General features: G+C 61.7%; 60 protein-coding genes and 1 tRNA gene (2 of these 61 only partly in view). 17 read left to right on the top strand and 44 right to left on the bottom strand.

What is annotated here, in order from left to right; genetic code table 11:
* Together AC07OT_RS24940 and AC07OT_RS24935 are read right to left on the bottom strand one after the other, a co-directional pair.
* Positions 1-380 carry the 5' portion of an iron-containing redox enzyme family protein gene (locus AC07OT_RS24940; RefSeq protein ID WP_495109298.1) on the bottom strand. It extends 994 nt beyond the left edge of the window, so 380 of the gene's 1,374 nt are visible here — the first part of the coding sequence; it begins with the start codon at positions 378-380; the stop codon falls past the left edge of the window.
* A gap of 148 nt (positions 381-528) precedes the next feature.
* Positions 529-1,278, bottom strand: coding sequence for a glucose 1-dehydrogenase (locus AC07OT_RS24935; RefSeq protein WP_092488750.1), 750 nt, complete (start codon positions 1,276-1,278; stop codon positions 529-531).
* A 144-nt stretch (positions 1,279-1,422) separates the two neighbouring features.
* Between AC07OT_RS24935 and AC07OT_RS24930 the strand changes: the two genes are divergently transcribed.
* Positions 1,423-2,283 (top strand): AraC family transcriptional regulator, encoded by an 861-nt coding sequence (locus tag AC07OT_RS24930; protein WP_495109297.1) that lies wholly within the window; start codon positions 1,423-1,425, stop codon positions 2,281-2,283.
* A 24-nt stretch (positions 2,284-2,307) separates the two neighbouring features.
* Here the strand turns inward: AC07OT_RS24930 and AC07OT_RS24925 are convergent, their stop codons facing one another.
* Genes AC07OT_RS24925 through AC07OT_RS24915 form a run of 3 tightly spaced genes read right to left on the bottom strand, consistent with a single transcriptional unit; the run spans position 2,308 to position 4,443 of the window.
* Positions 2,308-3,285: a saccharopine dehydrogenase family protein gene (locus AC07OT_RS24925; protein WP_495109296.1), complete on the bottom strand. Its 978-nt coding sequence runs from the start codon at positions 3,283-3,285 to the stop codon at positions 2,308-2,310.
* Positions 3,282-3,683, bottom strand: coding sequence for a VOC family protein (locus AC07OT_RS24920; RefSeq protein WP_495109295.1), 402 nt, complete (start codon positions 3,681-3,683; stop codon positions 3,282-3,284). The genes AC07OT_RS24925 and AC07OT_RS24920 overlap by 4 nt, the downstream gene beginning before the upstream one ends.
* Before the next feature lie 16 nt (positions 3,684-3,699).
* Positions 3,700-4,443, bottom strand: coding sequence for an SDR family NAD(P)-dependent oxidoreductase (locus tag AC07OT_RS24915; protein ID WP_495109294.1), 744 nt, complete (start codon positions 4,441-4,443; stop codon positions 3,700-3,702).
* A 138-nt stretch (positions 4,444-4,581) separates the two neighbouring features.
* Between AC07OT_RS24915 and AC07OT_RS24910 the strand changes: the two genes are divergently transcribed.
* Positions 4,582-5,469 carry an AraC family transcriptional regulator gene (locus AC07OT_RS24910; protein ID WP_495109339.1) on the top strand — a complete coding sequence of 296 codons (888 nt, stop codon included), beginning with the start codon at positions 4,582-4,584 and terminating at the stop codon, positions 5,467-5,469.
* A 20-nt stretch (positions 5,470-5,489) separates the two neighbouring features.
* Here AC07OT_RS24910 and AC07OT_RS24905 read toward each other — a convergent pair whose 3' ends face one another.
* The 15 genes from AC07OT_RS24905 to AC07OT_RS24835 form a co-directional block, all read right to left on the bottom strand.
* Positions 5,490-6,572 (bottom strand): protein-glutamate methylesterase/protein-glutamine glutaminase, encoded by a 1,083-nt coding sequence (locus tag AC07OT_RS24905; protein ID WP_027607287.1) that lies wholly within the window; start codon positions 6,570-6,572, stop codon positions 5,490-5,492.
* Positions 6,535-7,065, bottom strand: coding sequence for a chemoreceptor glutamine deamidase CheD (gene cheD, locus AC07OT_RS24900; RefSeq protein WP_495109293.1), 531 nt, complete (start codon positions 7,063-7,065; stop codon positions 6,535-6,537). Before cheD ends, AC07OT_RS24905 begins: the two co-directional genes overlap by 38 nt.
* A complete protein-coding gene (locus tag AC07OT_RS24895; protein ID WP_495109292.1) occupies positions 7,062-7,871 on the bottom strand; it encodes a CheR family methyltransferase in 810 nt (269 codons plus the stop codon). Before AC07OT_RS24895 ends, cheD begins: the two co-directional genes overlap by 4 nt.
* 9 nt (positions 7,872-7,880) lie before the next feature.
* Positions 7,881-8,420, bottom strand: a complete 540-nt coding sequence (locus AC07OT_RS24890) for a chemotaxis protein CheW (protein WP_495109291.1) — start codon at positions 8,418-8,420, stop codon at positions 7,881-7,883.
* A 36-nt stretch (positions 8,421-8,456) separates the two neighbouring features.
* Positions 8,457-10,115, bottom strand: coding sequence for a methyl-accepting chemotaxis protein (locus AC07OT_RS24885; protein WP_253491026.1), 1,659 nt, complete (start codon positions 10,113-10,115; stop codon positions 8,457-8,459).
* A 29-nt stretch (positions 10,116-10,144) separates the two neighbouring features.
* Positions 10,145-12,181: a chemotaxis protein CheA gene (locus AC07OT_RS24880; RefSeq protein ID WP_495109290.1), complete on the bottom strand. Its 2,037-nt coding sequence runs from the start codon at positions 12,179-12,181 to the stop codon at positions 10,145-10,147.
* Positions 12,182-12,222: 41 nt separating this feature from the next.
* Positions 12,223-12,510 carry an STAS domain-containing protein gene (locus AC07OT_RS24875; RefSeq protein ID WP_115489150.1) on the bottom strand — a complete coding sequence of 96 codons (288 nt, stop codon included), beginning with the start codon at positions 12,508-12,510 and terminating at the stop codon, positions 12,223-12,225.
* Positions 12,511-12,532: 22 nt separating this feature from the next.
* The gene (locus AC07OT_RS24870; RefSeq protein ID WP_027607294.1) at positions 12,533-12,901 is read right to left on the bottom strand and encodes a response regulator; all 369 of its coding nucleotides are present in this window, start codon (positions 12,899-12,901) and stop codon (positions 12,533-12,535) included.
* 9 nt (positions 12,902-12,910) lie between these two features.
* Entirely contained in the window at positions 12,911-13,822 is a 912-nt protein-coding gene (locus tag AC07OT_RS24865; protein WP_370671246.1) for a methyl-accepting chemotaxis protein, read from the bottom strand.
* 1,214 nt (positions 13,823-15,036) lie between these two features.
* Entirely contained in the window at positions 15,037-16,779 is a 1,743-nt protein-coding gene (locus tag AC07OT_RS24860; protein ID WP_027607296.1) for an ABC transporter substrate-binding protein, read from the bottom strand.
* 32 nt (positions 16,780-16,811) lie between these two features.
* Complete coding sequence (locus AC07OT_RS24855; RefSeq protein ID WP_027607297.1) at positions 16,812-17,084, bottom strand: DUF2160 domain-containing protein; 273 nt, start codon at positions 17,082-17,084, stop codon at positions 16,812-16,814.
* A gap of 10 nt (positions 17,085-17,094) precedes the next feature.
* Positions 17,095-17,895 carry a carbohydrate ABC transporter permease gene (locus AC07OT_RS24850; RefSeq protein WP_003174634.1) on the bottom strand — a complete coding sequence of 267 codons (801 nt, stop codon included), beginning with the start codon at positions 17,893-17,895 and terminating at the stop codon, positions 17,095-17,097.
* 10 nt (positions 17,896-17,905) lie between these two features.
* Complete coding sequence (locus AC07OT_RS24845) at positions 17,906-18,772, bottom strand: carbohydrate ABC transporter permease (protein WP_025858174.1); 867 nt, start codon at positions 18,770-18,772, stop codon at positions 17,906-17,908.
* On the bottom strand, positions 18,769-19,866 hold the full coding sequence (locus AC07OT_RS24840; protein WP_141155355.1) for an ABC transporter ATP-binding protein: 1,098 nt from the start codon (positions 19,864-19,866) through the stop codon (positions 18,769-18,771). The genes AC07OT_RS24845 and AC07OT_RS24840 overlap by 4 nt, the downstream gene beginning before the upstream one ends.
* Positions 19,866-20,960, bottom strand: a complete 1,095-nt coding sequence (locus AC07OT_RS24835; RefSeq protein ID WP_027607299.1) for an ABC transporter ATP-binding protein — start codon at positions 20,958-20,960, stop codon at positions 19,866-19,868. The genes AC07OT_RS24840 and AC07OT_RS24835 overlap by 1 nt, the downstream gene beginning before the upstream one ends.
* A 262-nt stretch (positions 20,961-21,222) precedes the next feature.
* Here AC07OT_RS24835 and AC07OT_RS24830 point away from each other — a divergent pair, with 262 nt between their 5' ends.
* A complete protein-coding gene (locus AC07OT_RS24830) occupies positions 21,223-23,040 on the top strand; it encodes a sigma-54-dependent Fis family transcriptional regulator (protein ID WP_141155356.1) in 1,818 nt (605 codons plus the stop codon).
* Here the strand turns inward: AC07OT_RS24830 and AC07OT_RS24825 are convergent.
* The 3 genes from AC07OT_RS24825 to AC07OT_RS24815 all read right to left on the bottom strand — a co-directional run bounded on the left by AC07OT_RS24825 (position 23,037) and on the right by AC07OT_RS24815 (position 26,858).
* Positions 23,037-23,969, bottom strand: a complete 933-nt coding sequence (locus AC07OT_RS24825) for a FecR family protein (protein ID WP_495109289.1) — start codon at positions 23,967-23,969, stop codon at positions 23,037-23,039. The genes AC07OT_RS24830 and AC07OT_RS24825 overlap by 4 nt on opposite strands.
* Entirely contained in the window at positions 23,966-24,508 is a 543-nt protein-coding gene (locus tag AC07OT_RS24820; protein ID WP_495109288.1) for a sigma-70 family RNA polymerase sigma factor, read from the bottom strand. The genes AC07OT_RS24825 and AC07OT_RS24820 overlap by 4 nt, the downstream gene beginning before the upstream one ends.
* Before the next feature lie 232 nt (positions 24,509-24,740).
* On the bottom strand, positions 24,741-26,858 hold the full coding sequence (locus AC07OT_RS24815) for a TonB-dependent receptor family protein (protein ID WP_495109287.1): 2,118 nt from the start codon (positions 26,856-26,858) through the stop codon (positions 24,741-24,743).
* A gap of 240 nt (positions 26,859-27,098) precedes the next feature.
* On the opposite strand from AC07OT_RS24815, the gene AC07OT_RS24810 reads away from it, so the two are divergent.
* From AC07OT_RS24810 to AC07OT_RS24800, 3 genes are all read left to right on the top strand, one after another.
* Entirely contained in the window at positions 27,099-27,257 is a 159-nt protein-coding gene (locus tag AC07OT_RS24810; protein ID WP_162844266.1) for a hypothetical protein, read from the top strand.
* Positions 27,258-27,261: 4 nt separating this feature from the next.
* Entirely contained in the window at positions 27,262-27,888 is a 627-nt protein-coding gene (locus AC07OT_RS24805; protein ID WP_495102844.1) for a helix-turn-helix domain-containing protein, read from the top strand.
* Positions 27,889-27,952: 64 nt separating this feature from the next.
* Positions 27,953-28,459, top strand: coding sequence for a hypothetical protein (locus AC07OT_RS24800; protein ID WP_065941793.1), 507 nt, complete (start codon positions 27,953-27,955; stop codon positions 28,457-28,459).
* Between the two features lie 253 nt (positions 28,460-28,712).
* On the opposite strand, the gene AC07OT_RS24795 is transcribed toward AC07OT_RS24800, so the two are convergent.
* From AC07OT_RS24795 to AC07OT_RS24760, 8 genes are all read right to left on the bottom strand, one after another.
* Positions 28,713-28,982, bottom strand: coding sequence for a hypothetical protein (locus AC07OT_RS24795; RefSeq protein WP_495109286.1), 270 nt, complete (start codon positions 28,980-28,982; stop codon positions 28,713-28,715).
* A 166-nt stretch (positions 28,983-29,148) separates the two neighbouring features.
* Positions 29,149-29,625, bottom strand: a complete 477-nt coding sequence (locus AC07OT_RS24790; protein WP_065941791.1) for a GAF domain-containing protein — start codon at positions 29,623-29,625, stop codon at positions 29,149-29,151.
* 79 nt (positions 29,626-29,704) lie between these two features.
* Positions 29,705-30,454, bottom strand: coding sequence for a hypothetical protein (locus tag AC07OT_RS24785; RefSeq protein WP_495109285.1), 750 nt, complete (start codon positions 30,452-30,454; stop codon positions 29,705-29,707).
* A 501-nt stretch (positions 30,455-30,955) separates the two neighbouring features.
* A complete protein-coding gene (locus tag AC07OT_RS24780; RefSeq protein WP_495109284.1) occupies positions 30,956-31,588 on the bottom strand; it encodes a hypothetical protein in 633 nt (210 codons plus the stop codon).
* Between the two features lie 101 nt (positions 31,589-31,689).
* Positions 31,690-31,974 carry a hypothetical protein gene (locus AC07OT_RS24775; protein ID WP_495109283.1) on the bottom strand — a complete coding sequence of 95 codons (285 nt, stop codon included), beginning with the start codon at positions 31,972-31,974 and terminating at the stop codon, positions 31,690-31,692.
* A gap of 30 nt (positions 31,975-32,004) precedes the next feature.
* Positions 32,005-32,901 carry a hypothetical protein gene (locus tag AC07OT_RS24770; protein WP_495109282.1) on the bottom strand — a complete coding sequence of 299 codons (897 nt, stop codon included), beginning with the start codon at positions 32,899-32,901 and terminating at the stop codon, positions 32,005-32,007.
* A 341-nt stretch (positions 32,902-33,242) separates the two neighbouring features.
* Positions 33,243-33,806, bottom strand: a complete 564-nt coding sequence (locus AC07OT_RS24765) for a YuaE family lipoprotein (RefSeq protein ID WP_495109281.1) — start codon at positions 33,804-33,806, stop codon at positions 33,243-33,245.
* Positions 33,807-34,101: 295 nt separating this feature from the next.
* A tRNA-Ser gene (locus AC07OT_RS24760) sits at positions 34,102-34,192 on the bottom strand.
* Positions 34,193-34,344: 152 nt separating this feature from the next.
* Between AC07OT_RS24760 and AC07OT_RS24755 the strand changes: the two genes are divergently transcribed.
* A complete protein-coding gene (locus tag AC07OT_RS24755; RefSeq protein WP_115488832.1) occupies positions 34,345-35,016 on the top strand; it encodes a Bax inhibitor-1/YccA family protein in 672 nt (223 codons plus the stop codon).
* Between the two features lie 63 nt (positions 35,017-35,079).
* On the opposite strand, the gene murB is transcribed toward AC07OT_RS24755, so the two are convergent.
* The 8 genes from murB to AC07OT_RS24715 form a co-directional block, all read right to left on the bottom strand.
* Entirely contained in the window at positions 35,080-36,099 is a 1,020-nt protein-coding gene (gene murB, locus AC07OT_RS24750; RefSeq protein WP_495109280.1) for a UDP-N-acetylmuramate dehydrogenase, read from the bottom strand.
* Positions 36,096-36,560: a low molecular weight protein-tyrosine-phosphatase gene (locus tag AC07OT_RS24745; protein WP_495109279.1), complete on the bottom strand. Its 465-nt coding sequence runs from the start codon at positions 36,558-36,560 to the stop codon at positions 36,096-36,098. The genes murB and AC07OT_RS24745 overlap by 4 nt, the downstream gene beginning before the upstream one ends.
* Positions 36,560-37,324, bottom strand: coding sequence for a 3-deoxy-manno-octulosonate cytidylyltransferase (kdsB, locus tag AC07OT_RS24740; RefSeq protein ID WP_065927093.1), 765 nt, complete (start codon positions 37,322-37,324; stop codon positions 36,560-36,562). The genes AC07OT_RS24745 and kdsB overlap by 1 nt, the downstream gene beginning before the upstream one ends.
* Positions 37,321-37,506, bottom strand: coding sequence for a Trm112 family protein (locus AC07OT_RS24735; protein ID WP_003174668.1), 186 nt, complete (start codon positions 37,504-37,506; stop codon positions 37,321-37,323). Before AC07OT_RS24735 ends, kdsB begins: the two co-directional genes overlap by 4 nt.
* A 23-nt stretch (positions 37,507-37,529) precedes the next feature.
* Entirely contained in the window at positions 37,530-38,540 is a 1,011-nt protein-coding gene (gene lpxK / locus AC07OT_RS24730; RefSeq protein WP_495109278.1) for a tetraacyldisaccharide 4'-kinase, read from the bottom strand.
* The gene (locus tag AC07OT_RS24725) at positions 38,540-38,968 is read right to left on the bottom strand and encodes an ExbD/TolR family protein (protein WP_027607319.1); all 429 of its coding nucleotides are present in this window, start codon (positions 38,966-38,968) and stop codon (positions 38,540-38,542) included. Before AC07OT_RS24725 ends, lpxK begins: the two co-directional genes overlap by 1 nt.
* Positions 38,965-39,600, bottom strand: a complete 636-nt coding sequence (locus AC07OT_RS24720; RefSeq protein ID WP_027607320.1) for a MotA/TolQ/ExbB proton channel family protein — start codon at positions 39,598-39,600, stop codon at positions 38,965-38,967. The genes AC07OT_RS24725 and AC07OT_RS24720 overlap by 4 nt, the downstream gene beginning before the upstream one ends.
* Positions 39,601-39,709: 109 nt before the next feature.
* The gene (locus AC07OT_RS24715; protein WP_495109277.1) at positions 39,710-41,935 is read right to left on the bottom strand and encodes a ComEC/Rec2 family competence protein; all 2,226 of its coding nucleotides are present in this window, start codon (positions 41,933-41,935) and stop codon (positions 39,710-39,712) included.
* A 135-nt stretch (positions 41,936-42,070) separates the two neighbouring features.
* On the opposite strand from AC07OT_RS24715, the gene AC07OT_RS24710 reads away from it, so the two are divergent.
* Positions 42,071-42,586 carry a DUF2062 domain-containing protein gene (locus tag AC07OT_RS24710; RefSeq protein ID WP_065940048.1) on the top strand — a complete coding sequence of 172 codons (516 nt, stop codon included), beginning with the start codon at positions 42,071-42,073 and terminating at the stop codon, positions 42,584-42,586.
* Between the two features lie 3 nt (positions 42,587-42,589).
* On the opposite strand, the gene AC07OT_RS24705 is transcribed toward AC07OT_RS24710, so the two are convergent.
* Positions 42,590-43,957: a sensor histidine kinase gene (locus tag AC07OT_RS24705; RefSeq protein ID WP_141155363.1), complete on the bottom strand. Its 1,368-nt coding sequence runs from the start codon at positions 43,955-43,957 to the stop codon at positions 42,590-42,592.
* A complete protein-coding gene (locus tag AC07OT_RS24700) occupies positions 43,947-44,675 on the bottom strand; it encodes a response regulator transcription factor (RefSeq protein ID WP_065940050.1) in 729 nt (242 codons plus the stop codon). The genes AC07OT_RS24705 and AC07OT_RS24700 overlap by 11 nt, the downstream gene beginning before the upstream one ends.
* Positions 44,676-44,880: 205 nt before the next feature.
* On the opposite strand from AC07OT_RS24700, the gene AC07OT_RS24695 reads away from it, so the two are divergent.
* The 4 genes from AC07OT_RS24695 (at position 44,881) to AC07OT_RS24680 (ending at position 49,560) form a co-directional block, all read left to right on the top strand.
* The gene (locus AC07OT_RS24695) at positions 44,881-47,634 is read left to right on the top strand and encodes a response regulator (protein WP_065940051.1); all 2,754 of its coding nucleotides are present in this window, start codon (positions 44,881-44,883) and stop codon (positions 47,632-47,634) included.
* 23 nt (positions 47,635-47,657) lie between these two features.
* The gene (locus AC07OT_RS24690) at positions 47,658-48,647 is read left to right on the top strand and encodes a 2-hydroxyacid dehydrogenase (protein WP_065940052.1); all 990 of its coding nucleotides are present in this window, start codon (positions 47,658-47,660) and stop codon (positions 48,645-48,647) included.
* A gap of 71 nt (positions 48,648-48,718) precedes the next feature.
* Positions 48,719-49,159, top strand: coding sequence for a hypothetical protein (locus tag AC07OT_RS24685; protein ID WP_065940053.1), 441 nt, complete (start codon positions 48,719-48,721; stop codon positions 49,157-49,159).
* Positions 49,156-49,560, top strand: a complete 405-nt coding sequence (locus AC07OT_RS24680; protein WP_027607328.1) for an META domain-containing protein — start codon at positions 49,156-49,158, stop codon at positions 49,558-49,560. The genes AC07OT_RS24685 and AC07OT_RS24680 overlap by 4 nt, the downstream gene beginning before the upstream one ends.
* A gap of 140 nt (positions 49,561-49,700) precedes the next feature.
* Here the strand turns inward: AC07OT_RS24680 and AC07OT_RS24675 are convergent, their stop codons facing one another.
* Complete coding sequence (locus tag AC07OT_RS24675; protein WP_032889653.1) at positions 49,701-50,162, bottom strand: TlpA disulfide reductase family protein; 462 nt, start codon at positions 50,160-50,162, stop codon at positions 49,701-49,703.
* Between the two features lie 115 nt (positions 50,163-50,277).
* Here AC07OT_RS24675 and arsC point away from each other — a divergent pair, with 115 nt between their 5' ends.
* The 3 genes from arsC to AC07OT_RS24660 are packed head-to-tail and all read left to right on the top strand — an operon-like array spanning position 50,278 to position 51,633.
* Positions 50,278-50,631 carry an arsenate reductase (glutaredoxin) gene (gene arsC, locus AC07OT_RS24670; RefSeq protein ID WP_495109276.1) on the top strand — a complete coding sequence of 118 codons (354 nt, stop codon included), beginning with the start codon at positions 50,278-50,280 and terminating at the stop codon, positions 50,629-50,631.
* The gene (wrbA, locus tag AC07OT_RS24665) at positions 50,628-51,242 is read left to right on the top strand and encodes an NAD(P)H:quinone oxidoreductase (protein ID WP_027606360.1); all 615 of its coding nucleotides are present in this window, start codon (positions 50,628-50,630) and stop codon (positions 51,240-51,242) included. Before arsC ends, wrbA begins: the two co-directional genes overlap by 4 nt.
* On the top strand, positions 51,226-51,633 hold the full coding sequence (locus AC07OT_RS24660) for a DUF2069 domain-containing protein (protein ID WP_065940056.1): 408 nt from the start codon (positions 51,226-51,228) through the stop codon (positions 51,631-51,633). Before wrbA ends, AC07OT_RS24660 begins: the two co-directional genes overlap by 17 nt.
* Before the next feature lie 7 nt (positions 51,634-51,640).
* Here the strand turns inward: AC07OT_RS24660 and AC07OT_RS24655 are convergent, their stop codons facing one another.
* Both AC07OT_RS24655 and ttcA read right to left on the bottom strand, forming a co-directional pair.
* Positions 51,641-52,312: a DNA-3-methyladenine glycosylase I gene (locus AC07OT_RS24655; RefSeq protein ID WP_495109275.1), complete on the bottom strand. Its 672-nt coding sequence runs from the start codon at positions 52,310-52,312 to the stop codon at positions 51,641-51,643.
* Between the two features lie 80 nt (positions 52,313-52,392).
* Positions 52,393-53,217, bottom strand: a complete 825-nt coding sequence (ttcA, locus tag AC07OT_RS24650) for a tRNA 2-thiocytidine(32) synthetase TtcA (RefSeq protein WP_065940057.1) — start codon at positions 53,215-53,217, stop codon at positions 52,393-52,395.
* A 264-nt stretch (positions 53,218-53,481) separates the two neighbouring features.
* On the opposite strand from ttcA, the gene AC07OT_RS24645 reads away from it, so the two are divergent.
* Together AC07OT_RS24645 and AC07OT_RS24640 are read left to right on the top strand one after the other, a co-directional pair.
* Positions 53,482-54,084 carry a Yip1 family protein gene (locus tag AC07OT_RS24645; protein WP_027606356.1) on the top strand — a complete coding sequence of 201 codons (603 nt, stop codon included), beginning with the start codon at positions 53,482-53,484 and terminating at the stop codon, positions 54,082-54,084.
* A 129-nt stretch (positions 54,085-54,213) separates the two neighbouring features.
* Positions 54,214-54,612 carry the 5' portion of a SprT family zinc-dependent metalloprotease gene (locus tag AC07OT_RS24640; RefSeq protein WP_027606355.1) on the top strand. Its footprint extends 96 nt past the window's final position, so the window shows 399 of its 495 coding nt (coding positions 1-399); its start codon is at positions 54,214-54,216; the stop codon falls past the right edge of the window.

Below are 54,612 nucleotides of genomic sequence, written 5' to 3'. Positions count from 1 at the left end.
TCCTGCCAGTAGCGCAGCAACCCGTTGAGCCAGGCACCGTCGACCTGTTTGGTCGGCGCCACACGCTGCAGGAAATACAGCGCATGGGCCTTGTTCTGGAAATAACGACGTGGCCGGCCTTGCTGGCGTTGCTCCAGGTAATCGGCATAGGCCTGGGCCACGTCGGCGCAGCGCTGTTCGATCCAGGCCGGTAGTTGTTCGGGCATCTGCGGCAACTCACTGGGCGCGTCGCGCACCTGCGCCAAGTGCGTGCGTAGAAACTCCCGCGCAACCTCTTCAGCGCCAGGGGTTTCGCCATACAGGTGTTGGTACAACCACTGGTACTGACCCGGTTGGGTGATGGAGGCCGGCCGGCCCGACAGCGCTGTGAGAAGCGTCATGATGGCAGTTTCCGCAAAGTCCGATCCAACCAAGCCTCCCGACAAGGAGGCCCCGCAAGCGCGCTCAACAGCACACGCGTCTAAAGTGCAGAGCCTGCGGGCATGGGGAAAATTCAATCGGGGTTGTGCGGGTGCGGATCAGTGGTCGTCAGTAGCCCACGCCACGTACGCCGCCCGAGGCACGGATCGACTCACCTGTGACCCAATGCGCCGCCTCGGAGGCCAGGAATACGGCCAGCGGTGCAATGTCCTCGGGCTCGCCGAAACGCCCCAGCGGCGTGCCGGCAATCAGCGACTGACCAAATTCGCCGGCGAAGTTGCCATCGGTGGCAGGCGTATGGGTATGGCCCGGCAGGATCGAATTGACGCGAATACCGCGCGGTCCCAACTCACGGGCCAGGGCAAACGTCAGGGTATCCACCGCCCCCTTGGTGGCCGAATAGACGCTGGAGGCAAGGTACGGATCGGTACTAAGGATCGAGCTGATATTGATGATACTGCCGCCCTGCCCCAGCAACTTGACCGCCTCACGTACCGCCAGCAAGTAGCCCAGTACATTGAGGTTGAACTGCTTGTGAAAGGCCTCTTCGGTCAGGTCTTCAATCATCTGGAACACCGCCACGCCCGCGTTGTTGACCAGAATGTCGAGCCTGCCGTATTCGCTGCGCACCGTGTCGAACAGGCGTGTCACATCGGCAGCCTGGCTCATGTCGGCTCGCACGCCGAACGCAGTGCCACCGTGGGCGTGGATATGGGCGACCACCGCATCGGCGTCAGGTTTGCTGTTGGCGTAATTGACCACCACCGTCGCCCCTGCTGCTGCCAGGGCCTTGGCGATGCCAGCACCAATGCCTTTGGAGGCGCCAGTCACGACTGCGATTTTTCCATTGAGTGTCATAGCTGTTTTCCCAGGTTGAGTGATAGTGCTGACCCCCAGTATTCGGGCAAGGCCTGAAACGGCGGTTGCCGGTTTCTCTTCCATGCTTGCCTATTCTTCGCACGTGGCTTGCTTTACCTTCTGCCAGGGCTCATGGTCAGCGCCATGAACGACAACCTGAATGAACTGCGCCGTCTGGTAATGCGCGCAGAAAACACCTGGACCGATACCGGCCTGCCGCGCGTAGCGATGGTCCAGGCCGAAGCCTGTGCCGATCAGTTGTACCCGCCGATGGTGCACCTGGTGCTGCAAGGCTCGAAAACCCTCTCGATTGGCGATCAGGTCTCGACGTACGGACCGTCCAGCTATTTTGTGGTGCCGGTGGAGGTACCCGCGACCGGCCAGGTCCACGCCGGCGCACCCGGCCTGCCCTACCTGGCACTCAGCCTGACCCTGGAGCCTGCGGTGATCGCGGCCGTGCTGGCGGATGAAGTCCCCCCCGAAGAAAGTCTGGGCGCGCAACGGTTCGCGGCGATGCAGGCCACCGACGAATTGCTGGATGCCTGGCTGCGCATGCTGCGCCTGATGGATCGGCCCAGCGAAGCGGCTGTGCTGGCCCCCCTGATCGAACGGGAGATTGTGTTTCGCGTATTGCAGAGCCCACTGCGCTCAACCCTGGTGCAAATGGCCCGCCCCGACGGGCGCCTGGCGCAGATCCGGCGAGCCACCGCGTGGATTCGAGAGCACTACACCGAACCCTTTCGCGTGGAACCGCTGGCGGCCATGACCGACATGAGCGTCGCGGCGTTCTATCGGCACTTCAAGGCCACGACCGCGATGACGCCGATTCAGTACCAGAAGCGCTTGCGCCTGTTGCGGGCGCGCTGGTTGCTGCTGTTCGACAGCCTGGATGCAGCGTCTATCGCGTTCCAGGTGGGCTATGAAAGCGCCTCGCAGTTCAGCCGCGAATACGCACGACTGTTTGGCCTGCCGCCGATCAAGGACGCGGCCAGGTTCAAGGTCTAGCCCCCCACCGGCACTGCCTGGAGGTTAAAAGTCGACGATGCGGGTGCCTGCAATCGTCTGGGCAAAGCCCACGCCAAACAGATGTGCAGGGCTTTCAAAGCCGCTGCGGCGCTCACCGCCAAGCACCCGCCGCGCGGCTTCCACAGCGGCGAGAGGCGTGTAGCTGTAGCCATTGACGGTCTCGATCACCGAGCGCGCCACGCTGCCATCCGCGCCGGTCACTTCGGCGATGGCGCGGGCGCGATGGGCGTCACGCTCGACCTGCGTGGGGCCGTCGGGCAGTTGTGACAGGTCACCTTCGGGGAAGGCGTCGCCACTGATGTGCACGAACATCGCGATATCCGCGATCGCGGTGGAATGCCAGGCGGTCACCAGGTCGCCGAAGGACAGCGGCACGCACAGCACCGGGCCATCGCCGAAGTCCAATAGCTGGGGCTGTGCGTCCGGGGTCGCGATCAGTTGGCCGTCGACCCTTGCCATAACGCCAGCGCCGATGATTTCGCCCACACTCAGCGCCGAGCCTCGAGACATCGAGCCCGGCACTTGCAGGGCGATGCGCAACGATTGGGGCTGCCGCACGCGCTGGGCGACATGCATGGCCAGACAGTCGGTGGGCACGACGTCCCAGCCGACACCGGGCAGCAACATGACGCCGGCTGCGGCGGCGTCGCTGCCGAGTTGCTCGGCCAAGCGATAGACGTTGATCTCGGCGGTGATATCCAGGTAGTCGACCCCGGCCTTGATGCAGGCCTGCATCAAGGTGCCCGCCGTGTGGGCGAAGGGCCCGGCGACATTGAGCAGCACATCGATACCGTCCAGGGCTTCAGCGGTGGGGGCCTGCGCGGTAAAAACGCGGTATTGCACCTCGAGTTGGGCGGCGAGTGGCGCCAGCCGCTCGGCATTGCGCCCGGCGATCACCAGGGCCAGGCCCAGGGCTTTGGCGTGTTCGGCGGCCATGCGTCCGGTATAGCCGGTGGCGCCGTAGATCATCAAGGTATTCATAGGCTGTGCTGCCAGTTCTTGTAGACGAATTCGAGGCTGTACCCGTCCGGGTCCAGTACGTTGGCGGCGTAGTAATTGGGGTCGTAGTGCAAGCGGGCGCCGGGTGCACCGTTATCGCGGGCGCCATGGGCCAGGGCGGCGGCGTAGGCGGCCTCCACCTCGGCACGGCTGTTGGCGACGAACCCCACATGCACCGCACGGCCTTCGACCACACCTTCGCGCAGCCAGAAAAACATGCGGCCATGGGCACCGAACCCTTTGAGATCCGGGTGACCGGCAGGCCCGTCCTTGCCATCGAAGTCATGGCGAGCGGTGATGCCCAGGGGCGTCAGCGCGGCGGTGTAGAAACCCACGGAACGCGGGATGTCACTGACTGAAAGAAAGAGATGATCAAGCATGCGTTAGCCTCGCGATTCAAATGATGTAGCCGCCCGCGACCTCAATCGTCTGGGCATTGATCCAACGGCCGTCTTCCGACAGCAGCATCGCGATAACCCGTGCCACGTCTTCCGGTTCGCCTACACGGCCCAGGGCGGTTTGCCCGGCCAGCAGCGCTTCGAACTCATCGTTCAAGCCACCGCCCAGTTCGGTGCGGATGGCGCCGGGTGACACCGCGTTGGCACGGATACGGCGCTCACCGAATTCCTTGGCCATGTAGCGGGTGAGTACGTCGAGGCCACCCTTGAATGCCGCATATGGCGCCACACCGGCGGTAGCGACGCGGGTGGTAGCGCTGGTGAGGTTGACGATGCCGGCGTGTTCTTCCAGCAGCGGCAGCAGGATCTGGGTGAGGAAGAACGGGCCCTTGAGATGGACGTTGAACAGGCCGTCGAATTGCGCTTCGGTCACGCTTTCAAGCGGGTTGAACAGGCCATAGCCGGCATTGTTGACCAGCCCGCCCAGGGTGTTCGTACCCCAGGTGGTACGCAGGGTCTGCACCACGGCATCACGGAACGCTGCGAATGTACCGGTAGCGCTGACGTCCAGTTGCAGCGCCGCCGCCTTGCCGCCTGCCGACTCGATGCGCCGGACCACCGCACGTGCCGCCTCGGGGTTGCGGTTGTAAGTGAGGATCACGCCGTGACCTTGGCGGCCACACAGTTCGGCGGTACTGGCGCCGATGCCACGGCTGCCTCCGGTAATCACGATAACGCTCATGGCTTGCTCCACTGTTGAAAAGCTGAGCCACCACAATAGCCATCGCCCTACCCCGTGACGCAGCCGTTCCTACTCCAATCCTGCCTGTTTCTGCTTTTTGCTTGCGCAAGGTCTGCAGGAAGGCACAGCATGGCCAGCATGAATACTCAATTGATCGAACTGCGCGCCCTGGCCGCCAAGGCCGAAAACCGCCGCACCGAGACCGGTATCCCGCGGGTGGCGATGGTCCAGGGCGAGATTCCAGAGCATATGCTCGCGGCGGTGTATGACCCGATGATCAACCTGATCCTGCAGGGCAGCAAATCCCTGACCGTGGGCGACCGCACGTTGCACTACGACCCGGCGACGTATTTTGTGATGTCCATCGAGTTGCCCGCCGTGGGCGTGGTCAACCCGACAAGTACGGGCGAACCGTACCTGGCAGTCAGCCTGACCCTGGACCCGGCGGTGCTCACCACCTTGCTCAATGACCTGCCCGCGCCAAGCGGTCGCGGCGAACAGGACGCGGGGTTTTCAGTGGCGGCGGTGACGCCTGCGTTGATGGACGCCTGGGTGCGCATGCTGCGCCTGATGGGCGACCCGGTGGCCATCGCGGCCTTGGCGCCGGTGTATGAGCGGGAAATCCTCTACCACGTGCTGCAAGGCGCCCATGGTTGGATGCTGCGGGAAATCGCCGCGCCGGATACCGCCATGGCGCGGGTCAGCCAGGCGATCCAGTGGATACGCCGGGACTACGCCGAACCGATCCGGGTGGAGGCCTTGGCACAGAAGGTGGCGATGAGTGTTTCGGCATTTCACCGGCACTTCAAGGCGGTGACCAACTTGAGCCCGTTGCAGTACCAGAAACGCGTGCGCCTGTTAAAGGCGCGCACGTTGATGCTGGCCAGTGCGAGCAGCGTGACCAAGGCCGCGTTCGAAGTGGGGTATGAAAGCGCGACCCAGTTCAGCCGCGACTATGCGCGTGTCTTCGGGCTGCCGCCGGCGCGGGATACGGCGCGGATTCTGGCGCAGAGCAAAGGACAGTGAACACAGTCCAGCGCTCGATTTCACTTATACAAGATCGCCTGATGGATATCCTCCAGCGCCATGATGCGCTGGGCGGCATTCAGCTTGATGGCCTCCTTGGGCATGCCGAACACCACGCAGCTTGCCTCGTCCTGGGCCACCGTGGCGGCTCCGGCCTCGAGCATCTCCTTGAGCCCGCGCGCGCCGTCGTCGCCCATGCCGGTCATGATGATGCCGGTGGCGTTCCTGCCGGCGAACTTGGCCACCGAGCGAAACAGCACATCCACGGATGGCCGGTGCCGGTTGACCAAGGGCCCATCAATGACCTGAGCGTGATAATAGGCGCCGCTGCGGGTCACCATCAGGTGCTTGCCACCCGGCGCGATCAGGGCCAGGCCCGGTAGGATGCGGTCGTTGTTGCGCGCTTCGCGCACCTCGATCTCGCATACGCTGTTGAGGCGCTCGGCAAACGAGGCGGTGAATTTTTCCGGCATGTGCTGCACGATCACCATGCCTGGGCACACCCTCGGCAGTGCCGTCAGAACCGCCTCCAACGCTTGGGTACCGCCGGTGGACGTGCCGATGGCAACGATACGCTCGGTGGTCTGTGCCATGGCATGGCCATTGGCGGCAGGCAGGATCGCATCCGCGGTGAGCTTGCTGGCCGGGGCCAGTGCCGGCGCCGGGCTGGCGCTGCGCTTGCCCAGGTTCCTGACGTTGGAGTTCGCTGCGGCGCGGATCGCGGCCACCAGCTCGGCCGCCGACTCGATCAGGAAACTCTTCAACCCGGTAGTCGGCTTGGTGATGATTTCCACCGCGCCCGCCGACAGCGCCTGCAGGGAGGTTTCCGCGCCTTTCTGGGTCAGCGAGGAACAGATCACCACCGGCGTCGGCCGTTCGCTCATGATTTTCTTGAGAAAGGTGATGCCGTCCATGCGCGGCATTTCCACGTCCAGCACGATCACATCCGGCCATTCCCGGGCGAGTTTGTCCATGGCGAAAATCGGGTCGGAGGCGGCGCCCATGACGTGGATATCCGGCGTATCGCTGAGAATCGCCAGCAGTACCTGGCGCACCACGGCCGAATCATCGACCAGCAGCACACTGATTTTTTTGGTAGGCATCTTGTTGAATTGTTCCCATTGGTTGGTGCCGGACCCAGACGTTGCCGTTCCACAGGTCGAACATGATCGTGCGGTAACCGGTACTGCCCATGTCCTGGGCCGTCAGGTGCAGGTGATAGCGCTCGGCCAGGGCCAGCGCCGCGCGAATATTCAGGCTGGCCACGTCCTGCGTCGGCAGGCGGCGCAGCTGGGGAAACATCTTGCCGCCGCCGAACAACTTGACCTCGTAATCCTGTGCATGGGTGCCATTGATCTCGGCGTGGCGCAGCAACAGTTCCAGGGCTTCGTCGGCATATCGGCCGTCCAGGGGCTGATGGTCGCGCACGCGCCCCGGCAGCATGAAGTGACACATGCCGCCGATCAGCCGTTGCGGGTGCCAAAAGGTGATCGCCACGCAGGAGCCGAGCAAGGTGCGCAGGCGCGTCGGCCGCGTCGCAAAGCTGACCTGGCCAGGCGCCAATACCACTTCGGCCGTACCGACGGGCTTTTTCATGGCTTGCGGTAAATCGACGGCGCCACCAGCTTCAAGGTGTCATTGACACCGTGGAGGCTTTCCGAGTGACTGATGATCAGGTAACCGCCCGGCTTGAGCAGCGGCAGCAGGCGCGCGACCACCTGGCTCTTGGTCTGCTGGTCGAAATAAATCATCACGTTGCGCAGGAAAATCACCTCGAACTCACCCAGGGCCGGCAGCGCTTCGTTAAGGTTGACCTGGACAAAATTGACGCGGCTGCGCAAGGCTTTTTCGATCAGCAAGGTGCCCTCCTGGCGACCAATGCCCTTGAGGCAGTACTTGGCCAGCAGCGGTTGGGGCAACGTCTCGGTGCGTTCCATGGAGTAATGGCCGGTGCGCGCCTTGGCCAGCACTTGGGAGCTGATGTCCGAGCCGACCACTTCCCAGGGCGTGCTGCCGAGGCTTTCGGCCAGGGTCATCGCCAGGCTGTAGGGTTCTTCACCGGAGGAGCTGGCCGCGCTCCACACGCGAAACACCTTGCCCGGCGCGGCCCGGGGCAGCACGTGCTGACGCAGGAAGTCGAAGTGCTTGGGCTCGCGAAAAAAATAGGTTTCGTTGGTGGTCAGCAAATCCAGCGCAACCTGCAGTTCGCCCTTGCGCTGGTCATTCATGATCAGCTTGAAATACTCACCATAGCTGTGCAGCTCATAGTGCTTGAGGCGCTTGAACAGGCGCCCGGCCACCAGGGCTTTCTTGGTCGGCGACAGGTTGATGCCGGCCGCGCGGTACAGCCAGGTCTGGAACTGACCGAATTCATGGTCGTCGATGGACACGGTGTCTGCCATGGTCGGGTCTCAACGTGGGTCGAGGTCGAGGGCCGGCGCCTGGCCGGCCTCGGCGAGGCTGGACATCTCATCGATGGACAGCACCTTGTCCACCTCCAGCACGATCACGAACTTGCCGTCGACCTTGGCCATGCCGCTGATGAAATCGGCGCGAATTCGTGCGCCGAAGTTGGGTGGCGGCTCGATCTGCGTCGCCGGGATCTCCCGCACCGCAGACACCGTATCGACCAGCAGCCCGATGTCCTGGGCCTGGCCATCTTCGGCACTCGCCTCGATGATGATCACGCAGGAGCGCCGGGTGATCGCCGAGTTGGCCCGGCCAAAGCGCGCCGACAGGTCGACCACCGGCACCACCGCGCCGCGCAGGTTGATCACTCCGCGTACGAAAGCGGGCATCATCGGCACCACGGTCAGGCTGCCGTATTCGATAATTTCCTTGATCCCCAGGATGCCGATGGCGAACATTTCGCCGCCGAGCATGAAGGTCAGATACTGCGCATCCTCATCGACCGCTGCTGCGGTCTGCCGAGTCGTCATTGCTGCACCCATGTCACTCTCCCTAGTAGGCCCGTATTGATCGTGGGATCAGAAGCGGGTGAAATCCGCTTCGTCCGGGGCACTGGCCATGGTGTAGGCGAACGCCTTGCGCTGCGCCGGTGATTTCGGCTGTGGCGCCTGACGGTTGGGCTTGCTGCCCGGGCTGTCCACGCTGTTGCTTTGAACCGCAACCTTGGGCGCTGAATCCAGCACGAAAAAGCTCATGGCCTGTTGCAGTTGCTCGGCCTGGCTGCTCATTTCTTCCGCCGTGGCCGCCAGTTCCTCGCTGCTCGAGGCATTTTGCTGGGTCACCTGGTTGAGCTGGGTCATCGCGGTGTTGATCTGCGCGACACCGGCGGCCTGTTCCTCGGACGCGGCGCTGATTTCCTGCACAAGGTCGGACGTCTTGTTGATGGAGGGCACCATTTCGTCGAGCAACTTGCCGGCCTTCTCGGCCATGTCCACGCTGCTGGAGGACAGTTCACCGATTTCCTGGGCGGCAACCTGGCTGCGTTCGGCCAACTTGCGCACTTCGGCGGCCACCACGGCGAATCCCTTGCCGTGCTCGCCGGCCCGAGCGGCCTCGATGGCGGCGTTGAGCGCGAGCAGATTGGTCTGGTAGGCGATGTCATCGATGATGCTGATGCGCTGGGCGATTTTCTTCATCGCCACCACGGTCTGCTGTACCGATTCGCCGCCCTCGGTGGCTTCCTTGGCGGCCTTGCTGGCCATGCCATCGGTGACCTTGGCGTTTTCGGTGTTCTGGTTGATGCTGGCGCTCATCTGCTCGACCGACGCACTGGTTTCCTCGACGCTGGCGGCCTGTTCACTGGTGGCCTGGCTCATCGATTGCGCGGTGGCGCTGACCTCCTCGGAGGCGCTGGCCAGGTTATCGGCGGCGTTACGCACTTCGCCGATGATATGGGCGAGCTTGCCGACCATGTTGCGCATGGCGTTGAGCACCATGCCGGTTTCATCTTTCCCGCCCGGCTCGATGTGCGCGTTGAGGTTGCCTTCGGCCAATTGCTCGGCGGCGCTCGCGGCCTGGCGCAACGGGCGGGAAATGATCCGCGCGATGAACATCGCCAGGCCCAGGCCGATCAACAGGGCGGCGACCAGTACCGCGATGATCGACACCCGCGCGCTTTCATACAGCGCGGAACCCTTGTCACCTGCGGCCGTTGCGCCGGCATCATTGAGTTCGACCATTTTCTGCAGGCGGGCGGTCACCTCATCGAAATGCCCCTTGGACTCTCCCCTGAGCAAACCACGCGCCTGGGCTTCCTGGTTCTGGCGGGAAAACTCAAGCAACAGCTTGCTGGATGCCAGGTAGGCGTCCCAAGCGCTTTTCACACTGGCCAGGAGTTGCCGATCTTCATCGTTCGACAGCAACTGCTCGTAGTTGACCATGCGGGTTTCGAACTGTTGACGCGCGTCGGCGGCCTCGCGTTCGGCCTGGGCCTTTTCCTCGGCAATCTCGGTGCCGATGTGGCGGTTCTCTTTCAAGCGATAGTTGGCGGCAAAAAAACGCATGCCTGCCGCTGCACGCATGGAGGGCATCCAGTTGCCCTTGATGTCCTGGGCGGCCTGGTTGACCGCACCAAGCTGGAGGATGGCGAAGCCGCCCATGGCTCCAGTGAGTGCCAGGACCACCAGGAATGAACAGATCAACTTGGTGGAAATTTTAAGATCGTAGAACCATTTCATCGGGGAACCTCCATGGAATTGCAAATGCGTCAGCGAGCGACGGCCGGTGGCGACTGAGATGCCTGGGCCGTGCGGGCCTCCAGTTGTACGATTTGGTTGAGCAGTACCGGTACGTCCAGGATCAGGGCCACCGCGCCGCTGCCCAATATGGTCGAGCCGCTGATGCCACGCAGTGCACCGAACAGCTTGCCCAGGGGTTTGATCACGGTCTGGAACTCGCCGAGCAGGTCATCCACCACCAGCCCGGCCTTATGCTCGGCGTAACGCACCACCACCACATTCTGGCGCCGGGTTGCGGGGCCTTCGTGGCTGAAGTGGTCGCGCAGGTGCACCAACGGCAACACCTCGCCACGCAGGTCCAGATAGCCCGTGTCGCGACTGGACTGGCGCTGCTGCTCATCCAGCTCGATACACTCCTGGACCATGTCCAGGGGAATCACGTAGGTGGATTGGTCGATGCCGACCAGGAACCCATTGATGATCGCCAGGGTCAGCGGCAAGCGAATGCGCACCACGGTGCCCTGGCCGGGGCGGCTGTCGAGATCGACGGTGCCGCGCAGCAAGGTGATATTGCGCTTGACCACGTCCATGCCGACACCGCGCCCGGACAGGTTGGTCACCGCCTCGGCGGTGGAGAACCCGGCCTCGAAGATCAGGTTGTAGATCTCCTGGTCGGTGAGCACCGCACCGCTGGCCACCAGCCCGCGCTCCTGGGCCTTTTGCAGGATGCGATCGCGGTTGAGGCCGGCGCCGTCGTCGGCGATCTCGATGACGATGCTCCCCGAGTCGTGGTAGGCATTGAGGCTCAGATGGCCCTTGGCCGACTTGCCGGCCGCACGCCGCGCATCGGCGCTTTCGATGCCGTGGTCCATGGCGTTGCGCAACAGGTGCATCAGCGGGTCGCCGATCTTCTCGACCACGGTCTTGTCCAGTTCGGTTTCCGCGCCGCTGATGCTCAGTTCGATGTCCTTGCCCAGCTCCTGGCTGATATCGCGCACCACGCGGCGAAAGCGGTTGAACGTGTCGCCGATGGGGATCATGCGCAAATGCAGGGCGCCATCGAGGATCTCTTCCACCAGCCCCGAGACTGTCGAGGAGGCCTCGTGCAACGGGTCGTTGTTACAGGACCGGGCCAGCAGGTTCGCGCCGGCGCTGGCGATGACCAGTTCGCCAACCAGATTGATCAACTCGTCGAGCTTGTCAGCGTTGACGCGCACGTAATTGCCGTCGCGGGTTTTCGCCTCGCTGGCTGCCGGACGCTGGGGTGCGGCGGTCACAAGGCCGGGCTCGACCGGCGTGACCAACTCGCCAGCGATGGCCGCTGTGCTGTCGGGCGCTTCATCGACGGCACTGATGTGCACGTCACAGTCGTCACGCACGAAATCGAACACCTCGTTGAGGCTGGCGTGGCTGGCGGTCGAGCGCAGGTCGATCTCGAAACCCAGGTAGCAGCTTTCCGGGTCCCAGCTGTCCATGGGCGGGATGCTGTCGGTCAGGGTGTCGACCTGTATCAACTGCCCCAAGGTCTCGAGGTAGCGCAGAAATGACAGCGGGTCCATGCCATTACGGAACACATCCGTGCCGAAGCGCAGGGAAATATGCCAAAGCACTTCGACCGCCACGTCGTCGGTCACCTCGGCGGTTTCGACGCTGGCAACGGCGGTTCGCATCGGCTGATAGGCACTCAGCGCCTCGCGCAATGCCTCACCGCGCTCCAGAGCGGCAGGGGTCGGCGTTTCACCGCGGTCAGCGACCACTTCGACCAGTTCGAGTATGTGGTCGCCGCACTTGAGCAGCAGCGCGATCAAGGCGGCGTCCACCGCCACACTGCCTTCGCGCAGGCGGTCAAGCACGTCTTCGACGATATGCGTGAACCCGACGATCGACGCCAGGCCGAAAAGGCCCGCCGAACCCTTGATGGTGTGCGCGGCGCGGAAAATCGCGCCGATGGCATCCTGGTCGCCGGGCTCGCTTTCCAATTGCAGCAGGGATTGCTCCATGGCCTGCAACAGCTCGCGTGCCTCAACGATGAATGTCTGTTGTGCCTGATCGAGATTGATGCTCACCGTGACTTTCCTTGTCGATCAAAAAACCTGGGAAGCGCTGGCTATGAGGCCGCGCTGCGACACAGTTGAAGCGTCTGCGTGACCGCCTGGCTCTGGCCGGTCACGCTCAAGGCTATGCCGGCATTACCGGCCTCACGCCGGATGACCGCGAGCAACTGCAAGCCGGCGCCATCCATTTCCGTGACCTCAGACAGATCCAGCTCCAGGCGAGGTGCCGCGCCCATCTGCGGCAGCAGCGCCGCCGCCAGCTCCGCTACGGTGTAGATCGTAAGCTCGCCGTCAATGCGCACGTGGGCCGTGTCGTCGAGTGTTTCAGTGGTAATCGGCATGGGAGCCTCCCTGGCGCCGGGGTCAAGGCAGAATCAGTTTAGACACAGCTGCCAACATCTGCGCAGGCTGGAACGGCTTGACCACCCAAGCCTTGGCGCCGGCGGCCTGGCCCTCGGCCTTCTTCGATTCCTGGGACTCGGTGGTGAGCATGATGATCGGGGTGAACTTGTAGTTGGCCAGCTTCTTGACCTCCTTGACGAAGGTGATGCCGTCCATGTTGGGCATGTTCACGTCGCTGATGATCAGGTGCACTTTCTGCCCGGTCAGCTTGCCCAGGGCATCCTTGCCGTCGCTGGCCTCGATGACGTCGTAACCGGCGCTTTTCAAGGCTATGCCGACCACTTGCCGCACGCTGCTGGAGTCGTCGACCACTAATACACTCTTCGCCATGATGTACTCCTAAAAGAAGGTGATGTCTTGAGAATTCTGCTGCACGGCCGCCTCTCCATGATGGAGGCGCCGTTGCTCGTCGGTGGCATAGGTGGCTTCCATGCGCGCCAGCCATTGGCGGGCGTCGACGGCCACCGGCTGGTCCGGGGCCTGGCTGGCCTGCAGGAGGTGCTCATGCAGAGCGTGCATGTTGTCGCGCACGTGGCTGAGGATCTGGCTGACCCGGTCCTGGAATTGCAGGTTGACCAGCACTTCGGTCATCTCATCCCGGATGCCGTAGCTTTCCTGCTTGAGCAGGTCGGCGGACTCGGCCAGGCGCCCGGTGATGTTCTGGAAGCGTTCGAGCACCACTTGAATACTGTTTTCGGACTCGGCCACCGAATGGCTGTCCTGGTCGGCACTGCTGGACGCGGCCTGGACCAATTGCGTAATGGCGTTGTTGATGATGTCGACCTTGGCCGACATCTGCTGGCCGGTTTCACTGGATTTGCTCGACAGGCTGCGCACCGCGTCGGCCACCACCGCAAAACCGCGCCCGGCCTCACCGGCACGCGCCGCCTCGATGGCGGCGTTGAGGGCCAGCAGGTTGGTTTGCGCGGCGATCGCCGCCACATCGGCGGCCATGGTCCGCAGTTCGCCGGTGTAGGCGGTCAGGCTGCGGACCTGGGCCAGGGTCTGGTCACGGCTGGTTTGGGTGGCCTTGAGCGAATTGATCACCTGGCTCAGCTCGCTGTCACTGCGTGCCAGCACCTCAAGCGCACCGTCGGCGGCCTGCCCGTCCAGTTCGCCGGCCGCGTGCTGCGAGGCTTGTACCGTCTCCTGCAAGCGTGCGGCGATCCCGGTGAAACGGTTGGCCAGGCTCACGATCGCTTCTTCGGTCTGATGGCGCGAGCTTTCCACCTGCTTGGCCCAGATGGGCATGGCGCCCAGCAATACCTCGTCGAGCTGGGCACGAGAGGCCATGCCGTCGTGCGCCGCGTGCGCATCTGACTGTTCCGCCTGTGCAAGCGCTTGCTGCATTGCGTTGCGCTGCGAACTCGCGCTCCAGGCACAGGCACCGAGGCCGATCAGCACCAGTACCGTGCAAGCCAGCAGATTGGCCGGCGAGGTTGATTGCACAAGTATCCACAACACGGCGGGCACGACCGGGATCAAAGCGAACCAGCGAAAACGTGGATAAACGGGGAGAGGCAGGCGGCTGGATTGGCGCTGGGGCATGAGTTCGATCCTTGAACGTTGTTGCGGATGTAAGTGACATAGTTGTTATCTGCGCTGTAACTCGCAACTTGAGGTGACTTGAGTGCCTTCCGTCTGGTTTATGACCGCAGGGTGACAGGCCGGGCAATTCTGGGTCCTTGTTCCTGAAGGATCAGCGGTGGTTTACCGAACAGGGGTTTGTCGCAAGCGCTGGCTAGCGAGTCTGTCTTTCAGGCTGAAAAATCTCTTTGTGGTGAGGGCGGTTGGTTCCGTGGCGGCCTTCGGGCCGACCATGTCGTTGGGTTTGACCGAGTACATATCCGTTGCTGCGGTCACGGCTGCCTACGGTTCCGCCCTTACGGCGGGTCACTTTGGAAAAGCCCCAAAGTAACCAATGGGCTCTTGCCCCACCACTCGGTACCTCGCCTAGGCTCGGTATGCCCGAACGAAGGCTGAGGTCTGCCTGCTGGATGGAGATCCAAATGTGGGAGGGGGCTTGCCCCCGATGAGGGAGTGTCAGTTGATGGATTTGGTACTGACCCACTGCAATCGGGGGCAAGCCCCCTCCCACATTTTTTACCGAGTACACCAGACCCAACTCCGGTCGGCTCTAAGGCCGCCTCGCTTTGGCGTTTGATCTCAAATCGCCCCGTCAAACACGCTGGCCGAACGCAGGCTTTGGAGCGTGGGCACACCGAGCCTAGGCGAGGTGCCGAGTGTTGGTGCTGTACGGGCGGAACTCTAAGCCGCCGTTACCGCAGCAACGGATATGTACTCGGTCAACTCCAACGACATGGTCGGCCCGAAGGCCGCCACGAAAGTAAGCTGCCCATACTCAGGATTGCCTGACCACCGCGCGTCACAGAGCTGCGCCTTCATGTTTGCACCAAAACAAAACGGCACCTGGGTGCCGTCTTGTGGTTCACGCCCGGACACGTTTACTTACGCGCTGCCTCCCACTGCTTGAGCAGGTCGCCATAGGCCACGGTCTCGCCTTTCGGTTTCTCATTGGCCAGTTTCGGTTTCGGCGCGCCCGGCTGGTCGAACCAGTATTGCGCGTCACGCTCGGGGTTCATTTTCGGGCCGCACACCGGTTGCACCTTGGAGCGCTCCAGGCGCGTCATGATCGCGTCCTGCTCCTTGGCCAGGTTGTCGAGGGCCTGTTGCGGGGTTTTCTCGCCGCTGGCGGCGGCGGCGATGTTGCTCCACCACAGTTGCGCCAGGCGTGGGTAGTCCGGCACGTTGGTGCCGGTCGGGGTCCACTCGACCCGTGCCGGGCTGCGGTAGAACTCCACCAGGCCACCGAGTTTTGGCGCCATGTCGGTCATGGCCTGGGAGTTGATGTCGGACTCACGAATCGGCGTCAAGCCGACGATGGTTTTCTTCAGGGACACGGTTTTCGAGGTCACGAACTGCGCGTAGAGCCAGGCCGCGAGTTTCTGCTTCTCCGGCGTCGACTTGAGGAAGGTCCAGGAACCTACGTCCTGGTACCCCTTCTTCATGCCCTTTTCCCAATACGGCCCGACCGGCGACGGCGCCATGCGCCATTTCGGCGTGCCGTCGGCATTCACCACCGGCAGGCCCGGCTTGGTCATGTCGGCGGTAAACGCGGTGTACCAGAAGATCTGCTGGGCGATGTTGCCCTGGGACGGCACCGGGCCGGATTCGGAGAAGGTCATGCCCGCCGCTTCCGGGGGGGCGTAGGCTTTCATCCAGTCTACGTATTTCTGCGTGGCGAATACCGCCGCCGGGCCGTTGGTGTCGCCGCCACGGGTGACGCTGGAGCCTACCGGGTGGCAGTCCTCCACGCGGATGCCCCACTCGTCCACCGGCAAACCGTTGGGCAGGCCCTTGTCGCCACCACCGGCCATGGAGAACCAGGCGTCGGTGAAGCGCCAGCCCAGGGACGGGTCTTTCTTGCCGTAATCCATGTGCCCATAGATACGCTTGCCGTCGATTTCCTTGACGTCTTCGCTGAAGAATTTGGCGATGTCTTCATAGGCCGACCAGTTCACCGGCACGCCGAGGTCATAGCCGTATTTTTCCTTGAACTTGGCTTTCAGCTCCGGCCGCTCGAACCAGTCGGCGCGGAACCAGTAGAGGTTGGCGAATTGCTGGTCGGGCAGCTGGTAGATCTTGCCGTCCGGAGCGGTGGTGAAGGAAATGCCGATAAAGTCCTTGATATCCAGGGTGGGCGAGGTGAAGGCCTTGCCTTCGTTGGCCATCAGGTCGGTGATGGATTCGGTCTTGCCATAGCGAAAGTGCGTACCGATCAAATCGGAATCGTTGACCCAGCCGTCATAGATATTCTTGTCGGACTGCATCTGGGTTTGCAGTTTCTCCACCACGTCGCCTTCCTGCAGCAGGTCGTGGGTCAGCTTGATGCCGGTGATTTCGCTGAAGGCCTTGGCCAGCACCTTGGATTCGTACTCGTGGGTGGTGAGGGTTTCCGACACCACGTTGATTTTCATCCCGCGGAACGGTTCGGCGGCCTTGATAAACCACTTCAACTCCTCAAGCTGCTGGTCGGCCGTGAGAGTCGACGGCTTGAACTCGCTGCCGATCCATTTCTTCGCCGCATCTTCATACGCATCAGCCCAGGCCGAAGCGCTCAAACCGCTGAGGGCCAGTACGGCGGCCAATGAAATGCTATGTCGCAGCTTATTGTTCTTATTCAACATAGAGACCTCCTGGTTGTTTATTCATAAGGGCACTAGCCCCAACGCATCACACTCAACAGCCATACCAGGGAGAGCGCGGACGCTACCCAGATGCTCCAGTCGGTAACGCCGATCACCAGCAAATGCAGGTAGGCGCTGCCGAGAAGACCGATAAACAAGCGATCACCACGGGTGGTGCTGATCGGCAGGACGCCGCGCCGCGGGATGCTCGGCGAGCGCAGCTCCCAGGTGGTCATGCCCGCCAGAATCAGGGCAATGCCGCCAAAGAACAGTGCAGTGGGGGTGGTCCAGGCCATCCATTCCATCATCGACTCCTCAGACCCGGCCCAGGGCAAAGCCCTTGGCCACGTGGTTGCGAACAAACCAGATCACCAGCATGCCGGGCAGGATGGTCAACACCCCCGCCGCTGCCAGCACGCCCCAATCGATACCCGAGGCCGACACCGTACGGGTCATCACTGCGGCGATGGGCTTGGCGTTGACCGAGGTCAGGGTGCGCGCCAGCAGCAGCTCGACCCAGGAAAACATGAAGCAGAAAAACGCGGTCACACCGATGCCGGAGCCGATCAACGGGATAAAAATCTTCACGAAGAACTTGGGAAAACTATAGCCGTCGATGTAGGCGGTTTCGTCGATTTCCTTCGGCACCCCCGACATGAAGCCCTCCAGGATCCACACCGCCAGCGGTACGTTGAACAGGCAGTGGGCCAAGGCCACGGCGATGTGCGTGTCGAACAGGCCGATGGACGAATACAGCTGGAAAAACGGCAGCAGGAACACCGCCGGTGGCGCCATGCGGTTGGTCAGCAACCAGAAGAACAGGTGCTTGTCACCCAGGAAGCGGTAGCGCGAGAAGGCATAGGCTGCCGGCAACGCCACGCTCAGGGAAATCACCGTATTCAGGCTCACGTAGTACAGCGAGTTGAGGTAACCGGTGTACCAGCTCGGGTCGGTGAAGATCACCTTGTAGTTGGCCAGGGTGAAATCCTGCGGAAACAGGGTCAGCCCGCCGAGGATTTCGGTGTTGCTCTTGAAGGACATGTTCAGCAGCCAGTAGATCGGCACCAGCAGGAACAGGATGTAGATCAGCAGCGGAATAACCTTGCGCTTGCTCATGTTGGCGGCCTCAGCGGTTGGCGTCGGAGTGGGTCATGGCGGTGTAGAACAGCCAGGACACCAACAGGATGATCAGGAAGTACACCAGGGAAAACGCCGCCGCCGGGCCCAGGTCGAATTGGCCTACGGCCATCTGGGTCAGCGTCTGACTGAGGAACGTCGTGGCATTACCCGGCCCGCCGCCCGTGAGGACGAAGGGCTCGGTGTAGATCATGAAACTGTCCATGAAGCGCAGCATCACCGCGATCAGCAGCACGCTTTTCATCTTCGGCAACTGGATATGCCGGAACACCGCCCACGCCGAGGCCCGATCGATACGTGCGGCCTGGTAGTACACATCCGGGATCGCCCGCAACCCGGAGTAGCACAGCAGCGCCACCAGTGAGGTCCAGTGCCACACGTCCATCACCAGCACGGTGACCCAGGCGTCCATGGTGTTGGCCGCGTAGTTGTAGCTGATGCCCAGGGCGTTGAGGCTGTAGCCCAGCAGGCCGATATCGGCGCGGCCGAAGATCTGCCAGATGGTGCCCACCACGTTCCACGGAATCAGCAGCGGAATGGCGAGGATGATCAGCACCAGCGACGACCAGCGGCCCTTGGTCGGCATGGTCAGGGCGATGGCGATGCCCAGGGGAATTTCGATCAGCAGCACGCAGGCCGAATAGATGAACTGGCGCAGCAGCGAGTCATGCAGGCGCGGGTCGAGCAGCACCTGCTTGTACCAGTCGGCGCCGACAAAGTAGCGGCTGGACTGGTCGAAGATGTCCTGCACCGAATAGTTGACCACCGTCATCATCGGGATCACCGCACTGAATGCCACCAGCAGGAACACCGGTAACACCAGCCACCAGGCCTTGTTGTTCTGCACCTTGTTCATGGCTGCACCTCCAGCAGGTAGTCGTCGGCATACACCATCAGCCACTGCGCGGGAAAGCTGATGGACGCCCTGCCCTCGGGCACCGGTTTGTCTTCGGCCAGGCGCACCTTGAGGGTGGCGCCGTCAAGGTTGAGGGTCATGATCTTGTAGGTGCCGAGGTCTTCGAGGTGAGTGACATCGGCTTGCAGGGCGTCAGGGTTGTACTCGTCCCACACGTGAATGAATTCCGGGCGGATCCCCACCTGCAGCGTCTTGTAGTCGCTGCCGGCAATGCGTTGCTGCAAAGCCTCGGACAACGGCAGAACCGTGCTGGCAAAGCGCACACCGCCGGCCTCGGCCTGCACTTCGATCAGATTCATCCCAGGGCTACCGATGAAATAGCCGACAAAGGTGTGGCTGGGCCGCTCGAACAACTCACGGGGCGTGCCGAACTGCACGATCTGCCCGCCGTACATCACCGCGATCTTGTCGGCGAAGGTCGAGGCCTCAAGCTGGTCATGGGTGACGTAGACCATGGTGATATTGAACTGCTCATGGATCTGCTTGAGCTTGCGCCGCAGCTTCCACTTGAGGTGCGGGTCGATCACCGTCAGCGGTTCGTCAAAGAGGATGGCCGACACGTCATCCCGCACCAGGCCACGGCCCATGGAGACTTTCTGTTTTTCATCGGCGGTGAGGTTGCGGGCTTTTTTGCTCAGCAGGTTTTGCAGGTCGAGGACTTCGGCAATTTCCTGCACTTTGCTGTGAATTTTCGCCTCGGCCATGCCCTGGTTTCGCAGGGGAAAGGCCAGGTTATCGAACACGGTCATGGTGTCGTACACCACCGGGAACTGGAACACCTGGGCGATGTTGCGTTTTTCCGGGGTGAGGTCATTGACCACTCGGGTATCGAACAGCACCTGCCCTTCGGACGGGCTGAGCAGGCCGGAGATGATGTTGAGCAACGTCGACTTGCCGCAGCCCGACGGCCCGAGCAAGGCGTAGGCACCGCCCTGCTCCCACACGTGATTCATTGCCCGGATGGCGTAGTCCTCAGGGCCGCTAGGCGTGGGACTGTAGCTGTGCGCCAGGTTCTGCAAATGGATCTCGGCCATCAGGCAACCCTCGCGACGCGGCGCCCGGGGGCCTGGACCAAACGGCCCTGGCCATCGAACACAAACAGTTTATGGGTGGGGATGTACACGCGGATCGGCGCGTCGACGTCGTACTCATGCACCCCCGGCAGGTGCAGCACCAGCAGGAAGTGCTCGCTGCGCACATGCAGGAAGGTTTCCGAACCGCTGATTTCGGCGACTTCCACGGTCACCGCCAGCTCGAGGTCGTCGTCGTTGCTCGGCACCAGGCTGATATGGCTGGGGCGCACACCAAAGCGGAATTCGCCTTCGCCGATGGGACGCAGGTCGACGTTCAGCGGGAAGTGCACGAAATTGGCGAAGCTCACCTCGTTACCGCTGATACGCCCCGGCATCAGGTTGATCGGCGGCTCGGAAAACAGCTCGGCGGCCAACACGGTCTGTGGCTGGTGATACACCTCGGCGGCCTTGCCGCTCTGGATCACCCGGCCTTCGTGAAGAATGGTGGTAGTGCCACCCAGGGCCAGGGCCTCGTTGGGCTCGGTGGTGGCGTAGATGGCAATGGTGTGCCGCGCCTTGAACAGCTCGCGCATTTCCTGACGCAGCTCTTCGCGCAGTTTGTAGTCCAGGTTCACCAGCGGCTCGTCGAACAGGATCAGTTCGGCATCTTTCACCAACGCGCGGGCCATGGCCGTGCGTTGCTGCTGGCCACCGGACAACTCCAGCGGGTGACGTTGCAGGAATTTCTCGATGCGCAGCATCCGCGCGGTTTCCAGCACCTTGCTCTGGATCAGCTCGTTAGACACACCGGCCTGGCGCAACGGCGAGGCGATGTTTTCGAACACGGTCATGGTCGGGTAGTTGATGAACTGCTGATACACCATCGACACGTTGCGCAGGCGCACCGGTTTGTGGGTGACATCCACGCCGTTCATCAGGATGCGCCCGCTGTCGGGCTTGTCCAGGCCCGCCATCAGGCGCATCAGGCTGGTCTTGCCGGACAGGGTGCGGCCCAGCAGGACGTTGAAGGAGCCGGCTTCGAAGCGCAGGTTGGCGTCGTCGATCCAGGTTTGGCCTTCGACGACGCGGGAGACATGTTCCAGGGTCAATGACATGACACGACCTTTTTATTATTGGAATGAATCTGGCCAGTCGTCAGAGCGAGTTTCATGCCAAAAACGGCAGGTGCTTGATCCGCAAGGAAATGGGTGAAACGGGATGTTCAGGAGCGAACAGAAATGAACAGGTCTGGCTGAACAACTGAACAATCCGGGGGTTGACAATGAACAGTTATGAACAACACTCTTTGAACCCGATTGACTTCGTTGCATCCGTTGATTGTGCAAGACCCCAAAACAATAAAAAGAAGGTCGCCCCATGGCCGAACCCCTGGCTCACGACACCCTTATCCAGGAATCCTGGCGCCGTTGCCGCGCCTTCGGCCTGGACCACCAGAGCACGCCCAGCTTCGATCAACTGCCCGCCGAGGGCATCAGCCAATTGCTGGAAAGCCAGCATTCCCTGGTGCAGACCACGCACCAGGAAGTCCTGCCCTACTACGAAAACATCCTGAGCAATTCCAACTGCCTGATCATGCTGGCCGACAACCAGGGCCAGGTATTGACCAGTTGGGGCACCCAGCGCTTTATCGAGCCCAAGCTGGCCCGGGGGTTCAGCGCCGGGGCCAGCTGGATGGAGCGTTCCAGCGGCACCAATGCCATCGGCACTGCACTGGCCTGCGCCCAGGCGGTGCATATCGAACATGACGAACACTTCCTCAAGGCCAACCGCTTCATGACCGGCTCGGCAGCGCCGATCTTCGATGCCCAGCGCGAAATCATCGCGGTGCTGGATGTCTCCAGTGACAGCTACCTGCCGCCCTCCCACACCCTGGGCATGGTCAAGATGATGAGCCAGACCGTGGAAAACCGGCTGATCCTCAACCTGTTTCGCGGCGAACACTTCCAGCTGACCTTCAACACCGGCCTGAGCAACCTCGACAGCCAATGGGCGGGCCTGCTGATCTTTGATGAGAGCGGCCAGGTGCTTTCGGCCAACCGCCGGGCAGACAACCTGCTGGGCATCAGTTTGTCGCGGGTGATGATCGACAGTTTGTTCAAGGTGTCGCTGCTGGAGTTGCTCAATCAGCCGGAGGGCCTGCCCTTTTCGCTGCAGGCGGCGGGACGCAATCGCTTCCAGTGCCTGCTGAAGCGGCCGAAGCAGATGCCGGTGCAGGCCCGCGTGTTCAGCGAGCCCGTTGCGCCAAAGCCCGCCGCGATTGGCCTGAAGACCTTGCACTTTGGTGATGTGCGCGTGGAAAAAGCCGTGCGCCAGGCCGAGCGCCTACTGGAGAAGGACATCCCGCTGCTGATCCACGGGGAAACCGGGGTGGGCAAGGAAGTCTTCGTCAAGGCCCTGCACCAGGCCAGTTCCCGCAGCCAGCAGGCGTTTATCGCGGTGAACTGTGCGGCGATTCCCGCCGAGCTGGTGGAATCGGAACTGTTCGGCTACGAAAAAGGCGCGTTCACCGGCGCCAACCAGAAAGGCAGCATCGGCCTGATCCGCAAGGCCGACAAGGGCACGCTGTTCCTCGATGAAATCGGCGATATGCCGCTGCCGACGCAAGCGCGCCTGTTGCGGGTATTGCAGGAGCGTTGCGTGCAACCGGTGGGCAGCAGCGAGTTGTTCCCGGTGGATTTGCGCATCATCTCGGCCACTAACCGAGCCTTGCGCGAGCAGGTCCAGGCCGGGCGCTTTCGCGAGGACTTGTACTACCGCATCGGCGGCCTGACCCTTGAATTGCCGCCATTACGCGAGCGCAGCGACAAACGGGCGCTGTTCCAGCAACTGTGGCAGCAATACCGGGAGCCAAGCCAGTGGGCCGGGCTCAGCGCCGAGGTGCTGGCGCTGTTCGAACAGCACCCGTGGCCCGGCAACCTGCGTCAGGTGAGCAGCGTGTTGCAGGTGGCGCTGGCGATGGCCGAGGAACAGCCGATCCGTCCGGAGCATCTGCCGGACGATTTTTTTGTCGATTTGAACCTGACGGCGCCACTGCCCGCCAGTGAACACCTGGATGCCAGCATCGACCTGACCCAGCGCTTGAAGGCCGCCGGCGGGAATATTTCCCACCTGGCGCGGGAGCTGGGCGTGAGCCGCAACACCCTGTACAAGCGCCTGCGCCAGAACGAACGCTAGCGCGGCTTGACCACCACCAGCAAGTCGGTGAAGTACTCCACCTGGATCGGCAGGTTATCCGCCAACGTCGACAGCGCCGCCGCCGTGTCATCCAGCTTGAACACCCCCGTCACCCGCAGGTTCTGCAGGGCCTGGGGGTCGAAGCGCAGCAGGCCGTGGCGGTAGCTGGCCAGGGTTTGCAGCACTTCGCTCAAGGGTTGGTCGTTGACCTTGAGCAGGCCACGGGTCCAGGCGTCCGGGTCGGTGTCGTCGGTGGCCCGGGGCGGTTGGGCGCGACCATGGTCGAGGATCGAACGCTGGCCGGCAGTGACCTTGACCCCTTCGCTGCTGTCCCCTTTGACCGCCACGGTGGACTCGATCACCGTCACCACCGTCGTGCCGTCTGGCGCGCGCTTGACCAAATAACGCGTGCCCAGTGCCGTCGCCGTGCCTTGGTCGGTGCGCACCACGAAGGGCCGTTGCGCATCCTTGGCCACGTCGACCCAGAGTTCGCCTTGCAGCAGTTCGATCACCCGTTGGTGGCCGTCGAATTTCACGTCCACCGCCGAGTTGCTGTTGAGTTGCAACTGGCTGCCGTCTTCAAGGGCGATCTGGCGCCGCTCACCCACGCCGGTGCGCTGGTCGGCCATCCACACCGGCAGGTGCGTAAGGCCCAGCCAGCCGCAGAGTAATACGCCGAGCACGCCCATCGCCTGGGCACCGCGCGCGCGACGCGGGGCAAACGCGCGGTTCAGGGCCAGGCGTGCGGGTTGTGCAGGCAAGGTATCGAGGCTGTCCCACAGTGAGCGCATGCGCTCGATGGCGACGGCGTGACGAGGGTCGGCCTGGCACCAGGCGTTGAAGGCGTGGCGCTCGGCGTCGCTGACCTCTTCGTCGTGCAGGCGGGTCAGCCAATTCGCGGCTTGCTGGATGATCTGTTCGGAGTTCATGCCAGCGGGTCTGCCGCGTGCAAGCTGTGGTAGCAGTGCACCAGGGCGCTGGAGATGTAGTTTTTGACGGTACTGGGGGACACCTCCAGGCGCGTGGCGATTTCGCTGTAGGTCAGCCCGTCGAGGCGACTCAACAGGAAGGCTTCGCGAGACTTGGCGGGCAAGCCGGCAAGCATTTCGGCGATGCGTTCCAGGGCTTGCAGGGCCACATGGATCGCGGCCGGGTCGGGCATGCCGGCATCCTCGCTCTGGATCACCAGGGCTTCCATGTAGGCTTTTTCAATGCGTCGACGCCGGGCGCCATCGATCAGCAAACGCCCCGCCGTGGTGGCCAGGAAGGCCCGGGGTTCCTGGATATTTTGCGGCTCGGCCAGCATCAGCACACGGATGAAGGCATCGTGGGCCAGGTCGGCGGCGTGCTGGGAACATCCCAGTTTTCTGCGCAGCCAGCCCTGCAACCAGCCGTGGTGCTCGCAGTACATCGCCGTAAGGGTCTGCTGACGCACTGAATCGCCCAGCGCGGCCGGAATGTCATGCATGCGCAAAAGAGTCTCAAATGGGAAGAGTTACCAATTGCGCAAACAATGCCAGTAAAACGATAGTGGGGCAAGGGGCGCACAAGCGCTGAAAGCACCATGAATCAACTGTGGGAGGGGGCTTGCTCCCGATAGAGGGTGGGTCAGTCAGCTTATCTGTCGCTGATACACCGCTATCGGGGGCAAGCCCCCTCCCACAGTTTGATCTCCATGCAGCAGGTAACTGTGTGTCCTCTTAGCGCCAGCTCCATGAGACACCGGTGTAGATTCCGCGGCCGTCGGCCGGGGTTGAGCGTGCGACATCCAGGCCCTTGTCGTCGTAGCCCGGCGTGACGGTGTTGGCGTAGCGACGGTTGGTAAGGTTGCGCAGGTCGACCCAGGCTTGCCAGTCCTGCTTGGGTGCGTCGTAGCCGAAGGTCGCGCCCAGAAGGGTGTAGGACGCGGCGTAATAGGAATTGGCGTAATCCACCGCCACCCGCGAGGAATGCTCGGTATTGAGGCTGGTGTAGAAGCCCGTCGGGTGGCTGTAGCGCAGTTGCGCCTGATAGTAGTGCTGGGGGATGCCCGGCAAGCGGTTGCCGCCGAAACGGTCGTCGTCGCGGTAGTGGAAGTCGCTGAAGGTATAGGCCTGGCGCAGGTCGAGCTTACCGCTGCGGCCACCGTCCCACAGCGGGCTGAGCAGGCCCAGTTCCACGCCCTGGTGCACCGTGGGGCTGGCGTTGGATTCGGCGACGATGGCATTGCTGGTCGAGGTCTGGGCCTGGGTTTCCACGGTAAGCAGTTCGTGGCGCACTTCGGAGCGGTACAGCGCCAGGTCCCACTGGCCGAGCCATGCTTCGCCACGGCCACCGATTTCCAGGGTGGTGGCAGTCTGGTTTTTCAGGCTGACGCCTTCGCGCTGTAATCCAGTGGCCGGGCCGCTTCCCGCTGGAAAGTATTTGTTGGAACCCCAGATCATCGACCACGCATGCGGCGGCTCGACCGAGCGGCTCAAGTTGCCGTACACCTGCAATTGCGGGGTGAAGTCATAGCGCAGGCCGATGCGCGGTGCGTAGTCCCAGTCATGCTGGCTGAGCGGTGCCTGGCCTTCGGGATAGGTGACCTGGGTCTCACGGCGGGTGTAGATCGCGGCCAGGCCGGTGGTCAGCCACAGGTCCTGGGCCAGTTCCAGGTCGTTACCGATATGCAGCACGGTGTCGGAGCCCAGGTAGCTGTAGTCGCGGGTCTTGGTGCCGGGGGCGTAGGTTGCGGTGTTGCCGGCCGGCGTGCGCACGTATTCCGATGCGCCGTTGTTGGGCATCGCCTGGGTGGTGCGCAGGCCGAGGGTGGTTTTGCTGTCGTGGCCGAACAGCGTGTCCTGGCGGATGTAATTCAGGGTGCTGCTGATATCGGTGTAGGCCACCTTGAGACGGTTGGTGCCTTCGCGCAGGTCCATCGGGTAATCGTGATAGGCCAGCCCGACTTCCAGGCGCGAATTGTCGTCCAACTGCAAGGTGGTCTTGTTGGCGATCCAGGTGGAACCCGGTTGCAGGCGCTTGGAATCGCGGGCAGCGTTGAGACTGTTGGCGGCGCGCGGGTCGTGGCTGATCTGGGCGCGGGTGAGTTTGCCGGGGGTGTCGTTGGTGGTTTCGCGGTAGCGGAAATAGAAACGGGTTTCCAGGTCCGGGTTGAAGCGGTAGCCGAAGTTGGCGGCCACGCCCTTGCCGGTGGCGGCGCTCTGGCGCTGGTAGCCGTCGGATTCCGAGTCGGTGAGGCTGATGTAGTAGTCGGCATCCCCCAGCACCTGGCCCGAACTGATCTCGCGCTGGGCATAGCCACGGCTGCCGGCTTCGTAGCGCACTTGCAGCTTGGGCGCATCGTAGCCGGTATGGGTCACGTAGTTGACCGCGCCGCCCAGGGCCAACGCGCCTTGATCAAAACCGTTGGCGCCGCGCAATACCTCGACGCGGCTTTGCCACAATGGGTCCTTGAGTTCATATGGGGTGCCGCCGGGGCCGGTCAGCGGCAAGCCATCGAACATTTCGTACAGCCCTGAAGCATGGGCGCCTGGGCTGCGGTTCAGGCCCGAACCGCGAATGGACAGCTTCACCCCTTCGTTATTCGCCGCCTTGGCATACACACCCGGCTGATACTTGAACACGTCTTCGTTGGTGCTCACCCGCCCCTGCTGCACGCTGCTCATGTCGATGTAATTGGTGGCGCCGGGCACGCTCTTGAGCTGCGCCTGGGCCACTTCGCCAGCGCCGGCCTCGGGCGTGGTGACTTCGACCGGTGCCAATTGCAGGTCTTCGGCGTGCACCAGCGAGCTAAAGGTCAGGGCGGCGAACAGGAACGGAGGTGGGCGCAGCAGCATGGGCGGATCCTTGGAATTCGGGGGCGTGAAAGGCTGGGCCGTCACGCGAACAGTGATGGGAAGACAACGATGCCCGCCAAGTCACGCCTTAATAACGGACCAGACGCTTCCCACAACAGCGTCGGACCGGATTTATTTTTTAAGTCCAAAATCGAATTAATACATGCAAACTCAGTATTTAAAGAAATAACCAGTACCCATTACTGTGGAGCCATCGAGTCACCTACGAGATCGCCTCCCATGCCTGCATCCGCCACCGTCATCGACTTTACCCTCCACCGCAAACGCCGCCAGGCACGTGCAGCGGCCGAGTTGATGTGGGCGATGTACGCGGCGCGCGCAGGGTTGGCGGTGTTTACCACCCACGCCGCAACGCCCAGCGATACACGCCGGGCGTAGGCCTATGAATTTCCTGCATGTGATTCCCGAACCGCCCGAACCGCTGCCCAAGCCCAGCACCGATGACGATGTGATCAGCTTGTGCGTGGCGCATAACCTGCAACGCCTGCGCAGCAAACGGCACTTGTCACTGGACGCCCTGGCACGCGCCTGCGGCGTGAGCCGGGCAATGCTGGCGCAGATCGAATCCGGGCGCAGCGTGCCGTCGATCAAGGTGTTGTGCAAAATTGCCAAGGGCTTGAAGGTGTCGGTGGCGGCGTTCCTGGAAGATCGCGCGTTCGAAGGGGTGGAAGTGTTGCCCGCGCAGCAGAGCAAGCGCCTGGTGAGTGCCGATGGCGCGTTTATCAGCCGCGCATTGTTTCCCTACGATACGGCACGCCAGTCCGAATTCTACGAGATTCGCCTGCGGGCACTCGGCGAGGAAGTGTCCCAGGGCCACGGCCCGGGCATCCAGGAAAACCTGGTGGTGGCCCAAGGCGTACTGGAAGTCAGCGTCAATGACGAGCGCTACCTGCTGTCCACCGGCGATTCAATCCTGTTCTACGCCGACCAGCCCCACCGCTACCGCAACCCGGCGGACAGCGAAGCCGTGGCGTTCCTGGTGATCACCTACCCCGAGCGGCTGGATTAATCACGGCAAAAAAAACGCCCCGACTTATCGGGGCGTTTTTTCATCGCGCGGGACCTGTCAGCAGGTGCAGCACATCATCGGCATGCCGTTGCAGCTCATCATCATGGGCATGGCGCAGTCGTTCATCATTTTGTTCATGAGCATGCAGCAGTTGTTCATCATGTCCATGCTCATGCCCGGCATCGGCATCATTTTGCACATCATGCCGTCGGCCATCATGGTGCATTCCATGACGCACTTCATCATCGGCATGGGCATGCCCATCATCGGCATCATGTTCATGCCGGTCATCATGGCCATGGCGTCAGCCGACATGCACATCATCGACAGGTTGGCGCACTGCATCATCATTGGCATGCCGCAGTTCATCATCATCGCCATCATTTCGGCATTGGTCTTGAACTGGGCCATGTCCATGCCGGCTGCCGGCTTCATGGTGCACATCATGGCGTCAGCGGCCATTTCGCATTTCATGGTTGCCATCATCATTGGCATGCCCATCATCGGCATCATTGGCATGGAGGTGTTCATCGGCATCTGCATTGCATTCATCATGTTCGAAACTCCGTAATCGACAGGAAATGGCTAGGTTCTGGCGCCGATTCTAGAGAGGCCGGAGGGCTGCGCAAGACGCCGGCAGAGCAGCAGGAATGGATGCTCCCGGGGACGCTTGGTCGAACAAGACAGCTGCAACAGGTGCGATGACAATGAATCGGACGCTATTGCGTTACTTGCATCCGTTCCCTGGCGTGAATGGACGTCATGGATATTCGATTGAGGAATCTCGTCCAATCTTAAGGAAATAAACGATCTAACGGATGCCCCTAGCCGTCGGGCTTCTCCAGCGACTGCATCAATTCATCGGCCTCGGACCCCGGTGGCAACCTGAACCCATGCATTTCATCAGCGGCAAGAATTTCATCCAGGGCGGTGAGCAACTGCGCTTCTGTCGGCGAGTCCCGCAGCAGTTTATGCGCGGGGAGCAACAACTCGGAGGGAACACCCTGAACGCTGGCAGCGTCGATCACAGCGAAGAGGATAAAGCGCAGGCGTATTTCGCGGTCCGTCGGCCAAGCCGTTTTTCGCTTACCCAAGGTAGGGCCTCGTTTTTTCAGAAAAATCCGAGGCTATTGTGCACAGACAGGTGTTTCAAGCATCGGGATGCAAGATAGGCAAATTCCTACAGCAGAAAGAGAAACAGCACTCCCCAAGGCCACATTCAACGCTTAAAAGGCTTGCCGCGGGCAAAATAAGCTCGGCTCATGCCCGGCTGCGTTGCAACTCCAAGGTGGTGCCGATAAGCCGCGTAAATATGCTCAGGATTTCGAACATCTGTGGGTTCTCAAGCTGCTTGGGCAACACATCCAGGGCGCACAAAGTGCCGAAGACGGTGCCATCCGAAAACACAATGGGCAACGAGATATAACTCTCAAACCCATGGGCCTTGGGCAACGGATGCTCCCAGAACACCGGATCCTTGCTGGCGTGCTCGATGATGATCGACTTGCGATTGGCGCGTGCCTGGTTACATAGGGTGGCTTCGACCCGCAACTCGTCGCCCACCTCCAGCCCGAAATGCAACTCATCGTGCACGGCACAGGCCACCCAGTGACTCTCGGTCATCTTGGAAATGGCGGAAAACCGCATTCCAGTCAAACGCGTGGTGAGTCGCAAAATGTTGGACGTGGTTTCAATCTCCGTAATGGCGTCCAACTCTTCAACCGTTAGATGTTTGATAACACTCTCCTCAAGTCACAGGCGTCATCATTGCATCGGCCATCGGTGGTACGGCTTAACTCACTGCCGACGAAATGCATTACTGCACGGGCAGGAAATTCATCAGCAACAGGCTTTGTGCATAGTTAAGCCCAATACGGCGGTAGCGCTCGTCGAGCATCTGGGTCAACAGGTCAAGGCGCGCAACAATCTTGCCGAACTCGACGGCGAAACTCAGGTTGCTGCCCTCCTCCGAGATCTCGTTGGAAAACAGGAGCAGGACGCCATTTGCATCCTGGCGCTTGCTGAGCAACCAGGTGGCCTTCTCGATATTGCGCGCGGCGTTGCTGACGAACTGCGGGTTGATCGAGTCGGTAATGTAGAACTCGGTACGCCCACCGTGGGCGGTCACGATCATGCTGCTGATGGCATAGATAAACGCCCCGACCCGATCACCCTGAAACTCGGGGCTCAACGAGTAACTCAGCGCCGCCAGGTCGCGACGCTCCCCGAGGGCAGGCAATGAGCGGCGCTGCTCAATGGCCAGGCGGATCTCCCGCGCAGCGCTCACCGCATCCGGATAACCCGACTGGCGCCACTGGTTGGGGTTGCGCAGGTAGAGCTTGTTCATGAGCAAATACAGGCTTTGCAAGTTGTCGCGCATGCCCAGGGTTGCCATGCGATCGACACTGGTCTGGAAGAATTCATCGGGTTTGCCGTTACTGAACTGCTTGGCGATGTCGCGTCCCTGCTGCTGGGTACAGCCACTGGCGCAGAGCATTAACACCACGGCCAGCCACAGTGGCCGACGCACTTGTCGAGTCTTGAATAAAAGTAACGTGCGAGCCATCGGCACCCGATCTGGTTCTTTTGCCCGCGCGGGAAATCGGCAGGGCTGGGACAAAGATAGATTGGAGAAATGAAAAAAAGTGCGATGGGCTGGGCAGATAGTTGTAAGCAGAGCATGCCGGGCGCTGAATCGGCCCAATCGTGAAAGATTCGTTTCAGGGCCTATACTCAATGGAACAGTTGCGAGTGTTGTTGGCGATCCAGGGAGGATCTACATCGCGTACGGCACTTCTCCCCCGCAGCTGTACAGGAGGGTCGCACAGATGAAACATCCCATTCGAGCTCAGATTTTTGTCCAGGTGATTTGCCTGCTATCGGTGGCTCAGCTTTTCTGCTGAGCCATGGGTCACTGCCTTTAAGATCAGCTGCGAGTGTGGCTGGGGCAGTTTTCGCCCTGTATTTGGGCCCATCAACTTAAATGCCATTGCTGCCGCAGTAGCGTTCGCGCGGGTTTCAAGCGCGGACGGCCCGACACTACGCGTCTGGTATTAACGCGAATGTTTCATTTATCCAGATTCACCAGCTCGTGCATCCGCGCCCCTATCATTCCCCGCAACCATTCAGCGTGGAACGCCATTTCGTCCAGAGAGATACCCTCACCCAACTGATATTCGAAAACCTTGTCCTTGGGTCCCTGACCCACGAGGTGGAAATGCCCATAGCGATCAAACCGGGCGAGGACATAGGGGCAGACGTAAATGATGTTGCTGAATGGCACGCGCACTTCGTAGGGCCCGCGGCCACGACGGATAACCGTGAGGCTAAGCAGTTGCTGGTTTTCATCGAACGTAAAGGCCTCCACATGAGGCGTAGAGGCCATCCAGGCAAACATCGCACCGATGAGCACTGCGGTACCGAGCATGAACAGGATGAGCGTTGACGTCGTAAAACTCGATTCAGCGCTGGCCGGCGCGCCCTGCAGCGCTCCGAGCCCAGCCAGGAGCGACATCACCAGCCCGTAGCCCGGCAACAGCATCAGTAGCGCAATGTAGAACCCCAGGATCCCCCGACCACTGCCGCCAACGCTCGGTAGATCAGGGCCGTAATACCAGGTGGGTGGGTGCGCGACAGGGTTTCCAGTGCTTGGCGCTCCAGGAAGCGTGGCGACGCGGTGAGGTGGGTCTTGACGGTTCATCCAGCAGGCTCCAGGGGTTACAGCGTTCAATAATGGGCGAAAAGCCAGGAACCTTCGCATTCCCCTCAAACCGTTAGTTGGACGCCCGCCTACGGGCAGCCTTACTTGAGCAGGGCAATCACCGCGCAGACAATCATGATCGCCAGCGCCGGCCACTGCATGGGCATGAAAAAGAAGTGATGGCGCACGCCATCTTCATGCACCTGCCGATTCAGGACAAAGCCCAGCACGGTGTTGATGGCCGAGCCAATCCCCACCCCCATCAACAGTTGCATCAGTGAGGTATTGCCGGGTTTGACGCTGGGGTCGGGCCACACCCCCATCAGCAACAACACCATGGCCACCGGTGTGAACAGCATCAGCCAGCCTGCGCCGCGATATATCATCGTTTAATACTCATCTTTGACGCTGCCGGCTCACGCCAGCTCGCGTTTTTGTTCTTCAGCCGCAAAAACGGCATCGAGGGTATTGAGGAACAGGTCATGGCTCAGGATGCCGGTGGCGATGGTCGACAACACGGGTTTGCCGCTCTCGTCCTTGATCACCACCTTTTCGGTCCAGGCGTTGAGGTCGACGGTACGCAACGACGACATCGGCACCTTGCGCCCCTGGTATTCGAGGAAATCCTGGCTCACCACAATCGGCGTCGTGGTGATTTTGAGGAAGTTGCCGCTGACGCGCTTGCTCCACACCTGCCCGGAGCTGATGCAATTGAACCTGACCGCCCCGCCCGCCCCCAGCGTCGCCAGCACCCCCGGCAGACGTGCACGTACGTGCAGCTCACGGACCAACTGCTGGAAATCGTGAAAGCCCTTGAGGCTCTCGATCACTCGATGAAACGGCTCCGTGGCATTACGACGGTAGGCCACGTTGGTGATCATGCCGGTCAGCACAGTTTGCCCGGAGCCAAACAGATACAAGTCATCAATCTCGGCAAAGGCGGTGTATTCACGCTGATCATTGATGATGCGCTCGATACCATGTTCATACACGTCGTAAAGCGGCGCACGCAGTTTCCTGTGCCAGGCGTAAGCGGCAAATACACCCAGCCCGAGAACCGCCAGCAAAGCGCTGGTGGCGTAAATCAAGGTATGGGGGCTGCTGAAGCTGAAGGCCATGCCACGGGACGTCTGGAGGCTGACCGGCCCCTCATTGCCCGGTGGCAGGATCGTGCCCAGATACAACACAAACCCGGCGAGACCTAACAACACAACGCCAAATATCAAACTGAAAATCAGAAAACCCTTGCCGTGACGGAAACTGGCGATCAGTTCGCCGGTGGCGGAAGGCGCTTGGGAAGGGGATGACTGCATAAATCTTGCGTCCTTGTAATGGGGTAGCGCGCACCGCGGTTTACGCGGAGCCGATTGAGCCGTGCCCCCACTGGGCAGGCTTGGCACGGCAGGTTGGAACATGGCCTATTAACATCGTTCCCTGTGCATAGGGGTTAATGCCAACGGGTTCACAACGTTCGCGACATTGGGGCCGGAAACACGAAAGCCCCGCTAAGGCGGGGCTTTCGTTTAAGTCCTGGCGGGAAACCACGCCTGGGACCCTCGTCATCTTTCGGACAATGCAGCGCTTGTTTCACCAGAGATGGAAGTCTTTTTCAGCGTTTCTCTAGCGGGCAAAAGACGTCCCCGGACGCGGAATATTATCGGGCTTGGCGAAGCACAAGCTCCGACAGACGGGTCTTAACTCGGAAGCAGAACTCACGAATTTGAAATTGATAAGCCGGCATAACCATGTAGTTTAAATCGGGACCCAATGAGTCTTTAATTTCCATGTATTTGGCAGTCTTGGCAGCAATGGCCTGGTATTGCGCCTCGTATTTATCGTAAGACGCTTTGTTGTAGACCTTTAAAACATCCAATTCTTTACGGCATTGCTCAGCGCGATTTTGGTTCAAGTTTGTTTCTGATTCTGACTGAGCCGCATCCGGAGAAGCTGCTTTCGGGGCGTCAGCACTGGCGTTCGCAGGTGCAGCCTCATATCGCACAGTCCATTTTTCTGGTGTCGAAGGTGCGACTTCAGGCGGTGCTTCCTGGACGACGGCAGGAGGTGGAGTCACATCAGGTTTTTCTGGAGTTTTCGTAGCGCATCCAGAGAGGGCAAGCCCTACCACTACAACGATGCCACACATTTTATCCATCGGTTCCACCAAGAGGTAATTACGGATGGCTGAGTCGTTAGGTTCTGGGTAAAAGTAATAACTCATTCAATGATCGAGTGTAATTTTTCTACCAGCCTCAAGGCGCTCAGCCTCTCTTCCTTGAGTGCGCAGATGAACGATAGTAGTAAAAAAACAAAAAGATGACGAGCAAAAGCTGACTGGAAAAAACACAAATTCAATGTCCCCGTTGAAGTGGTTTCAGTTCCGTGATTCCAGTCCCGGGCTGCATCGGCATCATCAGTATTGGCTGCACGAGTCTGCTACAGGGCACAGTAAGCAGAAGATCGCCAAACCCCAGAAACGCAAAAGCCCCGCAATCGCGGGGCTTTTGTTTGAATCTTGGCGGGAAACCAGGGATTCGAACCCTGGGAACGCTATTAACGTTCGCCGGTTTTCAAGACCGGTGCATTCAACCACTCTGCCAATTTCCCTTGTGCATCACAGGATTAGGATAGCCCATCCTGTCTCAGCGGGCGCCATAATACCCGAATGAAACACACTGTCAAACTCTCGCCATCGCTTGTTACAGAGCGTCTGTTATGATCTTTGCGACTGAACGTTTCAAAACCGAAGGAGTGTCGCCATGCGCGAACAGAATTACGCAGTGAATGGTAACGCGCAGGCTGAGCAGCTTGAAGTCAGCCGCGTGTTGCGCAACACCTATGGACTGCTCGCCCTTACCCTCGCATTCAGCGGCTTAATGGCGTTCGTGGCCCAGCAGATGCACGTCGGCTACCCGAATATCTTTGTCGTACTGATCGGTTTCTATGGCCTGTTCTTCCTGACCAACAAGCTGCGTGACTCGGCCTGGGGCCTGGTGTCGGCGTTTGCCTTGACCGGCTTCATGGGCTTTATCCTCGGCCCGATCCTCAACCGTTACCTCGGCATGGCCGGTGGTGCGGAAGTGGTCAGCTCGGCGTTTGCCATGACCGCCCTGGTGTTTGGTGGTCTGTCGGCCTACGTGCTGATCACCCGCAAGGACATGAGCTTCCTGGGTGGTTTCATCACCGCAGGCTTCTTCGTGTTGCTGGCGGCGGTGGTGGCGGGCATGTTCTTCCAGATCAGCGGCCTGCAACTGGCGATCAGCGCGGGTTTTGTGCTGTTCTCCTCCGTGTGCATCCTGTTCCAGACCAGCGCCATCATCCACGGCGGTGAGCGCAACTACATCATGGCGACCGTCAGCCTGTATGTGTCGATCTACAACCTGTTTATCAGCCTGTTGCAGATCTTCGGCATCATGAGCCGCGACGACTGATTTACTCGCTGCATAAAAAATGCCCCGTATCGACAGATGCGGGGCATTTTTGTTTTCACGGCATTAGTACTGGTTAGGTTCCATTTCCAGCTCGACCTTGAAACGCTGGGCGATATCCCGCTGGATACGCTGGGCCAGGTTGGCAATATCGTGCCCTGTGGCGCCGCCATAGTTGACCAACACCAGCGCCTGCAGGGCATGCACGCCGGCATCGCCGTCACGAAAGCCCTTCCAGCCGGCCTTGTCGATCAGCCAGCCAGCGGCCAGCTTCATCTGCCCATCCGCCTGCGGGTAAGCCACCAGGTCCGGATACTGCGCCTGTAACTCTTCAGCCAGAGCCTTGGACACCAGCGGGTTCTTGAAGAAGCTGCCGGCATTGCCCAGCACTGCCGGGTCGGGCAATTTTTCGCTACGGATACTGCAAATCGCGCGACTGACATCGCTCGGTGTCGCCTCGGTGATCCCCTGCCCTGCCAGGCGCTGCTGCACTGGGCCGTAGTCGAGCTTGAGGTGGCTGGCGCGACTCAGGGCAAAGCGTACCCGCAGGATCAGCCAGCGCCCGGTTTCATGCTTGAACAGGCTGTCGCGGTAGGCAAAGTTGCATTCTTCCAGGCTGAAATCGCGCAACTCGCCGGTCTGGCGATCGAGGGCGGTCAAGCCGGCAAAGACGTCCTTGATCTCCACGCCGTAGGCGCCGATGTTCTGCATGGGGGCAGCACCGACGGTGCCGGGGATCAGGCTGAGGTTTTCCAGGCCGCAGAAGCCCTGTTCCAGGGTCCACAGTACAAACGGGTGCCAGGCCTCGCCTGCTTCGGCTTCGACCACCACCTGCACACCATCATCCTGCAGCACCCGAATGCCCTGGGTGGCCATGCGCAACACCAAAGCAGGGATGTCCTGGGTCAGCAGCAAGTTGCTGCCACCGCCGATCACCAGCAAGGGCAACGCCTGGGTCGACGCATAGGCCAGCGCCTCGCGCACATCGGCGTCGCTGTGAGCTTCGGCGAAGAGTTGGGCACGCACATCAATGCCAAAGCTGTTGAATGGCTTGAGCGACACCTGCGCCAGCACTTGCAAGGTCATAACCGCCCCTTCAATTCGATCACCAATAAATCACACGCCTGCTCGATCAGGTCCAGGACCCGTTCGAAGCCTTGTTCGCCTTCGTAGTAGGGATCTGGCACCTCGTCCACTTCAGCGTCGTAGCGGCGCAGAAACAGGTCCAGCTCCGCCTTGCCCTGGCCGGGCTGCATGGCCTTTAGATTGCGCAGGTTGCTGTTGTCCATCGCCAGGATCAGGTCATAGCGCGCAAAATCGGCGCGGGAGACCTGCTGGGCACGCTGGTCCGACAAGTCATAACCGCGCACCAACGCCGCACGCTGGCTGCGTTGGTCCGGTGGGTTGCCGATATGCCAGTCGCCAGTGCCGGCGGACGCTACCTCGACCTGCCCCGCCAACCCGGCTTCGCGCAATTTATGGCGCAGTACGCCCTCGGCGGTGGGCGAGCGGCAGATATTGCCCAGGCAGACAAACAGAACCTCCATCAGGCCCCCAGCAGGCGACGGACGCGCTCAAGGTCTTCCGGGGTATCGACACCCGCAGGCGGTGCTTCCAGAGCATCGCCCACGTGGATGCGTACGCCGTGCCAAAGGGCTCGGAGTTGCTCCAGGGATTCGGTATTTTCCAACCAGCACGGCCCCCAGCTGACGAAGTCATGCAGAAAACCGGCACGGTAGGCGTAGATGCCGATATGGCGACGGTACGGCACCCCTTCCGGCAACAGGTCAGGGTTCCTGGCGAAGGCGTCACGCGCCCAGGGCAAGGTCGAACGGCTGAAAGTCAGCGCCAGGCCGTTGACATCACTGACCACCTTGACCACGTTCGGGTTGAACAGGGTGTCGATGTCTTCAATCGGCTCGGCCAGGGTCGCCATACGCGCTTCACCATGGGCGGCCAGGTTGGCGGCCACCTGGTCGATCACGCCCGGCGGGATCAACGGCTCGTCACCTTGCACATTGACGACGATGGCGTCGGGCGCCAGGCCCAACTGCGTGGCCACTTCGGCCAGGCGATCGGTGCCGGAGTTGTGATCTTCACGGGTCAGCACCGCTTCGGCGCCGAACCCTTTGCAGGCCTCGATAATGCGCGGGTCATCAGTGGCCACCACGACACGCTCAGCGCTGCTTTTGCAGGCCTGCTCCCACACCAGCTGGATCATCGGCTTGCTGCCGATCAGTTGCAGCGGCTTGCCCGGCAGGCGTGTCGAGGCGTAGCGGGAAGGAATGACAACGGTAAAGGCGGTGGTCATTTATCCAGGCGCTCGTCGGTGGTCAGGGTGCGGGCTTCGCTTTCCAGCATCACCGGGATGCCATCACGGATCGGGTACGCCAGGCCGGCGCCCTTGCTGATCAGCTCGGTTTTATCGGCGCTGAGCTTGAGCGGGCCTTTGCAGATCGGGCAAGCGAGGATGTCGAGTAGTTTGGTGTCCATGAGTGTTTCCTGGATAGCAGCGTTTAAGGCAAAAGACGGGCGGGCAGCAGGCGCATCAGCTGCGTGTCGAACCAGGCGACGAACGCCGGCGACGGCACCGCATCCACCGCAAGGTACCACCAGTCGGGCTGGGCAAAGGCGCGGCACTTCACCGCGTCCTTCTCGGTCATGACCAGTGGCAATGACGGGGTAAAATTCAAGACCTCGGCGCTGTAGGGCGCGTGGTCGGCAAAAACATGGGAAATCGGCTGCCAGTGTAGCGTTTCAAGGGTGTTGAAGAAACGTTGTGGATTACCGATACCGGCGACCGCATGTACCTGCTGCCCCTCAGGAAAGTACGCCAGCGACTGGCGCTCGCCGCTGTGCAGGTTGACCAGTGCGGTAGGTTGCAGGCGAAACCCAAAGCCATCGTCGCGATCCGAGCCGGCACCGTTGTAGAGCAGCGCATCCACACTGTGCAAGCGCTCAACCGGCTCGCGCAATGGCCCGGCCGGCAGGCAACGGCGATTGCCCAGGCCCCGGGCGGCGTCGATCAGCACCAGTTCCAGGTCACGGGCCAGGCGGTAGTGTTGCAGGCCGTCGTCGGAGAGGATCAGGTCGAGGGTCTCGCTGGCAAGCAAGGCCTGCACCGCACGACTGCGGTCGGGATCGATCATCAGCGGCACGCCGCAGCGCTGCACGATCAGCAAAGGCTCGTCACCCGCCACCGTGGCGCTGTGGCTGGCCTCGACGCGCCAGGGCAACTGCGGTGGCTTGGCGCCATAGCCGCGACTGACCACACCCACCCGCAGGCCACTGCGTCGGCAGTGTTCGATCAACCACAGGATCAACGGCGTCTTGCCGGTGCCGCCCACAGTGATATTACCGACCACCACCACCGGCACCGGCGATTGATAGATCTCGCCCTCTCCCGCCAGGAACCGCGCGCGCTTGCGCTGCACCACCCGGCGATACAACGATTCCAGCGGACGCAACAACGCGAGCGCCGGATGGCCCTCGTACCAGGCCTTAAGCAAACGATCGGACATGGCCATCAGGGTTGGCTCGCCGCCTCGACAGTGCTCATGCGCAGATGGCTGAAACCGAGCTTGCCGGCGGCGTCCATCGCCGTGATCACGGCCTGGTGCTGGGTCTTGCCATCGGCACTGATGGACAACGGCATCTTGGTATCGCCGCCGGATTCTTTCTCCAAGGCCGCCATGAGGCTGGCGAGGTCGTTTTTCTCCAGCACCTGGTTATTCACCGAAAACGCCCCGTCGGCGCTGATGGCGATGTCCAGTTGCTTGACTTCCTGGTCTTCGGCCGGCGAACCACTCACGGCTTCCGGCAGGTCGACACGCAGTTCGGTCTGCCGGGTGAAGGTGGTGGTGACGACAAAAAACAGCAGCAGGATAAACACCACGTCGATCAACGACGCGAGGTTGATGTCGACATTTTCCCGTTGCTTGCGGCGAAATTTCACGCTTTGCCCCCAACCAGGTCCACATCACGGTCGCCCTGCACCACTTCCACCAGCTTGATGGCTTCCTGCTCCATACCGACCACCAGTTCATCGATGCGCCGCTGCAGGAAACGGTGGAAGAACACCGAAGGAATACCGACCATCAGGCCCGCCGCCGTGGTAATCAGGGCCTTGGAGATACCGCCGGCCAGCACGGCCGCGTTGGTGGTCATGCCCGAGCCCATGAACGAGCTGAAAATATCGATCATGCCCAGTACCGTCCCCAGCAAGCCGAGCAACGGCGCCATGGCTGCGATGGTGCCGAGGGCGTTGATATAGCGCTCCAGTTCATGGATGACCCGGGCGGCGGCCTCTTCGATGCACTCTTTCATGATCTCGCGACCATGCTTGGAGTTGGCCAGGCCGGCGGCGAGGATTTCACCCAGCGGCGAGTTGGCGCGCAGTTCCTTGAGTTTGTCCTTGTCCAGCTGCTTGTTCTTGATCCAGCTCCAGACCTGCCCCAGCAGATGCTCGGGGGTGACGCGACTGGCGCGCAGGGTCCACAAACGTTCGGCAACGATGCCGAGTGCGGCGATGGAGCTCAGGATGATGGGCAACATCATCCAGCCGCCAGATTTGACCAATTCCCACACAGTGAATGTCCCCTCGAAAAAGTGCGCCACTTTACCATATAGGTTCGGCGGCGGGGTTCGTCGGCCTTGGACCCGTCTGTCCCAGGCGCCGGCCTTTGGCATGGCCGGCTCAGGGTAACGTTTCGCGCCAAAAACGGCGTTGACTACGCGCAACAGTCGGTGGCTGGAAAGCCCCTAATTGCACACGCACCGCGCCATGCTCGGCACTGTCGTATATCTGGCTGCCCAGTCGCTGGTAGCGCTCCACCACCTGCGGGTGAGGATGGCCGAACGCATTGCCACGCCCACGGGAAATTAGCACCGACGTGGGCGCCAGCTGCTGTAGAAAAGGCCACGACGACGAACTGCGGCTGCCATGGTGAGGCGACTGCAGCCAATCGGTGCGCACGGCCAGCGAAGACGCGAGAAATGCTCGCTCGGCAGCCCGATCAATATCCCCCGTGAGCAGCAGCCGCTCACCATTGGCCTGGACCTGCAGAACACAGGACTTGGGGTTGCCATCAATCGCATCAGGCCACTGCCACAGCTCGAATGCCACACCGTCCCACTCCCACCGTTCGCCGCTGACACAGGGCTGGGTGGCAAGAAACCCGGGCAACCCCTCGGTTTCACCGCCCACGACACGCCGGATCGGCAACCCTCGGGCAACAGCCGACGCCCCACCGGCATGATCGGCGTCGGCGTGGCTCAGCAGCATCATATCCAGCGTCCCGACGCCGAGTTTTTTCAACGCAGGCACTACCACGCGGGCACCGAGATCAACCGTCCCCGAACGCGGGCCGGCATCGTAGAGCAACGTGTGATGGCGGGTACGCAGGATCAAGGCCTGACCTTGCCCGACATCCAGCTGCACCACCTCCACCCGCCCATGGGGCACGAGCTCGCGGGGTGGAAACACGGCCAACAACAGCAGCGGCCAGCCCAGTGGCCGAAACGGCACGCCTTTGGGCAGCAGTAACAGCACCGCGCCGACCAGGCTGATCAGCCAGTAACCCAGGGGCACCTCGGCCGGTATCCAGGCAGGCATTTGCCCAGCGAGCCATGCCAAGCCCCGGAACAACCCGTCAATCGCCCCACCCGCCAGCCACAACAAGCCCTCACCCGCATACGGCAGCGGCAACAATGCGCTCCCCAGCAAGGCCAGGGGCAACACCACCAGGCTGATCCACGGCACGGCAACCAGGTTGGCCAGCGGCGCACTGACGCTGACGGGCAAGCCGAGCACCAGCAACACAGGAAACAGACCAACGGCAATCAAGCACTGGGGACGTGTCCACGCCTGCCAGACGCTCCACGGCCCCAACCGCCCACCAAATCCCAGGACCAGCACCGCGACAGCCATGAAGGACAGCCAGAATCCCGGTTGCAGGCTGGCCAGTGGCTCCAGGATCAGCACGCCATTGAGTGCCAGCAACAACGGCCACCAGAAGCCCAGATGACGAAAGCGCAGGCGCCACAACAACACCAGCCCCACCATGACGCAGGCCCGTTGCACCGGCACGCCAAACCCTGCCAGCAGGCCGTACCCCAGTGCAGCGGCAAACGCCAGGCCGCACGCCCACGGCAGCCACGGCCAGGTACCGGGCCAGCAGCCGTAGCGTGCAAGTAGCGCGACCAACCCGTAGATCAACCCCGCCAGCAAGCCAATGTGCTGGCCGGAAATCACCAGCAGGTGCACCGTGCCAGTGTCCTGCAACACCTGCCAGTCTTCGGCCGCCAGCCCGGAGCCATCCCCCAGCACCAAAGCCGCCAGGCCCGCCTCGCGGCCGTGGGCGTCCACCGCCATCAGGCGTTGGCGAACAGTGTCACGCCAGGCATGACGCGCCGGCGCCAGGCGCTCACCATCCTTCACCGAGCCGGTGGCGCCAATGCGCTGGGCCAGCAGCCAGGCCTCCTGATCGAAACCATGAAAATTGAGCAGCCCGGCAGGCCGTTTCAGCGTCACGGCCAGACGCCAGCGCTCGCCACTGCGTACCGGCGGCCCGCCGTGCCAAAACACCCGGATGCGCTTGGGCAACCGGGCGTTGCGCGCCTGGCTGTCGGCCAGCTCAAAACGCACGCCCGTCTCTGTCTGCTGCGGTAACCCGGTTACACGGCCTTCCAGCCATCGCGTCTGGCCATCCAGCACCGGCCGTAGTCGATCATCCAGCGCCCACTGCGCACTGATGCAGGCCCAGCTCAAGCCCAACAGGAAAAACGCCAGTGGCGACGTACGAAAAGGCAATAGCATCAATGCCAGCACCAACATGGCTATCAGCCATCCCGTCGGCGGCAGCGCCGGTAGAAAGCGCAAGGCAAGCAACCCCAACGCGAGCGCGAACATCCCTGTCTTCATGAACACTCCTTTTCAAGTGATCCACTCAGTCTTAGACGAGGGCCCAGCGTGTCCTATGATGTTTTGTCACAAAGTCTGAATTTTCTGTTTATAGAATGCGGGCATACTTGCCCCTCGAACTGACCTGGACCCCCTATGCCTCGGCGCTTATTCAAACGGTACATGCCCGACCCCACCAGTATCAGGGAACACAAGTCATTACAGTTTCTTGGCACGTTGCTGCACGACCCGAACCTCTGGCACCTGAATCGACACTCCGTGGCACGCGCCATGGCCGTAGGTTTGTTCGCGGCGTTTATCCCGATCCCGTTGCAGATGCTGCTGGCGGCAGTGCTGGCGATCACCGTGCGCGGCAATATGCCCATCGCCATCAGCCTGGTATGGCTGACCAACCCGATCACCATGCCGGTGGTGTTCATCTGCACCTACATGACCGGCGCCTGGCTGATGAATGTGCCACCGCGCAGCCTGCCCGACGACCTGACCTGGGAGTGGATCAGCGGCCAGTTGAGCACGCTGTGGCAACCCTTCCTGCTGGGTTCGGTGGTGTTGGGGCTGGTGCTGGGCGCATTGGCCTACTGCCTGACCATGGGGTATTGGCGCTGGTGGGTCGCGCACCAATGGAAAAAGCGCAGGCAGCGCCGAGGCTGAGACCTATCGCGCCGGCAACCGCAGGTGCACACGCAAGCCCTGGCCGGTATTTTCCGCCCACAGGCTGCCGTCCTGGCGTTGCACGGCATTACGCGCGATGCTCAGGCCCAGCCCGAAGCCACCATCACCGGGCCTCGAACCGTCCAGCCGCGTAAACGGCGCAAAGATTCGCTCCAGATCCTGCTCATCGATTCCCCCGCCCTGGTCTTCCAACCAAAGGTGCCAATACTCCCCCTCGCGGCAGCCATCCAGGCACACGACCCCCTCCGCCGGGGAATGGCGTATGGCGTTGCGCAGGATATTCTCCAGGGCCTGGGCCAGGGCATTCAGGTTGCCCCTCACCCAACTGTCGGCGCCCAGAAGGCAGGGCAGCCGCGATGCCGGCCAACCGCTTTCAAAGCACGCGTTCTCGCGCAGCATGTCCCACAGCGCCTGCACCTGAATATCTTCTTTGGGCAGCGGCGCCCGCTCGGTATCCAGCCAGGCCAGTTGCAGGCTGTCTTCCACCAGGCGCTGCATGGCGTCGATCTCCCGACCCAGCCGCTCACGCAGGCGCGCAAGATCCTGCTCACTGTCACAGGCCACCCGCAAACGGCTCAAGGGCGTGCGCAGTTCATGGGACATGTCCCTTAACAGCTGCTGTTGCAGCATCACCGTACCCTGCAAGCGCTCGGACATATGATCAAACGCGCGCCCCAGCTCGCCCAATTCGTCCTGGCGGCTGGTGGCGTCGTGGGACATCCGCGTATTCAATTGATCGGCACGCCATGCGTTGGCCTGCTCGCGCAGTTGATTGAGGGGCATGATCAGCAGCCGATAGAGGCCGATGCACAGCAACAAGGTAAATAGACCGGGAATCACGCCGTTGGTCAGCACCCGCCAGAACAGTTGGTAGCGTCCCGGCATAAAGCGCTGCGGCAGTTCAATCACCAGCGAACCGGCGCCCGGATCCACCGCAAACGGGATCTTCAACCACGGCAACCCCTTGACGTGGCGGCTGACCGGCCAGTCCAGGCCCCGTAGGAAGGTCAGGCGCTGGCTTTCCGTGTCAGTCAGCGGATAGCTGCTCAACGACTGCAAGTCATTGCCGATTACCCCGATCCACGTGCTTTCGCGCTTGCCCATTGCCTGCAGCCACGCATCGACGCCGGCATTGCCGCCCTGGTTCCAGGCCTGCTCGGCGCCGACTGCATAACCACTCAAGGTGCTCCTGGCCTCATCGGACAGGTAGGCGTTCTTTTGCTCCATGTACCGGCCCCAGGACCAACTGAGCCAGATCATCAGCAAACAGAAGGCGATCAGCAGGCAGGCAAGTTTCCAGAATAACGAGTGCCTGCCCGGCAGCCGTTTCAGCGATGCCTCAAAGCCCATCGTCGTGACCGCTCAACACATAGCCCTTGCCCCACACCGTGCGCACCTCACGCTCGGTGTAGCCGATGGCCTTGAGCTTGCGGCGGATCTGGCTGATATGCATGTCGAGGCTGCGATCATGGGGCGCATAACCCCGTTGCAACACGTGCTGGTAGAGGAAGGCTTTGCTGAGGACTTCTTCAGCGTTGCGATGCAGGGTTTCCAGCAGGCGATATTCGCTGCGGGTCAGGCCCGCCCAGTGGCCTTGATGAAAAACATCGCACAGCTCATCGTCGAAACGCAGGGTGCGGGTATCCTCGCGCACTGGCGCAAGGGTCGGCAACGGGCGCCGATCCAGGGCCACCCGCCGCAGGATGGCTTCGATACGCACGCGCAGCTCAACCATGCTGAAGGGTTTGGGCAGGTAATCATCGGCCCCCAGGCGAAAACCGCTGACGCGATCGGTTTCAGCGCCCAGGGCCGACATCAGGATCACCGGAATCGAATGGCTCCGGCGCAGATGGGTGAGGATCGACAAGCCATCCAGGCCCGGCAGCAGAATATCCATCAACACCACGTCAAATGCCTGGTCGCGCGCCATCTCCAGGCCCTGCTGACCGTTCTGGCACCAGGTGACCTGGAAACCACAGCGCCCCAAATGCTCGTGCACATAGGCACCCAGCACGGGGTCATCTTCAATTGTGAGGATACGGGGTAGGCCAACTGCCGCGGGATTCATTAGCGTCTGCAAGTCATTCTCAATCACTGATTATTCAAGATAACCCCGCCGCAGGCAATCGCCACACGGCGTCCAACGGCCCGAAGATTGCCCTCTGTCATTAATTTGCAAGATTCCAGGCCGCGCAAATGGCTACACTGCGCAGGTGGCGCGGGCCGGATGCCGGCGCGGAAGATTGATATCAGTGTGGTAGCAGGAGAGTGGCGTGCTTAAAAGAATGGGGATAAAAGGCCGCGTACTGTTGCTGACCTTATTACCGACCAGCCTGATGGCCTTGTTGTTGGGAGGGTACTTCACCTGGATGCAGCTCTCGGAGTTGCAGGCCCAGTTGCTGCAACGCGGCGAAATGATCGCCGAGCAGCTGGCGCCCCTGGTGGCTCCGGCCATGGGCAGCAGGAATACCGACCTGCTGGAGCGTATCGCCACCCAATCCCTGGAACAGACGGACGTGCGCACCGTGGCGTTCCTCGCGCCGGACCGCACGCCCCTGGCCCACGCCGGCCCGACCATGCTCAACCAGCCGCCGGTGGGCAACAGCTCCCACCTGCTGCAGCGCACCGGCAACGACGCCACGCGCTACCTGCTGCCGGTGTTTGGTCGCCATCGCAACCTGGCGGGCGATTTGATCCCCGATGAAGCCGATCGCCTGCTTGGTTGGGTCGAGGTGGAGCTGTCCCACAACGGCATGTTGCTGCGCGGCTATCGCAGCCTGTTCGCCAGCCTGCTGCTGATTGCCATCGGCCTGATCTGCACCGCGGCCCTGGCCTTGCGCATCAGCCGTACGATCAACGCGCCGATTGGCCTGATCAAGCAAGCGGTGGCCCAGCTCAAGGACGGCAACCTGGAAACCCGCTTGCCACCCTTGGGCAGCCAGGAGCTGGATCAGCTCGCATCGGGCATCAACCGCATGGCCGAAACCCTGCAAAATGCCCGGGAAGAACTGCAGCACAGCATCGACCAGGCCACCGAAGACGTGCGCCAGAACCTGGAAACCATCGAGATCCAGAACATCGAGCTGGACCTGGCGCGCAAGGAGGCCCTGGAGGCCAGCCGCATCAAGTCCGAGTTCCTGGCGAACATGAGCCATGAAATCCGCACGCCGCTCAACGGCATACTCGGTTTTACTCACCTGCTGCAAAAAAGCGAGCTGACCCCGCGCCAGCTGGACTACCTGGGCACCATCGAAAAATCCGCCGACAACCTGCTGGGCATCATCAACGAGATCCTCGATTTCTCGAAGATCGAGGCCGGCAAGCTGGTGCTAGACAGCATCCCCTTCAACCTGCGGGATTTGCTGCAAGACACCCTCACCATCCTCGCCCCCGCCGCCCATGCCAAGCAGCTGGAACTGGTCAGCCTGGTCTACCGCGACACGCCGCTGGCGCTGGTGGGCGACCCGCTGCGGCTCAAGCAGATCCTCACCAACCTGATCAGCAATGCGATCAAGTTCACCCGCGAAGGCACCATCGTGGCCCGGGCGATGATCGAGGACGAGCAGGAAGACAGCGTGCAACTGCGCATCAGCGTGCAGGACACCGGCATCGGCCTGTCCAGCCAGGACGTGCGGGCGTTGTTCCAGGCGTTCAGCCAGGCCGACAATTCACTGTCGCGCCAGCCCGGCGGTACGGGGCTGGGCCTGGTGATTTCCAAGCGCCTGATCGAACAAATGGGCGGTGAAATCGGCGTCGACAGCACGCCGGGCGAAGGCTCTGAGTTCTGGATCAGCCTGAACCTGCCCAAGACCCGCGACGACGTCGAAGACCTGCCCTGCGCGCCGTTGCTGGGCCATCGCGTGGCGGTGCTGGAAAACCACGACCTGGCGCGCCAGGCCCTGCAGCACCAGTTGGAAGACTGTGGCCTGGAAGTGACGCCGTTCAATACCCTGGAAAGCCTGACCAACGGCATCACCAGCGCTCACCAGACCGAGCAGGCTATCGACCTCGCGGTACTCGGCGTGACCGCCAACGATATTCCGCCCGAGCGCCTCAACCAGCACCTGTGGGACCTCGAACACCTGGGTTGCAAAGTGCTGGTGCTGTGCCCCACCACCGAACAGATGCTGTTCAACGAGTCGGTCCCCAACCCCAACAGCCAGTTGCAGGCCAAGCCGGCGTGTACCCGCAAGCTGCGCCGTGCCCTGTCCGACCTGATCAGCCCGCGGCCGTCACGCAGTGAACCGGGCGAGCCGTTGTCCAGCCGTGCGCCGCGTGTGCTGTGTGTCGACGATAACCCGGCAAACCTGCTGTTGGTGCAAACCCTGCTGGAAGACATGGGCGCGCAGGTCCGTGCAGTGGAAAGCGGCTACGCAGCGGTCGACGCGGTGAAACAGGACACCTTCGACCTGGTGCTGATGGACGTGCAGATGCCGGGCATGGACGGACGCCAGAGCACCGAGGCGATCCGCCAGTGGGAAAGCGAGCGCCATGGCACGCCCTTGCCGGTGGTCGCCCTCACCGCCCACGCCATGGCCAACGAAAAGCGCGCCCTGCTGCAAAGCGGTATGGACGACTACCTGACCAAACCCATCAGCGAACGGCAACTGGCCCAGGTGGTGCTGAAATGGACCGGCCTGGCCCTGCGCAACCAGGTGCCGGAGCGCGCCGTCGAAGGCCTGGGCCCCGGGGTGCAATTGCCGGTGCTGGACCACGAGGAAGGCCTGCGCCTGGCCGCCGGCAAGACCGATCTGGCGGCCGACATGCTGGCCATGCTGCTGGCCTCCCTGGAAGCCGACCGCCAGGCCATTCACGTCGCCCGCGAGGCCAAGGACAACCTGGCCCTCATCGAACGTGTCCACCGCCTGCACGGCGCCACCCGCTACTGTGGCGTGCCGCAACTGCGCGCCGCCTGCCAGCGCGCCGAAACCCTGCTCAAGCAGGACGACGCCAAGGCCATGACCGCGCTGGATGAACTGGACATGGCCATTGCACGGCTGGCCAGTGAAGCACGGGTCAGCGCCTGAATTCATCAAAAAGGAAGCCTTTGATGCGCGTGATTCTTTTCAGCAGCCAGACCTACGACCGCGACAGTTTCCTCGGCGAACCCTTGCCGCGCGGCCTGGAACTGCAATTCCAACCCGCCCGGCTCAACCTCGACACCGTTGCCCTGGCCGAACACCACGAAGTGGTCTGCGCCTTTATCAACGATGACCTCAGCGCCCCAGTGCTGGAACACCTGGCCAAGGGCGGCACGCGGTTGATCGCGTTGCGTTCGGCCGGCTACAACCATGTGGACCTGCCTGCCGCCAAACGCCTGGGCCTGACCATCGTGCGCGTCCCGGCCTATTCGCCCCATGCGATCGCCGAACACGCGGTGGCCCTGATCCTCGCCCTCAACCGCCGCCTGCATCGCGCCTACAACCGCACCCGCGACGGCGATTTCAGCCTGCATGGCCTCACCGGCTTCGACCTGGTGGGCAAGACTGTCGGCGTGGTCGGCACCGGCCAGATCGGCGCCACGTTCGCCAGGATCATGGCGGGCTTCGGTTGCCGGCTGCTCGCCTACGACCCGTTCCCCAACCCGCAGGTCCAGGCCCTCGGCGCTGACTATGTGAGCCTGCCTGAGCTTTTGGCCCAGGCGCAGATCATCAGCCTGCACTGCCCGCTGACCGCCGACAGCAAGCACCTGATCAATGCGCACTCCCTGGCGCGGATGCAACCCGGCGCCATGCTGATCAACACCGGTCGCGGTGGCCTGGTCGACACGCCGGCGCTGATCGAAGCACTCAAGGACGGCCAGCTCGGCTACCTGGGGCTGGATGTGTACGAGGAGGAAGCCCAGCTGTTTTTCGAGGACCGCTCCGACCTGCCCTTGCAGGACGATGTGCTCGCGCGCCTGCTGACCTTCCCCAACGTGATCGTCACCGCACACCAGGCGTTCCTCACCCGCGAAGCCCTGGCGGCGATTGCCGGCACCACATTGGCCAATATTGCGGCATGGGCCGATGGCCGGGCGCAGAACCTAGTCGAAGGATGATCAGCGGTCACATACCAGGCTCATGATCAGCAGGCACCCGTGATAGGATGCCGCGCCTATTTGGAGGATCCATGGCCGAACACGATTTCCGCTTCAGCTTGCTGAGCCCGCAACACACCCTGATCGAATGCCGTGCCCTGGTGCCGGGCCGTTACCAGGTCACCGGCAACGGTGGCTCGATCAAGCACGACGACGTGCTGATCGTCACCCTGCGCGGCAGTAAAACCTTGTCCATGCGTCTTACCGTCGAAGGTGACGCGCGCTACTCCATCCGCCCTGCCGGCCAGTGGGTCGCCATGGCCCGCGGGCCGAAGTTCGGCGAGCTGGAGATTCACACCTGGAAGGTCAACTGCGACAGCTGCGACACCGTGCTGGAGTTTGAATTCGCGGTGGAAACCAAGCTGACCAAGGAGCCGCTGCAACCGGCCGCCAATGCACGCATTGCCGAGTTGGGCTGGTCCAGCGAAGGCGACAAGCACCGTTGCCCGAAATGCCAGAAGGCCGGGCAATGAAAGGCCTGCTTCTGCTCGCCGCCGTCGGTGCGGCCCTGAGTGGCTGCGCCGGTGACGCGGCCAAGCTCAAGCAGGATCACAGCTACGTGGTGGAGTGGATTGGTGAGCGGCCGTTGATGGATTACGCACACCTGACCGTCACCCTCGGCGCCGATGGGCGTGCCTACGGCAACGGCGGTTGCAACCACTGGTTCGCGCCGTACACCCTTGAGGGCGACAAGCTCAGCTTCGGCAAGCTTGGCAGCACCCGCAAGCTCTGCGCCGAGGCCCTGATGGAGCAGGAACAGCGCTTCTTCCAGGCCCTGCAAGGCGTACAGCGCTGGGACATCTCGCCGATCGAGCAGACCCGCTTCTGGCCGGCCGAAGGCAAGCCGATTCGCCTGTGGCTCGAAGAGGGCTGATTCCACCGATCTACAGGTTGGTGAGATTTAAATGTGGGAGGGGGCTTGCCCCCGATGACGGTGTAACAGTCACTGATGTATTGACTGACACACTGCTATCGGGGGCAAGCCCCCTCCCACATTTGATCGAGGACAATACTCTAGCCGCGCAAAGCCTTGAGCTTGGCCAGCACCCCTTCCGCCGTCTGCTCACCCATCAACTGCTCGCGCACCTTGCCCTTGTCATCGATGATATAGGTCACCGGCAACGCTTCGCTGCGCGGAATCTCGAAGATCCCATCCGGGTTCTGTGCCAGCACGGTGAACTTAATCCCCAGTTTGTCGCTGGCTTCCTTCAGCTCTGCACCCTGCACATTGTCGAAGTTGACCCCGAACACCCCCACGCCCTGCCCCTTCAACTGTTCCGCCAGGGCGTTGAGCTCAGGGATTTCCGTACGGCACGGGCCACACCATTCCGCCCAGTAGTTGACCACCAGCCACTGTTTATCCAGGCGCTCGGCCGCGACCTTCTGGCCGTATTGGTCAACGCCGTAGTCATTGCCGCAGCCGCTGAGCAGCAGGGTTGTGATGATCGCCAATGCACCGATCAGTCGCCTTGTCATGGGGTATTCCTTCGCAAAAATGAACGTTGGCTGCGACCTATCGCCTCTTACGGTTTAAGGACAGGACGCCGCGCAGGTAGAATACCCGCCACCTTACGCAAGATGCGACCCGCACATGACCGATCTGACGCTTTATCACAACCCGCGCTGCTCGAAATCCCGCGGTGCGCTCGAACTGCTGGAAGCCCGAGGCCTCGCCCCCACCGTGGTGCGTTACCTGGAAACTCCGCTGAATACCGCACAATTGAAGACACTGCTGGCCAAGCTGGGCATCAGTGCCCGCCAACTGCTGCGCACCGGCGAAGACGAATACAAGGCCCTCAACCTGGCCGATGCCAGCCTCAGTGAAGCGCAGTTGATCGCCGCGATCGCCGAACACCCCAAGCTGATGGAACGCCCGATCCTGGAAACCGCCGATAAAGCCATCATTGGCCGTCCGCCAGAGAACGTACTGGAGATCCTGCCGTGACTGCGCCGTATGTGCTGGTGTTGTATTACAGCCGCAATGGCTCGGTGAGCGAAATGGCTCGGCAGATTGCCCGGGGCATCGAGCAAGGCGGCATGGAAGCGCGGCTGCGCACCGTACCGGCGATCTCCACCGAATGCGAAGCCGTGGCGCCGAGCATCCCGGACGAAGGCGCGCTGTACGCCAGCCTCGATGACTTGAAAAACTGCTCGGGCCTGGCCCTGGGCAGCCCGACGCGCTTCGGCAACATGGCCGCGCCGCTCAAGTACTTCCTCGATGGCACCAGCAACCTGTGGCTCACCGGTGCGCTGGTCGGCAAGCCGGCCGGGGTGTTCACCTCCACCGCCAGCCTGCATGGCGGCCAGGAAACCACGCTGATGTCGATGCTGTTGCCGCTGCTGCACCACGGCATGCTGATCACTGGCCTGCCCTACAGCGAACAGGCACTGCTCGACACCCAGGGCGGCGGCACACCGTACGGCGCCAGCCACCATGCGGGGCCGGATGGCAAGCGCCTGCTCGACCCGCATGAAATTACCCTGTGCCGGGCCCTGGGCCTGCGCCTGGCCAAGACCGCCACGCTGCTGGAGAACGGCCGTGGCCAGGAAGCCTAAGGTCCTACCGCCGCAAGCGTGGCTGGAGCCACGGGTCAAGGCGGCACGCGCGTTAAGCCTGCTGGCGTTTTTCGCCCTGGTGGGTTTGTTGTGCGGGTACTACCTGTTCGTCGCCGACCTGCACGGGGCACGCCCGTGGGTGATCCTGCTGATCGAACTGGTGCCGCTGCTGGTGCTGGCGCCGGGGATGATCATCGGCAGCGCGCGCGGGCATTCGTGGATGTGCTTTGCGGTGAACCTGTATTTCATCAAGGGCGCGCTGGCGGCGTATGACCCGAACCGGCAGTGGTTCGGGGTGCTGGAGATGCTGGCCAGCCTGGCGGTGTTTTGCACGGCGCTGCTGTATGTGCGCTGGCGGCACCAGTTGAACCGCCGGCTGGCCACACCCTAGAACCCCGTCAGTGATTCACCGTATAGGCCAGCATCATCGACAACTGGCACATCGGCCGCCCACTCTCGGCATGCCACTGGTTGAACGCAGCCTGCACCGTGGCCAGGTCGCGCAGGCTGGTGGGTGCCTTGTCGACAATCTTCTGCGCATTCAATGCCGCCACCACGTCATCGCTCGGCACAAAAGTATCCTTGCCCACCATCCGCAAAAAGCGCGGGGCCGACAGCCCGCCCAGCTGATGACCGTGCTTGCTCAGGTATTTCCATAACCCGACGATGTCGGTCACCGGCCAGTCGGCGATAAATGCGCCGAAGCTGCCTTTTTCCTGCTCGATGTCCAGGATCATCTGCGCATTGCGCGGCACACTCTTGAGCTTGCCCAGGTGACGAATGATGCGCGTGTCCTGCATCAGCCGCTCCAGGTGCTCGGCACCCATCAGCACGACTTTTTCCGGGTCGAAGCCGAAGAACACCTGCTCGAAGGCCAGCCACTTGGCATCCACCACGCTGTGTTTCAAGCCGGCGCGAAACACGCGCAGCGCCAAGGTCGACAGGTAGCGATCATCACTGATCTTGCGCAATTGCGCCGGGGTCTTGGGCACCGGCAGGTGGGCGTCCAGCTCGGCCGCTGAACCGAAGCGGTTCAGACAATATTCGTGCAGCCACTTGTAATCGCGCATGCCCTCTCCTGCTGTTGAATGCTGGCAATGGAATTGAAAACGGCGCCCGCGAGCGCCGTGTGTCAGAGCGTTGAATGAGCTCAGAGGTTCACAACATTGACGAAACGCGGCGCGGCAGTCTCATCGATTTTCAGGCTGGTGAAGTCGAACAGGTTGCGGTCGGCCAATTGCGACGGCTGCACGTTCTGCAGGCTGCGGAAGATACTTTCGGTACGCCCGGGGGTCTTGCGCTCCCAATCCACCAGCATGTCCTTGACCACCTGGCGCTGCAGGTTTTCCTGGGAGCCGCACAGGTTGCACGGGATGATCGGGAATTGCTTGAAGTCGGAATAGGCCTGGATGTCCTTCTCGTTGCAATACGCCAGCGGGCGGATCACCACGTTGCGCCCGTCATCGGCACGCAGCTTGGGCGGCATGGCCTTGAGCGAGCCGTTGAAGAACATATTGAGGAAGAAGGTCTCGACGATATCGTCGCGGTGATGACCCAGGGCCATCTTGGTCGCCCCGATCTCATCGGCAAAGGTGTAGAGCGTGCCACGGCGCAGGCGCGAGCATAGCGAGCAGGTGGTCTTGCCTTCAGGGATCAGTTCCTTGACCACCGAATAGGTGTCTTTTTCAACGATGTGGTACTCGACGCCCAGCGCCTTGAGGTAGGCCGGCAGCACGTGCTCGGGGAAGCCCGGTTGTTTCTGGTCCATGTTGACGGCAACGATCTCGAACTTGATCGGCGCGACCTTTTGCAGGTGCAGCAGCACGTCGAGCATGGTGTAGCTGTCTTTGCCGCCGGAGAGGCAGACCATGACCTTGTCGCCGTCCTCGATCATGTTGAAATCGGCGACTGCCTCACCGGCCAGGCGGCGCAGGCGTTTTTGCAGTTTGTTCTGGTTGACCGTAAGAGTGCCCATGGCGCTTGGATCCGCTGGAGGTGTGTGACGAAAAGCCGGGTATTTTACGCAAAAAAAACAGCTAAAGGGCTAACAGTAAAAGACCCCGCCGCGATTATGCCCCCTGTTTACAGCGCAATTTGCTCTAAAGGCCTTACGGTTATTCCGGTCATCCCTTCCTATACTGCGACTTGAGGTCGCACACATATATCCAGACCTTTGTGGCCATTTGGCCCGTGGGCGCTCCGATGGGGGGCGATGGTAATAACGACAGGAGTGACTGGCATGATCCATCACGTCGTGGGGCTGTTTACCCATCCCGACCAGGAATGGCGGGAAATTCGTGGCGATAAAGAAGAAAGCATCGGCCACATGTACCTCACTCACACCTTGATTCTCGCGGCGATCCCCGCCGTATCGGCTTTTATCGGCACCACCCAGGTCGGCTGGGTCATCGGCAACCGCTCCCCGGTCATGCTGACCCAGGAAAGTGCGCTGTGGATGACTCTCATGTCCTACGCGGCCATGCTCGGCGGCGTCGCGGTCATGGGCGCGTTCATTCACTGGATGGCTCGCACCTACGACGCCAACCCCAGCATGGCGCGGTGCGTGGCGTTTGCCACCTATACCGCGACACCTCTGTTCATCGGCGGGCTGGCGGCGCTCTACCCGCATATGTGGCTGGGCATGGTGGTGGGCACTGCGGCGATCTGCTACACGGTGTACCTGCTGTATGTCGGCGTACCGACCTTCATGAGCATCGACCCGGATGAAGGCTTCCTGTTTTCCAGTTCCATACTGGCCGTAGGGCTGGTGGTGCTGGTGGCGATCATGGCGTTTACCGTGATTGTCTGGGGCCTGGGCGTGGGGCCGATCTACACGAACTGACCCGTTCAATGGCAAAGGCAAGGCCACCGCAAGGTGGCTTTGTACGTGATGGATGACCATTCGGCGCCTGACAGATTCGGAAACACTCGGTTTTGCGGCATACTGGACGTCTCTGGAGATATGTACAGCATGCCCGAGCAACTCAATACCCGCGTCGAAGATTGTTTCCTGCAAGCCGAATCCTTTTTCAAACGAAGCTTCAAACGCCCCCAGGTCAGCCTCAAGCTGCGGGGCCAGAAGGCCGGTGTCGCGCATTTGCACGAGAACCTGCTGCGCTTCAACCCACAGTTGTACCGAGAAAACAGCCAACACTTCCTGAAACAGACCGTGGCCCATGAGGTGGCACACCTGATTGCCCACCAATTGTTTGGCGAGCGCATCCAGCCCCATGGCGAGGAATGGCAACTGATCATGCGTGGGGTCTACGAACTGCCGCCCGACCGTTGCCACACCTATGCCGTGAAGCGTCGCCAGGTGACCCGTTATATCTACCGGTGCCCGTGTGCCGACAGCGACTTCCCGTTTTCA

The sequence above is a fragment of the Pseudomonas sp. GW821-FHT09C10 genome, from assembly GCF_059418085.1.
The sequence above is the reverse complement of the archived record's forward strand: the minus strand, read 5'-3'. Positions and strand labels throughout refer to the sequence as shown.

Bases quoted from the DNA above. Each gene is read 5' to 3' on its own strand.
- AC07OT_RS24935 (WP_092488750.1), bottom strand. From the start codon at position 1,278: ATGACACTCAATGGAAAAATCGCAGTCGTGACTGGCGCCTCCAAAGGC.
- AC07OT_RS24930 (WP_495109297.1), top strand. From the start codon at position 1,423: ATGAACGACAACCTGAATGAACTGCGCCGTCTGGTAATGCGCGCAGAA.
- AC07OT_RS24925 (WP_495109296.1), bottom strand. From the start codon at position 3,285: ATGAATACCTTGATGATCTACGGCGCCACCGGCTATACCGGACGCATG.
- AC07OT_RS24920 (WP_495109295.1), bottom strand. From the start codon at position 3,683: ATGCTTGATCATCTCTTTCTTTCAGTCAGTGACATCCCGCGTTCCGTG.
- AC07OT_RS24915 (WP_495109294.1), bottom strand. From the start codon at position 4,443: ATGAGCGTTATCGTGATTACCGGAGGCAGCCGTGGCATCGGCGCCAGT.
- AC07OT_RS24910 (WP_495109339.1), top strand. From the start codon at position 4,582: ATGAATACTCAATTGATCGAACTGCGCGCCCTGGCCGCCAAGGCCGAA.
- AC07OT_RS24905 (WP_027607287.1), bottom strand. From the start codon at position 6,572: ATGCCTACCAAAAAAATCAGTGTGCTGCTGGTCGATGATTCGGCCGTG.
- cheD (WP_495109293.1), bottom strand. From the start codon at position 7,065: ATGAAAAAGCCCGTCGGTACGGCCGAAGTGGTATTGGCGCCTGGCCAG.
- AC07OT_RS24895 (WP_495109292.1), bottom strand. From the start codon at position 7,871: ATGGCAGACACCGTGTCCATCGACGACCATGAATTCGGTCAGTTCCAG.
- AC07OT_RS24890 (WP_495109291.1), bottom strand. From the start codon at position 8,420: ATGGGTGCAGCAATGACGACTCGGCAGACCGCAGCAGCGGTCGATGAG.
- AC07OT_RS24885 (WP_253491026.1), bottom strand. From the start codon at position 10,115: ATGAAATGGTTCTACGATCTTAAAATTTCCACCAAGTTGATCTGTTCA.
- AC07OT_RS24875 (WP_115489150.1), bottom strand. From the start codon at position 12,510: ATGCCGATTACCACTGAAACACTCGACGACACGGCCCACGTGCGCATT.
- AC07OT_RS24870 (WP_027607294.1), bottom strand. From the start codon at position 12,901: ATGGCGAAGAGTGTATTAGTGGTCGACGACTCCAGCAGCGTGCGGCAA.
- AC07OT_RS24865 (WP_370671246.1), bottom strand. From the start codon at position 13,822: ATGCCCATCTGGGCCAAGCAGGTGGAAAGCTCGCGCCATCAGACCGAA.
- AC07OT_RS24860 (WP_027607296.1), bottom strand. From the start codon at position 16,779: ATGTTGAATAAGAACAATAAGCTGCGACATAGCATTTCATTGGCCGCC.
- AC07OT_RS24855 (WP_027607297.1), bottom strand. From the start codon at position 17,084: ATGGAATGGATGGCCTGGACCACCCCCACTGCACTGTTCTTTGGCGGC.
- AC07OT_RS24850 (WP_003174634.1), bottom strand. From the start codon at position 17,895: ATGAGCAAGCGCAAGGTTATTCCGCTGCTGATCTACATCCTGTTCCTG.
- AC07OT_RS24845 (WP_025858174.1), bottom strand. From the start codon at position 18,772: ATGAACAAGGTGCAGAACAACAAGGCCTGGTGGCTGGTGTTACCGGTG.
- AC07OT_RS24840 (WP_141155355.1), bottom strand. From the start codon at position 19,866: ATGGCCGAGATCCATTTGCAGAACCTGGCGCACAGCTACAGTCCCACG.
- AC07OT_RS24835 (WP_027607299.1), bottom strand. From the start codon at position 20,960: ATGTCATTGACCCTGGAACATGTCTCCCGCGTCGTCGAAGGCCAAACC.
- AC07OT_RS24830 (WP_141155356.1), top strand. From the start codon at position 21,223: ATGGCCGAACCCCTGGCTCACGACACCCTTATCCAGGAATCCTGGCGC.
- AC07OT_RS24825 (WP_495109289.1), bottom strand. From the start codon at position 23,969: ATGAACTCCGAACAGATCATCCAGCAAGCCGCGAATTGGCTGACCCGC.
- AC07OT_RS24820 (WP_495109288.1), bottom strand. From the start codon at position 24,508: ATGCATGACATTCCGGCCGCGCTGGGCGATTCAGTGCGTCAGCAGACC.
- AC07OT_RS24815 (WP_495109287.1), bottom strand. From the start codon at position 26,858: ATGCTGCTGCGCCCACCTCCGTTCCTGTTCGCCGCCCTGACCTTTAGC.
- AC07OT_RS24810 (WP_162844266.1), top strand. From the start codon at position 27,099: ATGCCTGCATCCGCCACCGTCATCGACTTTACCCTCCACCGCAAACGC.
- AC07OT_RS24805 (WP_495102844.1), top strand. From the start codon at position 27,262: ATGAATTTCCTGCATGTGATTCCCGAACCGCCCGAACCGCTGCCCAAG.
- AC07OT_RS24785 (WP_495109285.1), bottom strand. From the start codon at position 30,454: ATGGCTCGCACGTTACTTTTATTCAAGACTCGACAAGTGCGTCGGCCA.
- AC07OT_RS24780 (WP_495109284.1), bottom strand. From the start codon at position 31,588: ATGAACCGTCAAGACCCACCTCACCGCGTCGCCACGCTTCCTGGAGCG.
- AC07OT_RS24775 (WP_495109283.1), bottom strand. From the start codon at position 31,974: ATGATATATCGCGGCGCAGGCTGGCTGATGCTGTTCACACCGGTGGCC.
- AC07OT_RS24770 (WP_495109282.1), bottom strand. From the start codon at position 32,901: ATGCAGTCATCCCCTTCCCAAGCGCCTTCCGCCACCGGCGAACTGATC.
- AC07OT_RS24765 (WP_495109281.1), bottom strand. From the start codon at position 33,806: ATGAGTTATTACTTTTACCCAGAACCTAACGACTCAGCCATCCGTAAT.
- AC07OT_RS24755 (WP_115488832.1), top strand. From the start codon at position 34,345: ATGCGCGAACAGAATTACGCAGTGAATGGTAACGCGCAGGCTGAGCAG.
- murB (WP_495109280.1), bottom strand. From the start codon at position 36,099: ATGACCTTGCAAGTGCTGGCGCAGGTGTCGCTCAAGCCATTCAACAGC.
- AC07OT_RS24745 (WP_495109279.1), bottom strand. From the start codon at position 36,560: ATGGAGGTTCTGTTTGTCTGCCTGGGCAATATCTGCCGCTCGCCCACC.
- kdsB (WP_065927093.1), bottom strand. From the start codon at position 37,324: ATGACCACCGCCTTTACCGTTGTCATTCCTTCCCGCTACGCCTCGACA.
- AC07OT_RS24735 (WP_003174668.1), bottom strand. From the start codon at position 37,506: ATGGACACCAAACTACTCGACATCCTCGCTTGCCCGATCTGCAAAGGC.
- lpxK (WP_495109278.1), bottom strand. From the start codon at position 38,540: ATGGCCATGTCCGATCGTTTGCTTAAGGCCTGGTACGAGGGCCATCCG.
- AC07OT_RS24715 (WP_495109277.1), bottom strand. From the start codon at position 41,935: ATGAAGACAGGGATGTTCGCGCTCGCGTTGGGGTTGCTTGCCTTGCGC.
- AC07OT_RS24710 (WP_065940048.1), top strand. From the start codon at position 42,071: ATGCCTCGGCGCTTATTCAAACGGTACATGCCCGACCCCACCAGTATC.
- AC07OT_RS24705 (WP_141155363.1), bottom strand. From the start codon at position 43,957: ATGGGCTTTGAGGCATCGCTGAAACGGCTGCCGGGCAGGCACTCGTTA.
- AC07OT_RS24700 (WP_065940050.1), bottom strand. From the start codon at position 44,675: ATGAATCCCGCGGCAGTTGGCCTACCCCGTATCCTCACAATTGAAGAT.
- AC07OT_RS24690 (WP_065940052.1), top strand. From the start codon at position 47,658: ATGCGCGTGATTCTTTTCAGCAGCCAGACCTACGACCGCGACAGTTTC.
- AC07OT_RS24685 (WP_065940053.1), top strand. From the start codon at position 48,719: ATGGCCGAACACGATTTCCGCTTCAGCTTGCTGAGCCCGCAACACACC.
- AC07OT_RS24680 (WP_027607328.1), top strand. From the start codon at position 49,156: ATGAAAGGCCTGCTTCTGCTCGCCGCCGTCGGTGCGGCCCTGAGTGGC.
- AC07OT_RS24675 (WP_032889653.1), bottom strand. From the start codon at position 50,162: ATGACAAGGCGACTGATCGGTGCATTGGCGATCATCACAACCCTGCTG.
- arsC (WP_495109276.1), top strand. From the start codon at position 50,278: ATGACCGATCTGACGCTTTATCACAACCCGCGCTGCTCGAAATCCCGC.
- AC07OT_RS24655 (WP_495109275.1), bottom strand. From the start codon at position 52,312: ATGCGCGATTACAAGTGGCTGCACGAATATTGTCTGAACCGCTTCGGT.
- ttcA (WP_065940057.1), bottom strand. From the start codon at position 53,217: ATGGGCACTCTTACGGTCAACCAGAACAAACTGCAAAAACGCCTGCGC.
- AC07OT_RS24645 (WP_027606356.1), top strand. From the start codon at position 53,482: ATGATCCATCACGTCGTGGGGCTGTTTACCCATCCCGACCAGGAATGG.